Raw genomic sequence first — 52,691 nt, 5'->3', positions numbered from 1 at the left:
CTTCATCCGCCCCACCGTCTACGCTCCCGGCCGCTCGCCGAGCAGCACCGCCAGGCCCAGCTCCCCGTCCGAGGCGGCCATCACCGTGTCGATGGTGCCCTTCGCCAGTTCATCGGCGACGGCGAGCACCTTCTTGTTCAGCTCCCTCAGCTCGGCGAGCTGCTCGTTGAGGGTCTGGAGCTTCGCCCGCCGCGACGAACTCAGGTCCGTCAGCTGCCCCCACTTCTCCGCCTGCTCCTCGAACAGGGTCAGGTCGCCGGCCTGCTCGGTGTAGACCCGCCTGATCCGCGCCACGTCGCTGTCGGCCAGGACGTGCGGCTTGGTGCGGGCCTCCTCCAGAGTCTCCAGGTGCTCCCGCACGTCGACCGCCCACCGACGGGTGTGGTCGATGAAGAACTCCAGCTTGCTGATGGGGTGCCAGATCCGCTCGGGCATCGCGCGGTCCCTCTCGTACGACTACATGCCCGGCGACCCTAGCCCCAGCCGACAGCCCACCGCCGAGCTTCTGCGTAAAGGTCCCACGATCGGGCATCTGACCTGCTACGCAACCAAGATCAATCTCACCGATACTGGCTGTTCCGCTGGTCCCCACGGCCGTGGACGACGACGAGGACCGCGACGCCGGCTGGTCCGTCGACGGCGACGACCAGGACCTGTGACGCGTGATCCTTGGCCACCACCACGCCAAGAGCGGCGCGCGCCTGGCCAGCCCGGCCCATGGTTCGCGGACACCTTCGGTGCGGGATGGTGTGGCGGCAGTCGGTCGGCGCGCCAGAGGGCTCCCCGACTGTCGGTGGCCTGTGGAATCCTGCCTACCGACCAGCGCAACCAACAGGGCCGCGGCCATCTGGGGCACAGGCGCCGTCGCCTCGCAAGTGTGGAAGTCGGTCTGGCAGCGGTACACCGACGAGCTCGGCGGGCCCGGTGCGTGTCTGTCCGGCCGTACGGGGAGCGGTGGGCGTCGGTCATCACGATCACCGATGACGGCCCTGTTCTCGTATAGCTGATCGGCTGTCACGAATCCACCAGCAGATCCTGAATGATGCTTGGCATGGAGCGTTCCGTAATCGGAGGCATCGCGGTCTGACCGCAACCAATAAGCTGCTGACCTGCGCTGATGGCCCATCGGATGCGACCGGGGAGCGCTCACCCGCACTGGCCCACACTCAGGAACGGGGAAGGCCGCCCCGCTGGTGGGCGGGGCGGCCTTCGAAACGGCACCGGGCTACTCAGGCGAACGTGGGGTGGGGGTTCGACTTCGTTCGAATGGTGGGGTCGGTGGCGACCTGAAAGGACGGGATCGAGTCCAGGCGGCCGTCGGTCTTGTAGACGACGGTTACGCCACCCGGCACAGAGAACGACGCATCTCCGTCCACGAGGAACTCCCGCGCACCGACCTCGAAGACGTACATGTCGTCGTTCTCGACAATGTTGCGGTCATCCAGGCAGAAAGTGCCGAGCTTCCACTGCGGCTGAAGCGTGCTACGAACCAGGTCGCGGGCATTCTCGTACGTGATAGCCATACTGAGATCCAATCATTGCCAGTATTCTTCGTCAGGCAGCATCAGTTAAGCGGATGCCTGGAGCAGTTGGCGAGTGTCGGCGAATTTGCGGTGGGCGTTCAGGAGTTGGCCGGCCGGATGGCCAGAAGGATGGCGGGGCTCTCCTGGGGCGGGCTGGGTTTGTCATCGATGCGCAAGTAACCGCACATCTTGCTCAGCGCGAAGTAGTGTGATGCATCCGTCACGTGAGGTGTCGGCTGTCCATCGACGAACCGAACTCGGCCACCCACGTTCTCCACGTTGAACACGTGGGCGCCGCCACTCTTCCAGGCAACATAAACGATGCCACGTGAGCCGGGTTCACTGAATGCCGCTTCCACGGCAGACTTTCCATGGTCCAGTCCAGGCTCCACGTAGTGGTATTTCCCTCCCCATGTCGCTTCCATTACAAAGTTGGGGAAGCCGGTTTTCGGGCCGGCCTGAACGTCCATACCCCGCCGTCGGAGCTCGTAGGCCTGGACAACATTGGAGCAATTTTCCGTGTAGTCGTGATTACCAGGCTCGTACTTAGGATTGACCCTTTCAAGGGCTACCTCAATCAGCCGATTCGTTTCCTCGACCCGGATCCTTCTCTTCGTGGCTTCCGCTACCTGTTGAGCGGCACGCTGCATATCCAGCTTTGCTTTCAGCGCCCATTCCGCTGCTGCGTCGCTATCGCCTGACAATGCCGCTACGCGACCCATATCGGCAGCAGCACGAGCTTTCAGGTAGGTCGCGTAGGCGTCGGAATGAACGTCGATTTCGTTCTGGGATATGGCCTTCTCGAGGGTGCGAGCAGCTGCAGACTTGGTGACTGCGTACCGCGCCCGTCGTACGGCAGGTCCGCTTCCTCGGCAGCGCCGCCCCCCCTCGGCGAGTGATTTGCACATCAGCCGTTCCTTCCGTCGTCCGATACTGCTGCGACGGCTCGGATCTTGTCTTCGGAAGCGGACAGGTGGCTGGCGGACGGGGCCAAAGTAGAGCGGGTGTGGCAGAACTGGAGCAGCAGAAATGGGACTACGGAGCGGCGTCGGGTCTGAGCGAGCACGAAGGGCTGCCAGGGCAGAAGGACCGTGGCAAACTGGGCGGCCTTGGGACCCCTGAAGCTTCCCCGAGCCGCCTGGCTTGGGGATCTTCCGCTCACGTACCGGCAGCGGGCGAAATTCACCCGTCTTGAGTACGCGGCGAAGGTCCTGGCCGAGGCTGGGATCGAGGACCCGATCTTCTTCGAGGAGGACCCGGGCACCTCCAGCCGCCTCCACCCTTTGGAACGGCCGAAGTTCAGCGAGCTGCTCACCTACGCGCGGCCTGGCGACACCGTGCACATCTCCGAGATGTTCCGCCTCGTGCGCGGCACCGGGCACATCCTCGACGTGCTCGACGTCCTCCACCGCGACCGCCTCGCCCTGCGCATCCACGACGGCGCGTTCTCCGCCATGGACCTCACCGCCCGCCACCCCCGCACCGGCGAGCTGCTGTCCACCGTGAGGTGGCGGGTCAGTCCGTACGCTGTGCCAGCGCTCCGGCGACGTCGGCCGCGAGGCCGTAGCCGGGGCTGTCGTCGAGGAGTTCCTTGCGCTTGTTGTAGCGCTGGGTGGTGCGGGAGTCCCGGTGGTCGGCCCAGCGCTGCACCTTGTCCGGGCGCGCGTCGGGTTTTGCGAGGGCGTGCGTGATGGCGTCGACCTTGGTGCCGTGCGGGCCGCGCCTGGGGAGTCCGGCGCGCTCGGCGATGGACTGGAGGGTGCGCCAGACGGCCGGTTCGTCGAGCTTTCCGCCGCTGGCGGTGCAGAACAGCCACGCCGACTCGGCGTCGCGGCTGGCGAGGCGGTCGGCGGCGCCCGCTGCCATGCTCGGCACGGGGTCGTGGTGGGGGGCGCTGACGACGTACCAGTCCAGCGGCCAGGACCTGGCCTCGCGCTCCAGCCACTGGGCCGCACTCACTCCGATGTTCGCGGCACCGCGTGTGGTCCCTTTTCCCTTGGGCGGGAGCTGGTCGACGGTGACCGAGGGCAGCAGCGTGGACCACCGCTGGACGCTGACGCTGTAATAAGTCAAGCGTCCGCACGCGGGATTGCTTGACAACTGATGCCTCATCGGGTGGCACCACCACAGCCGGCCGACTCCGACCCGGTCGTGGTGGTCGCCGAGCGCCTGGCCGACGTCGCCGACGTCACGGTCCGGCAGGCGCTCGACGCCGGGCAGACGATCCGACGGGCGCAGGGCTACTCGGTGCGGGTCACCGGGCCGGTCAGCGTGCACCTGGCGATGATCGAGCACTCCGCGACCGCGCTGATGCAGTCGCCCGCCGGCCTCAAGGCCCACAGGGTGCACTCGAACCGGGTCGCCGTGGTCAACATGGCGAACCCTGCGTCTCAGTCTCCGTTCTGAGCGCCGCCGCCGCTGGCTCCCGCAGCCAGCGGCGGCTCCCCGAAGTTCCGGCGTCCTTTCGGTGCTGCCCGATACGGTGATTGGGCAGCATCCGGCTAGACGCGTACCGCCGGTGCCTCCTTCTTCACGATGCCGCGGCGGTCAAGGTCCTGGAGGATCAGGAAAAGCGCCACGGCCGCACCGGCGTCCCGTGCCGCGTGCGCGACCTCGACCAGGAAGATGTGCGACTGGTCGGGCAGCGTGGCCGCGCAGGGCTCGCACCCGTCTTCGAGGTGCTGGGCCAGCTCGGCGGCGCTGTACGTGTGGTGCGCGGTACCGGCCGGGGGCTGCGGGTCAGGCTCGTCTTCCTGGTGCTGCTTAAGCTGGTCGCGGAGTTCGTCGCGTTCGGCCTCGGCCCGGTCGGCGCGCTCGTTGGCGACGTCGTAGGCGGCGCGCGTCGCGGTCGCGGAAAGGTCGGCTGCGGTCACGCGGTCGTGCGCCTCGTCGAAGCGGCCCATCCAATAGCGGACGTCGTCCTTGGCCTTGGCCAGCGCCACCAGGGCCGCGACGAGGTCGTCGGAGAGATCGTCGTACCGGCTGCGGCGGACCAGGCCAAGGGGCGGCCGGTTCGGGACGGCGATGTTGTGCTCGGCGGCGAGGTCGCGAAGTTCCTGCTCGGTCGGCTCGGCGTCACTGCCACGGACGACGGGAGTGGTGTCGGTCGTCATGATGCGTTCTCCTTCGGCGCCTCGGGGGAGGTCTCGTACACCGCGGCGAAGCCCTCCTCCAGCAATACCTGCGCGGTCGCCTCCCGTGCGAGGGACCACTGCCAGACGAGGACGTCGTCTGGCACCTGCCGGGCTCCGGGACGCGACCGGTTGCGGGCACGGCAGGTGTCCAGGCTGGTGCCGAAGCGCAGAGCGATGATGGGGCGCTGGTGCCGACGAGCCCGCTCCACCAACCCCGCCCTGATGTGGCGCTCCACGTTCGTGCTATCCAGGAAAACCCGCCTCCCGGCGGCCAGGAACGTGTCGAGCAGCCGGTTCTGCTGTTCGACGGCCGCCGGGGTGACGGACTGGTCGCCCTCCCCGGTGCCGATCTCGCCGCGCAGGACGTCGAGGCTGATGACGGCGTCGACCGGTGCGGTGAGGGCAGCGGTGGACTTGCCAGAGGCGCCGGGACCGATGGCGACCACTAAGGCGCCGGGCGCCAGACCTCTCAAAAATTCGGTCAGGTTGTTCACGGGTTCTCCTCTCAGAAAGGGGGGTTCGTCGATGGCGAAGGTCGTGCTGCTCGGGGGAGCGGGCTCGTAGGCGGGGTCGGGCGTTTAGGTGTAGCAGAGCGAGTATTCGCCGCGGTCGGCGTCGTACCGCCTGCCGGTTCCGAAGCAACGCAGGCAGTCGCCGGGCCGGCGAGGGCGACCAGGTCGGCGATGACGGCGCGCAGGAGCAGCGCGGTACGCCTGCGGTCGGCGATGTAGTCCGGGTGGAAGGCCTCGGCGTCGCCGCGGATGGCGGCGTACCGGGCGGGGAATCCGTACCAAGAGCAGGATCGTGCGGTACGTCACGGCTGCTTCTTCGTGTTCTCGGGGCGGACGTAGGAGGTCAGGACGAGCCCCTCGCCCTCCTTCTCGTGTTCGAATTCCCAGCGGCCTCCGTCGCCGTCGACGAGGTGGTCGCTGTCGGCGCCCAGGAGAGGCCGGAGCGCTCGGAGCTTGGCGGACATCTCGCGCAGGCATTCCGCGCCGTTCTCCCGCGTCAGCTTGCCCGCGTACCGGTCCAGCGCGGTGAAGGTGATGCGGATGCCCTGGCCGTCGTGGTTGTCGAGGCTGTCGAGCAGGTCCTGGAGCCACTTCTTGCGCTTCTTGGTCTTCGGGCCCTTGAGTTCCCCACGGGAGGCGACGCCCGACTTGACCTGCGCCCATGTCCGCTCGACGTGAGTTGTGCCGTAGTTGACGACGGTCCCGGCCTCCGCGTCGAGCAGGAGCAGGTAGCCCTCGGTGCGGAACATCAGCCGGTACGTGCCACTGTCGGCAGACCGGTCGATCTGCCCGGAGAGTAGGAGGTCTTCCAAGAGGCTCCGGATCTGGGCTTCCGCGTCGGCGAGGGACACGGAGTGCTGCTCGGCGTAGCGCTGAAGGGCGGTGCGCTTGATCGAGACCCCGTCGTATGCCTCGTCGGAATCGATGGGCGGGGCGGTCGGTTTCCAGACCTGCCCGAAGGGAGCCTTCGCAAAGTAGGTCGGCAGGCCCCGCTGGTAGCGGAGATCACCTGCCGACTCCGGGGTGGTGAACCCGCCGCACTTGCCGCACCAGCCGTCGGCGCGGCAAGTGGTGTTCTCGCAGCGGCGGCCCTCGGCGTCGTACCGGCGGCAGATGCCGGTGGGCGGGGTGGGCTTCGGGATCATTGTGTGTTGCCTTTCTGGAGGTATGGGGGCCGGAAGTCTGGCGGTCGGTGGCCTTCACGTCCGTCCCTGCGTGGTCTCGGGCAGCGGTTCCCGGGTGCCGGTCGGCCGGTCCAGGGCCACCCAAGTGCCGTTCGCGCGGTGGTCGGCGTAGGCGTTGGTCTGCTGGCTGCGCTCGCCCCGGGAAGGGCGGGCGCGGTGGGTCAGGTGCCCGCGCCGCCGGGGTACAGCCCCGCAACCCGGGCGGCCCGCCGGGCGGTGTCCACCCGGGCGAAGGCCTTCCGGAAGACGGTCAGGTCCTGACCTGCCATCAGGTAGCCCGTGGGCCGTTTCGAGGCGGGGCGCTCGGTGTCCATGACCTTCTCGACGGGAGACGGGGTGCCCTCCGGCCACCAGCCCTCCCGGACGCCGCGTGTCAACGCGAAGGCCAGGGCGACCGTGGGCCCGTTCAGCTTGCCGACCCGCTCGCGCAGCGTGGCGACCTCGGCGTAGCCGTCCTCGGCCACGACGGTCCGGGTGAACAGTAGGGCGCTGCCGGGCAGGGAGCGCAGGAAGCGCTCGGCGCGGTCGACGGTCCAGCCCGGCTGGACGGGCGGAACGACGGTCAGTTCCGCGCCGTGTTGGGCGGCGAGGACGATCGCCTTCTCGGCGAACTCCTCGGTGGCGCCCTCGATGATGATTCTCATGGGTGGTCCTTCCAGGGGTGGGGCGGCCCGCCGGCGGATGTCCGCCCGGCGGGCCGGGCTCTGGCTAGAGGTCGTCGTAGAGGACCTGCTCGTACTGGTCACACATCGGCTCCCGCGCCTCCGGCGAGTCCGGGTCCATGTTGCAGACGTCCGTGGCCATCGGGTTCTCGCGGAGCGCCACGCCGCCCGTGCCGAGCGGCGTGGCGCAGCAGAAGCAGGCGGCGTCCGTCGTGTGGTTCTTCTCCATCAGGTTCCCTCTCATGTCGTGCGTCGAATGCTTACCCACCTCTGTGCGCTCTGGTTCGAGTATGGGGCCGGCGGGCCCCGCATGCGCAGAGAATTCAGAGATTGGCTGGAACTCTGTACACGATCGGGTGGCGGGGGTGGCACGGTCCGTATCGCCTCGGATAATGTGCGGTATCCAACGCGACAGGGCCCTGACCTGCGGATCTACCGCAGTCCAGGGCCCTGTCGCGTGAGGTGGCGGGTCAGTCCGTACGCTGTGCCAGCGCTCCGGCGACGTCGGCCGCGAGGCTGTAGCCGGGGCTGTCGTCGAGGAGTTCCTTGCGCTTGTTGTAGCGCTGGGTGGTGCGGGAGTCCCGGTGGTCGGCCCAGCGCTGCACCTTGTCCGGGCGCGCGTCGGGTTTTGCGAGGGCGTGCGTGATGGCGTCGACCTTGGTGCCGTGCGGGCCGCGCCTGGGGAGTCCGGCGCGCTCGGCGATGGACTGGAGGGTGCGCCAGACGGCCGGTTCGTCGAGCTTTCCGCCGCTGGCGGTGCAGAACAGCCACGCCGACTCGGCGTCGCGGCTGGCGAGGTAGTCCTGGAGCGCGTCCCACGCGGCCGGCGGGATGGGCTTCTTCGCCCGGCCGCCGCCCTTGACCTTCACCCGCAGCACGTGGTGGCCGCGGTCGTATCCGAGGTGCTCGATACGGGCGTTGAGCAGGGCGTCGATGCGCAGGCAGCAGGTGTAGAGGACCAGGAGCAGGGCGTAGGTGCGTTTGCGGTACGCCGCGACGCGGTGCGCGTCGCGGGCCGTGACCAGCAGTTTCGCCCACTCCTGTTCGGTGTAGCCGGGGGTCGAGGAGAAGTCGGGGTCGATGTAGGGGCGCTGGACGGCGTCGAAGGGGTTCTTCACCCCGTCGTCGCTGACCTTGTCGAGGAAGCGGAAGAAGCTGGAGGCGGCGGACAGGGAGTTCGCCCGGGAGGCGTCCGAGTACGGCTTGCCGGTGCGGGTCATCTCCCCCGGCCGGCCGCCCTTGACCCGCTGCCACTGCGGGGTTGTCTCCAGCCAGAGCCGGAAGCCGTCGGCGAGCGTGAACTTCACGGCCACGGGATGGGTGCCGTGCTCCCGCGCGTACTCCTCGAAGACCCGGAAGCCGCGGGCGTAGGAGCGGCGGGTGTTGTCGGAGCGCTGGTGCGCGATCCAGGAGGCGGCGAGCGTCGGCAGCGGGTCGTCCTCGCCGTACAGCGCCATCAGGTGGTCGTACAGCCTCCGTGCGTGCTCCGGCCACAGGTCGCGCGGGTTCCGTGTGCCGGTCGACAGGGCGCTGGCCACCGGACGCAGAACCGGGGCGGAGCCGGTCACCGGCCCATCCTCCGGGCGTCGGCGTCCAGCGCGCCACGGAGCTGCTCGATGGTGGCAGCGGCCGCATGGTCCATGCTCGCGATGTCGGTCACGGCGATCTCGTCGGCGACGCTGCGTGCGGTGAGGTCCAGGAGCGCGTCGTCGATGCGTGCGACCGCCTCGCGCGTGGCCAGTGCGGCGTACAGGGCGTCCGCCTCGCGGGCCTTCGCCGCGTACGACTCCAGCGCGCTCACGCGCGCTTCCACCCCGCTCAGCGTCCCGGCGAGCCGCGCCTCTCCACGGTCCACGGCGTCGGCTGCGTCCCGGCTCTGCGGCGCGATGGCGTACTGCTCGCGCGCGGTGCGGCTGTACTGCGCCAACGCCTGGCCGATCTCCCACTCGTGGAAGGGCAGCGCGGCACGGTGGCGCTCCCGGTCCAGCACGCCGAGCCGGTGCACCCGGGTCTGCCGGATGGTGTCGATGGCCTGCTGGGCACGGGCGAGCAACGGCCGCACCTCCAGAACCAGTTCACGGGGCGGCACGTACCTGCCGTGCTGGCGGGCCAGGACGTCGGCACGCCGGATCTCCTCTCGCGGGGGGAGGCGGCGCTCCCGCAGCCATGCGCGTGCACGGCTCGGGGCCGCGGGCGGAGGCGTGTCTGTGGTGAACTTCAACCGGTCCGGGCGGGCGGCCAGAATCACACGCCGCTCCTCCTCCGGCACCTGCGGGTGCACCACCACGCGTGGCAGCGGCTGCGAGCTCGTCATGCTTCCTGCTCCATCCGCCGGGCGGCCTCGACCTCGGTGCGCAGGTAGAGGTCCCAGGTGCGGCCCTGGGCGTCCCGGCCCGTCCCGGCGGCCTCGGTCCGGGTGCGCTTGAGGAAGTTTCGCGCGGTGATCTCCGGTTTGCGTGCCTGCGAGCCGAGGACGTCCCGGCCCACCGCGTACTCGGTCAGCAGCGGCGAGGTCACCTCTGCGTACAGGCTCGCCTGGCCGGCGGGCCACTTCTTCTGCGGCGGCTCGGACCAGCGCACCTGGCGGGTTTCGCCCCATCCCCGTTCCCGGTGCGGGGTGATGGTCCAGCCCGCTTCCCGCAGGTGCTTCTCGGCCGCCTCGGTCGACGGCTCGTCCAGCGGTACGTGCAGCAGGAGAGTCCAGCTGTCCAGCTCCGGCGCCTGCGCGTAGCGGCTCACGCGCAGCGACCACCGGCCGTTGTCCTCGATCAGGTAGGCGTGTCGGCCGACCAGGCCGGGCAGCACGGTCATCTCGTCGGCGGAGGGCGGCGCGGTCGACGCCTTCACCGTGCGCTTCTTCGCGGGCTCCGGCAGGGGCGGGTGTCCGGGGTCACCGTCCCCCTTGTGGGGGCAGGCCCGCAGGCGGTCTTCCGGCATGTGCCAGACCCGGCCGCAGAACTTGCACTGCACCCACCACGGCTCGCCCGGCTCGGGGATGTCCTCGATGGCCCGCAGGTTCTTCTCGCTCAGGGTGTACGTGCTCACGGTGCGGCGGAGTTTCTCCCACTCGGCCTCCCGCTTCGCGTGCTTCGCGTGGCTGCACGGGGTCAGCCGGGGGTCGGGGCGCCGCCTCCTCGGCTCACCGCACTCCAGGCACTCCAGGAGCCAGGGCAGGCTGACCTTGCCGGGGTACTCCTCCAGGGCCCGGTATCCGGCGGCCCGGATGCGCTCCAGGGCCACCCCCTCGCTGCTCGCGCTCATGTGTGCGTCTCCTCGTCTCGTACGGGTGCACCCGGCCCCCGTTCGGGTCCGGCCCGCGGGCGGGTGTGCCGCCGGGGCCACTCTCAAGGACATCCGGCGCATGTCGTGGCAATAGCTGCCGAATCGGTATGTTCTGACGGCAGGTCAAGCTACACACAGGATAACCGTGATTATCCTGTGTGTTCGCGACCGGCCACCCGGACGGGTGAATCCGGCCGAATCGTCAAGGAGATCCTGCACAGTGGACCGTCAGGCATTGACTGCAACGCCGCTGGTCAAGGGAAGCAGTCGGAACATAGCGTCAAGATTGCTTGACGATTCGTTGTGTCGGAACTTCCTGACGATGTCAGTTGTCAGGTGTAGCTTGACGCTCATGACTGAGACCGACGACACCGCGCCCGAGCCGGACCGGCAGCTTCCGCTGGTCCCGCTGGACGACATCAGGCTCGCTCGGGCCCTGACCCTCCAGCAGATCGGCACCGCCGTCCTTGACGACCTGCCGACCACCGAGGAATACGACCCGGTCGGCAACGCCCTCAACCTGCTGCGGCTGGCGGAGAAGCTGACCGAGCAGGCCGTCATCATCCGGCGGGAACAGGGCGCCTCCTGGACCGAGATCGGCGACGAGGCCGGGATGAGCCGCCAGGCCGCCCACGACCGCTGGTCAGCCGCCGTCGCATCCTGGGTCGAGCTCGGCCGGCACCGGCAGGGAGCCCCTGACCACACGGTGTACGAACTCGACGGCTGGTACGCCAGCATCGTCCCCGACCGCCCGGACGCGGTCAGCTCCGGCCTGCCCTCCCTGCACGACCCTGCGGCCCGCCGCGCGGCCCAGGAGCAGCGCGAGGAGGCCAAGCGCCTGCACGCGGAACTCGACACCTTCCCCGAACTGGACCGGGACGCGTTCAACCGCTCGATCGAAGCGACCGGCACCCCCGAGCACGCGGCACGCCGCAGGGAGTGGGCCGCCGTCCACCTCGAACACGCAGCGGTCCTGGACCGGCTGGCCGCTGCGGAGCCGCTCGTCGCCACCGAGCACCGGCGCCGGGCCCGCCAACGGCGGTCCATCGCCGAGGACATCGTCACCGAGTCCACCGGCAAGCCCGCCTCGCAGACCGAACCCGCCGCCTGACCAAGGAAGAGGACCATTATGACCAGCACCGACACCGTCCCGGCCGAAACCCTCCACCAGTGGCAGCGGCGCGGCCAGAAGCTGATCGACACCCTGCTCACGGACGCCCCGAGGCTCAACCTGCCCCCGCTGACCTGGACGCTCGCGGTCAGCGGCGCCGTCACCGGGTCCGCCGACCACCTGAACTACACCCCCGCCGAGCAGCGCGAGGCCATCCGCCAGTGGGCCGCCCACGTCGGCGTCCCCGTGGACACCGAGCACACCCCCGACGGCCGCGAGGAGCTGTACGCCGGGTGGCAGATCGCGGTCGACGGAGAGGTAGGCCCGGTGCAGGGCTGCTTCCGCGCCACCGTCCTCGTGATCCGGGAGGGCGCGTGATGCCCACCTTCCTCATCGTCACCGCCGTGGTGGCCGCCGCGTGCATGGCCCGGTTCTATCTGGCCCTGCTGCGCGTGCACGCCGGACGGGCGAAGAACGTGGTCGAGGGCATGCTGCCCCAGCGCATCGTCAGCCGCCGCCTGATCCGCCAGATCCACAGGGAGAACAACCGATGAGCGACCTCACCAACGCGCCGGCAGCGGAGGCAACTCCCGTGTGCGACGGGCAGCTTGAGCTGTTCCGCCCGCCCGGGCCGCGCGTCGTCATCGACTACGCCCGCCCCGACGGCGGCCCGCTCACCGCCGCCGACTTCGACCACCTGGCCTGGATCGCCCGGGCCGCCACCACACGAAAGGGTGACTGACTCATGCCGCTGTCCGTACCGCTCCTTCTCGTTCCGGGAGAGCCCGGCCGCCACTACACCGTCCACCTGCACCGCACCCGCTGGTCCTGGACCGGCGGCGGCACGGTCCGCCAGCGGGTCACCGCTTACCACTCCCCCGCGGAGCTGGAGGCCAGCGCCCGGAAGGGCCTGCGGATGGTCTCCGAGTGCATCGCCGCCGAGCTGGCCGACGCCGACGTCGAGATCATCGAGAACGCCGACGGCTCCGCCGAGGCCGTGGCCCGCGTCCTGTGCACCGAGGACGAGTGCGCCGCCGTCGCCGAGCAGTACCGCCGCGACGCCGACGAGGACGCCGAGGCCGAGGCCGCCCGCGCGTGGGCTGCCACCAAGCTCCAGGACCAGAGCGTAGAACTTCTGCGCCTTCGCGGGGAGTTGGAGAAGACCGCGCCCGGCAAGACGGTCACATCGGCCAAGGACATGCTTGCCGCAGTGCTCGCCGTCCAGCAGGAGCGCACCGGCGGGTCCACCGACCGCATCGTGCTGATGCTCGACGAGGCCGCCCACCTGCTCCGGGACAACGGCCTCTTCGCCGACCAGTCCCCGGAAGAGATGCGCCGGGAGATCGACCGGCTGCTCCGACAGAGCCGGACGCCGTACCCGATCGAGTTCGGCGACGGCGAGGCGTCGTTCGTCGGGGAGATGCGCGGGGGTAAGTCCCCCCAGATGGACCTGGACCAGGCCCTCAGCCTGCCGAACTGGGCAGTCCCGGTTACCGCCGAGGACCGGGCCCACCTGGACTTGCCGAACGCGTTCCACATGGCGCCGGAGCACCTGGTGCGGGAAACCGAGACGCTGGCCCGCTCCGTCGCGGCTGGCGAGACCCGCAGCCTCGGTGTACGGCGGCTCGCGGAGCTGTGTGGGGAGCTGGCCCGCCGGCACGGCGCCGAACCGCAGCCCCGGCCGTGCCCGGGCGGGTGCTGCGAGGACGACGACCCCGCCCACGACCTGGTGCACCGGATCGGCCACTGGCCGCGCGCGGTGCGGGCCGGTGAGGTCCGGACCGCGGGCATCATCCTCGCGCCGGAGCGGCAGACGCATACCCTCCCGACCGTGCTCCCCGACGACGACGAGGCCTTCGTGCTCGTCTACCGCGCGGACACCCCGGGCCTTTCCCTGGTCGACGCCATCCGGGCGGGCGACGACGCTGCCGCGCAGGACGCCGTCACCGGCGCGCTGCGCTGGCTCACCGCGGAAGGGAAGTGACCCCCATGCAGCTCACCACCGTTGTCGCCCGCTGAGAAGGGCGTCCGCAGCCATTGGAGCTGGCTGCGGACGCCCGATCGACTGTACGGCCCCGCCGGGCTCCCGGGGTACCCATGAGGAGCCGATCACCGTCAGCAGGAGAAGGGGAGGGACCGTGGCCACCGTGTGGGTCCTCACGGCCAACAAGGGCACCAGCGTGCTGGGGTCACCACTGGTGAAGGCCGAGGCCATCATCGGGTTCACGCAGACGTTCAGCACCGTGGACGTCTTCGGCATCCACCCGAGCGAGCCGGTCACCATCGCGGCCAGCTTCGGCAACACCACCGCTCTGATCCCGGCCGGATTCCACCTCGACCTGCTCAAGCTCATTGCCGAGCAGACCAGTGAGGGCCTGCCCGACGAGCACGTCGTCATCGTCGCCGAGCACGACCTTGAGGCAGCGAGCTGGAGCTGGCGGGCCTACCCGATCGAGGAGTTCGAGTACCCCAAGCAGCAGTGACACCGCACAGAACGTGAGCAGGGCCCGGATTCGTCCGGGCCCTGCTCACGTTTGGGGTGTTCCCGCTCGGCGGCGCAGACGGGGCCGCGCCGCCGGAACAACCGCACGATCGAGGCAACCGGTACCCCCGAACACCCGGCACGCAGGAGGGAATGGGCCGCCGTCCACCTCGGCAAGGCGGCCGTCCTCGACCGCCTCGCCAAGGCGGAACCGCTCGCCGCCACTACGCACCGCCGCCGCGCCGGCCGCCAGCGCGCCCTCGCCCAGGACATCGCCGCCGACACGACTCATGACTGGCTCGCTTCGGCGTGCGTGGCGGGCCTGTCGAGGACGACGGTGAACGCCGGTTCGGCCAGCGCCTTCGGCATGGTGGTCATGGTGGCTCTCTTTCGCGGGTTTCGGTGATGGTGTAGGGCGGGTGGCCGTCCTCGTGCTGGTAGGACGGGATATGGATCGGGTGCAGAATGTCGTGCTCGTCGGTGAGCGGCGGCTGTCCGCGGTGTTTGCGGTGCATCTGCTGACGGGTGGTGCCGGCGGCGGTGCCGATGTCCTCCCACGAAATCTGGAGGGCCCGCGCGTGCCGCACGGCCTGGCCCTCGTGGATGTCGGCGATTTCCCGCAGTGCACGGGCGAGTGACAGGCAGGCAAGGGGCTGGCGGCCGGTGAGAGTTCGCAGCCATTGCTCGGATTGGCCAAGCATGTCTTCCGCTCCGCCCGGGAGGGCGGTGGACGTGGCGGCGAGCGCGTGGGCGAGCCAGTACGCACGGGCCCGGTCCTGGCCGTGCAGGCGGGATGCGGCCGGTCGTTCGTGGTCAGGGGGAAGCTCCACGGACAGGTCCACCAGGACGTCCGAAGACCAGCCGCACATGCAGACCGCGCGCAGGTAGCCGGGGTCTTGCTCGGGGCAGCTCTCGTCGGGTCCGCCCCATTTGCCGCTCTGCCACGTCCGCTCAAACAGGGCGCGCCCCACACGGTAGGTCGGGGCCGTCTCGTCTTCGCCGAGGTAGCCGAGAGCGGCACCGAGGTGGGCCCGGCGCTCGTCGGTGTTCAGGTGCCACATGGTCAGCAGCCGCGTCCTGCATGGGCGTCGGCTCGGTGTTGAGCGGTGAGGGCCGCGCCGAGCGTGACGGCTCCGGCGGCCGAGAGGGCGGCGAATCCGAGCGCGGCGGTCTCATACAGCGCGGTGGGCTCCATGAACTCGGTGGCGGCCACCCCCCACATGAGGAGCGCGCTCGACGTTCCCGCACCGGCGGCGAAGAGACCCATGGTGCGTGCCGCGGCGATGTGATGACGCTTCATCTTGATTTCTCCGTTCATTGCGATACCGACACACTGTCAGCATTTGATGACACGCACAAGTCGCGTCACCTAATGGAACGCATGCAGTCGCGGCCCTCTATGAGTGACAGTGCCGCGCACAGAAGTACCTCGCCGCCCTGTCCCCCGAGCCCACGCGAAAGGCCCTGATCCGGCGGCTCCGCTGAGCTGAGCTGCTGAATCAGGGCCTTGGTGGCGTCATGCCCTCACGACGTCATGACGCCACCTTGGTGTCTTGCGGGCGGAAGCCCTCGGCACCAGCGGCGGCCGGGTCGGCGGCGGGAGACACGTACTCGGTGACGGCACGGCGGCACCAGGCGGTGGTCTCGGGGGAGCGGGTGCTCTCGACCTCGCGGTCGAGCTGCTCGCCCGCGATGCACTCGGCATCGGCGGGGAGGAGATGCCGGTACATCAGGTCGTCCAGGGCGTGCCGGATGGCGGTGCGCTCCGGGCCCTCGGGCAGGGCACGGCGGGCGGTGTGCAGGGCCCGGGAGATGGTCGCCTGCCCGACCTCCAGGACCTGGCGGTACTGCTCGCCGCCCTGAGCAAGGCGGGCGACGGCCTGGTCCCGGGTGAGGCCGCCCCGGTCGGCGAGCGCGTCCACCAGGGCGTCCTCATGGGCACGGCGCATGGCGTCGATCAGCTTCGTGCGCTCCTGGTAGGAGGGCTCCGGGAACCGGTGCGTCAGCTCGCGGCCCTCCTGGGTCCAGTCGTGCAGGTCCCGGTCCGGGTGGCGCGGCCCCCACGCCTCGGCCCACTCGTACGGGCCGCCGGCCCCGATGCCGAGCACGGCCGCGATGTTCGCGGACTGCCAGTAAGTGTGGACCAGCGTGCGCCAGCCGGTGCCGGTCCACACGATCAGCGACGAGGTCGGCGGGTGCTTCGCTCCCTGGTACCAGGCGGGCTCGGTGATCTCGGACCGGTCCGGGGAGGCCGGGCGAGGGCCTGCGGCGAGGGTGCCGCGCGGCTCGCCCAGGGCGGGCGGGCGTGGACGGGCCGGAGCGCCCGGGGCCGGGAGGTACGTGTCCCTGGTGACGGAGACGACGCCGTTGTCCGTGCCATGCTCGATGACGTCGGCGCGGGCGTGATTGCCACGGTGCGCGGTGAACGCCCGGGCGATCAGTTGGGCGTCGTCCCGGTTCGTGCACCAGCCGACGGTGCTCCAGTCCGAGGTGCCGCCGATGTAGTCCTCGCCCAGCACCTTGCCCTCGTACCCGAGGTCAAGCCAGACCGCGACCTGCCAGCGCAGCCCCGGCGCCGGGGAGAACTCCTGCGGCGGGTCCACGATCCGGCCCGGCGCCCCCACCGGCCAGCCGGTGTGCTCCCAGATCCACCGGCCCTCGTGGAGCCGGGCCCACTCAGGCATCGCCACCACGGTCACCGTGCCGTCGGCCGTGCGGACCGGCACCGGCACCCGGGGCCCGCGGCTGGTCGACGTGTAGCCGGAGCGGTTCGGCCCGTACTGGGTCTCGCGCAGCACGTAGCCGTCGACGGCGGCCTCCACCGACGCCCACCGCTTCCACTGCGGAGTGATGCCTTTCTCCTCGGCCCGCATCCGGGCCTCCACGACCTCCGGGTCCGGCTCGGCCATGCGCACGGCCAGCGGCTGGCCCTCGGCCGCGAGCGCCCGCAGGCAGTCCACGACCATGCGCTCGCCCTCGTCCAGGGCGTCGATGTCGAAGAGGGCGGCGGTGCTGATGGCGATGGGGATGAGCTGTGGCGGCTGCTCCTGGTCGACGTCGCTCGGTTCGGCGAGGCGCCGGCGGGCGGCGGTGTAGGAGATGCCCTCACGCGCGGCGAGTTCACGGGCGGCGCGTTTGGCGTGCTTGTCGTCGGTCATGACCGATCGCTTCCTCGGCGGCGGACCCCACGCCTCGGCCGCCGTGGCGTCGGTACGGACCACGGGGGGACTGAGGGGGTTCTGGCGTCGCGTGAGGCTGGGCCCCTTGTCGTCGTTGCCGTCTCGGCGTGGGCGAGATGGCTCGGAGTCAGGCCGACGCGCTGCGGCCACTCCTGACACTACCGGCTGCCATCGGCAGACTGGTGGGAGAACCACCGTTTCCGCCCCCAGGGCTCAACGGGCGCCTTCTTCCGATGGGCAGGCGGGCGGCCGGGTGGGCGGCGATCGGTGTGGTGCAGGCCGTGGGGCGGGCACGGCCCGTCCTCGCCGCCGTCTCCTGATCCCCGGCTCCCTGCGTAGCCGACGCGGGTCTAGGTTGTGCTGTCCCGTGAGGTTGGTGTCACGGCGTACAGTCGAAGCGGCGTCCGAAGCCACCTCTTATGGCTTCGGACGCCGCTCTTCGTGGTGCGGTTGGAGGGTGCTCTACACGTCAGCCCCTCTCGCGGCCCAGGAGCTTTGCGAGATTCTGTGGCGACGTGCGGGTCAGGTGCGCGATGTCGCCGTTCGAGATCTCTCCGTACCGGTCGACGACCCGGTCTTCCTTGGCCTTATCCAGCCCCGCCGCGAAGGCGGCCCGTAGCGCGGTGCCCTGATGCTCGGCGGCGCGCATCCGTAGCCAGGTCGCGCCCAGGGCGTCCACCGGGTGCTCCGTGGCGGTGAGGTGATCGGCCATGCTTCCGACCCCGGAGAGGAGCGCAGATTCCGCGGCGTCCTCGGCGGTGTGGAGTTGCTGCACGATCGAGTCGCCGAGAGCGATGGTGGTGTGCCAGCGTCCGGCCCCGGCGGGGCCCATGTGTGCCTGGTAGCGGCGCCCCCAGGTATACGGGCTGCTGGCGTAGTCCATGCCGTCCCCGAACACTGCGTCGCGGTCGGCGCGGGCCTCGTCGACGGTCTCGTATCCCACCCAGACGGTGTGCTGGCCCCAGGCGGTGTGCGGCTTGCCATCCGGACCAGTCAGGAGACCGTCGTCGTCGCGGACCGACTCCAGCAGGACAACGGGCCTCCCGTCCACCATGCCTACGGTCATGGTCTCCAGCACGGTGCCCGTCTCGGAGTCGTACCAGGTGAGCGCGCCGTCAAAGCGCTCCACCGCACTCACGGGAACGTCCAGTTCTTCGAACACGGTCAGCTCGGGCCACTCATAACGGTCCGTCACGTACTTCCCCTTCGCTCGCGACATCTTGATTAAACCAAGGTAGTAACTAGAAGGGCTTGTTGCAACCCTGATTTAATCAAGGAGCCTGCGGGCCCCATCCCCCGGGCCGGGGGCGTCCCGGCTCGTCGGTCAGGTGCAGTCTCCCGACCCGTGGCCGGTCTCGAAGGCCTTCCGGTAGTAGATGCCCTCCTTGACCGTGACGTCGAGCAGGGGGTGCTTGAAGCTGCTCTCAGGAGCGAGGTCTGGACGGCCGTCCACCAGGAACGTGAGCGTAAGCACCTCCCCCTTCCCGATCCGGCCGGGTCCGATATGCAACACGTTGCCGCCCACGCGTCGTCGTCCGGGACGAGGACGTCGCCCGGCTCTCCCCGTTCGTGCGGCACCACGTGAACATGCTCGGCCGGTACTCCTTCCAGCTCCCCGACCTGCCCGGCGGGCTGCGGCCCCTGCCTGACAAAAACGCGACCGCCGACGAGTAGGGGCCGGCCCGGACCGATCGGGCGGAAAGTCGGACCGCGCCGTGCGCGGGCCTGCATCGTTGATCAGTGCAGACACGGCGTCCATGGACGGGCACCGACGAGGACGAGGAGGCGGAGATGACCGTAGCGGTCGCCCCGGAGGTACGGGCCGCGCAGCGGCGGATCGTCAGCACGATCAACGCGTCCGGGAAGCTGAACGCCGACGGGCTGGCCCTGTGGCGGGAGGTCAACTGCGGGGAGTGGAAGGCCACCGCCGCCGAGATCAGCCGGGATCTGGAGCTGCTCCAGGTCCCGCACAAGATCGTGACAGCGTTCCGGTTCCCGCTCGCCTCCTCGTACAGCAAGGCGATGCGCGAGGGCGAGGAGGTCCGCATCCTGCGCGAGGACCTGGCCCACCTGGTGCCGTGGATGCCGTCGCTGAAGCAGACCGTCGCCGACATCCCCACCGACGCCCCGCACTGGGACTTCACGGTGTTCCAGCCCCGGGCCGACGGCATGGTCATCGCCATGCTGCGGTTGTCGGCGGAGTGGCCCTCCTGGTCGAAGAAGCAGGCCCGCGCCGCCCGGCTGGTCTGCGCGGAGTGCGATTACGACCTGCGCGACAAGGCTGAGGGCCGGGCGCCGTTCGATATCCGGCTGCCCGAGCAGCCCAAGCGGCGGCGGCTGGTGTGCGGGAAGTGCTGCAACGATGGCGTGGACGAGATGGACCGCCTGGCCGCGCTCGCCGGAAAGTCGTCGTGACGACCGCCGAGCCGGGCACGGACCGGCTGCTGGTCGCGGAACTGGTGGGGCTGCTGAGCGACGCCGAGCACTACAACTCCCGCCGCTCCACGACCGACAGCCGCCTGGATTACCTGGAGCGCCGGGCGGCGCTGCTGCACCGGCTCGTCGACGCCGTCGGTGACGAGTCCTCCCGCTACCTCGCCCAGGATGCCGAGGACCGCGCCGAGGACGCACGGGCCAGGGCCGAGGCCATGGCCCGGGAGTGCGGCGACCCGCCGCCCGCACCGCGTCGGCCGCGGTGAGCGGTCAGGCGCCGAGGAAGAGCTGAGGCAGCCCGGCCACCATCTCCAGTAGCCGCCGGAGGCCAGCAGCTCGACCAGGGCGGCCCGTACCCGGCGTCCCTGACCCTCACGGCGGCGGACGATCCCGGACGTGTCCGCGTGCAGGTCTCCCGCGTACGCGGCGGCCAGAACGTCGGCCAGCCCTGTGCACCAGCCCATACGCGGCAGTTCGGTTCGGGCGTTGCTCTCATCGAGCCACTGGTCCGCGCTGCTGTTCCCTGATCGGTGATCACAGACACCCAGTAGCGGGCGCCGGAGCGCTTCGCGCTGGTCACTCAGACCGATCCGGTTCGATACCGGGGACATACACGTCACTCACACATGGCAGCCCACAGAGCACCGCCTGTATTTCCGGTGTCGTAAGGCCCATGGACTCCGTGCGCAGCGCCAGGAGAAGTGCCACCGACACGGGGTTGGCCTCTGATCCCAGGGCCGTGAGGGAGTCACCGTCCGGGCAGAGGTACTGCACCGCGTGAACCACGGTGAATACCTCGCCGAAGGCAACACGTTCACCGCTGCGCGGCAGCGGCAGCGCTCCGATGTCCCAGGTGAATTCGACGGTGGGCTCAGCGCCGTCGATGTCACAGCCGCCAAGGTCGAGGGAAATGCTGATGCGCACGTGGTCTCCTTGAGTACTGGTCGGCAGCCGACGTGCTGCCGACCGGAAGGGAACCAGGTGCGCGGTGCTACAGAGGGTTAGCGGCGAATTCTGTCCTGCCAGACGGTGATGACGCCGCCGGGCGTGCTGCTGGTGGGCACACGAACGGCCGTAGGGCGCACGGTGGTCGCCTTCACGTCCTTGATTGCGGCGCGGATCTCGTCGGTCAGCGCCTGGGCCTCGGCCACGTCGAGCGGCACGACCAGATCGATTGTGTTGGGGACAGGACCGTGAAGGCGATCAGCCGTTCGCAGGACCTGACCGTGCGGTGCTTGATCCGGAGGGTGACTGTTGTGGGAATGCCGCTCGGGGCCAGGCATGTCGAACTCGTAGGAGGCGGTTGTGATGTCGCCGGTGACGGTGTCGACGATCTTCAGCACGGTGGGGGTCGGGGGCCATGAAGGCTCGGGCGCGTCCGGGCCGTCGTGAGTCGGCGGCGTGACCGCCGGGAGGGATCAGGCATGCTGTCCGGCAACGCCGCGGTGCCGTGGTCGGTGCCCTGGTGGCCGGGAAGAACACGGCGGCGCTCGTCCCACACCGGGTGAACCGCTTTCAGAAAGAGAACCCCCTGGCCACGGGCCGAGTTCAGTGCTCAGCGGAGGTTCTGAGGACTATGCCAAGCGGCTTCTTACCTCCCTGGACAAGACGATGCTCCTGCTGGCCGACGCGGCCTTCGACGGCAACGAGTTCCTTGATGCCGTCTATCAGAGCGGGGCACGGTTCCCTCTGCGCTCCGGGGCCCGCCGCGTCCCCACCCCCGCCGAGCACCTGGGCGACGGCTCCTACATCGCCCGCGTCGGCTACGGCGTCCTGCGGGTACTGCTGCCGGTGCGCGTGATCGAGGCGACCCGCACCGTCACCTTGGCCGATGGCACTGTCCGCACCGAGCAGTGGCGGCTGATCACGAACCTGCTGGACCCCGTCCGTTATCCGGCCGGCGAGCTCTCGCTGGCGCACCCGGGACGTTAGGCCATTAGTTGTACCCGGCCCGGGTCGGCGGCCGTGCAGTCCGACAGACGCCCGCGTAGGCTTCCGCGGCTTCTGGGCTCGCTCGTAGACACCCGATCTCCCATGACTGCTGCCACTCAACGTCGAGCAAGCTGTGCGCGACGACGAAGACGCATCGCGTGGACCCTGCCCAGGACCAGCGCGGGGTGTCCGGTTCGGCAGTCAGAATGCGCTTGTTCAACGGGTGTCGACCGCTGAACAGGACACGCGAGGAGCCGGACATGCACAAGCCGACAGGCACACCGATCACGCCGAAGCGCCGAGCGGGGCAACCTGCAGAAGGAACCCTGCCATCCCGGACCCCGGTGTCCTCACCGGTGTACGAGACAGCACACCGGCAGGGCGGAGATCTCCGGTCGTACAGTGCCGGTCAGATCAGCCTGGACCTGTCGGTGTGCCACAACCGCTACGGACCGCCGCGGCACATCCTCAAATCGGTCCACGAGCTCCTTGTGAAGCATCCGGAAGACCTTGCGCCGCCGCCCTACGGGTGCGAGGTGCCCTACCTGGAAGCGTTCGCCGCGCACCTCGGAGGCGTTGACCCGGACCACCTCCTGCCGGGGCGCGGCGTGACGGAGTTTCTCACCGTGCTGGCCCGCGTCCTGTCCTCGCCGCTGCATGGCGGCAGCGTCGGCAGCGAGCTGCCGTGTCCCCGCGGCCGCGGCGTTGGTGTCATCGCTCCCGACTACACCGAGACCATGAGCTTGTTCCATTACGCCGACTTTCACAGTCCTACCAATCCACAGGACAGCGCCGAGCAGCGGCTGCACCGGCTCCGTCAGGCAATGACCCGGCACACCGGCGGCGCAGTCATCCTCTCCAATCCCTGCAACCCGACGGGGATCTTTCTGACCCGTGAGGATCTGCTGCAGGTCGCCGACGAGCATCCCAGCACGCTCCTCGTCGTAGATGAGGAGTATCTCGGCCTGCGCGGGGGCCCGGAACTCAGCCTGGCCGGCACCGACCTGGACAACGTGGTCGTGCTTCAGTCCGCCGGGAAGTCGTACGGAATGGTGGGGGTCCGGGCGGGGGTGCTGTGGACCCGCAACGATCAGTTGCGCCAGCGAGTCGCCAGCCAGCTCATCCGATGGCCGTTGTCGCTCCTCGATGCTCACGTAGCGACAGCTGCGCTGTACGACAAAGCATGGCTGGCTGTTACCCGCGCCGCGATCCACGATGATGCCGCCCGCCTGGAGACCCTCCTCGCTTCGGTCTTCGGCTCACGTGTCGTCGACGCCCAGCTCCACTACCGCTTCGTTCACCTGCCAGACCCGCTGCCCGTGGCCGAGCACCTGAGTAACTGCGGGATCGCCGTCCGCGCGTTCATCCCGGGAGGTGCACGCGTTTCCGGAATCCGTGTGACTGCACCCAACGGCCCACAAGAACTGGCCCTGCTCACCGACGCTCTTACCACGCTCCCGAGCATCTGGGCGAGTACCGCGTGAGGGTCACCATTGATACCGACACGATGTCCTACGCGCAGGCAATGGCCCGTGTGCGGGCTGCCTACGCCGACAACGCCGAGGCGGGCACCGCCAAGGTAGAGCCGTACATACCTCGACCGCCTGCATATGCCGGTAAGTTCGTTCTCGAAGTACCCGCCGCCCCCCGCCCGGCGTCGAGGAGCGGCGACGGGACCGAGAGCGGAAACGAATGAATCGGCCCTGTGCTCGTGAAGCTGCGGCCGGGGCAAGCCCCCGGCCGACTACCTTCAGCAGTGGGCCCACGCCGCCGCGCAGGTCGCGCAGAGCCGGGCGGACGGCTACGGCCCGCCAAGTCCCCCGCAGATCACCAAGCGCTGACAGCGGCGGTCCTGGGCTTTGCTCCGACCGTCCTGGGGCCGAACTGCCGTGTCTACCGGGCACTGCGGCTGCGGGTAGACATGGAACGGCAAGGGCCAATACGGGCGAGCGGACGTGGGTGATCTGTACGCGGCTGCTGCCGGACCGCGTGGTTCGACTCGCGCCCCAGCCCGGCGTCCGCGCAGAATCCCGCCTTCGCCTGCAACGCCCGCGTGTTCCCCCTGTAGGTTCGCCCTCTACTGGTGTTGGGTCGGCCTGGGGCGCGGTTTCGACGTTGCCGCTGACCCGTTTCCCCAGGCCGCTCGCCGCACCCGGCATGCGGCTCTCACCGCACCGGGCGCTCCTGATATTTCGCAGCCGCGAGATCAATTACGAGACACGGCTAGAGAGGGGGATCGATGGACGCCTACGACGTGGCGCTGCACATTCGTCGGACCCGGGGGTGGAAGTGCCGGCCTCAGGGCATGGGGATCGATCAGGCCCGACTGATGGTGGAGCATGAGCAGCGGTGGGTGGGAATTACGACGGTTTCCGGCGGCGTGGTGCTCCTGGCGGCCGGGGCCATACTTCCGGAGGGCGGGCCGACTTCTGCTCTGGTGGAGACGTCGGCGACGGTGGGCGATCCGGCCGGGCTGGTCGGTGAGGTCGAGTTCCTGTGGCAACGCCTGGTCGAGGTGCAGAAGTGAAGCCGTTCCTGCCGAGGCCCCGTGGCCGCCCCTGGGGCAGTGGGGAGTGAGTCCTGCACGCCTACGTGTACCCTCGGGCGGGCGTGAACGACGAGCTGCTGGCGCGCTGTGCGGGTAAGTGTCGCGGCGTTCAGGGTGAACCGCCGCAGCACTTCCCCGTGATCGTCGACGAGGTCCCCGCCGCGGCCAGACCGCCGCCGCGGCGGCGGGACATCGTCCCGGTCGGCGCGCCGAGTCCTTGCGGTGTGCCGGTGATCTCGCATCGTGCGGGAGACATGGCCTGCCATGGCAAGCGCGCACGGTTGCGGGCGGCTTCATGGTCAGATCGGTGGACTGCGTACCTCGCCGTGGCGTTGTCGTGTTTGAGGTTGCCGCGGTCACGCGGGGTCGGTGAAGACCATGACGTCGGCGTGTTCGTTCGCCATGCGCAGGTGGTCCTCCCGCTGATGCGCCGGGAAGACGAGGATCGAGACGGTGTCGGTGCCCTGGCGGCGAGTCACCCGCCGCGCGCCGCGCAGAGCGCTGCTCTGGCGCGTGTATGTGCCTCCTACGAACGCGGTGCGGGTCGTGTGGTTGACGACGATCTGTGCGTACGGCTCGTGCTGCATCGCTGCTCCTCACGGAGGTGCTGCCGGGTTGCCCGGGCGCCCAAGGGCGTCGGCTGGTGTTGGTGGGAGCCTGGCTGCGGCCCGGGGGAGCGGGATCTCGCTGCCTCTCGGAGTCCTTGGGACGGGCGGTACCGGCTCGTGGTGACAGCCCCAGGGCAGGGGCTGTCACCACGAGCCGGGAGGTCACGCCTGGGGCGTGAGAGAGAACCACTCACTGCCGATACCAGTGACGATCTCCAAGGCGGCCTGGTGCTGCGGAAGACCGGAGTCGCCATGGTGGTGCGGTCGGTGGACGCGCATCTCTCGCACGGTGACGGGTTTGCCGTGGATGAGGGTCAGGTCACCGGGCTGCAGGTCCGGGTCGGAGGCGGGCTTAACGAGCTTGGCCAGCTGGACCGTCGTCTGATGGGCAAGGACCCAGTCGATCAGGTCGTCGAAGACGGTGTCGATCTCGCTGCGCTCGGAGTGGTGGCGCTCGTAGTGGTGCTTATCGGCGTCGTAGGCGACAGTGCCGCGCGCCGAGTCCAGCTTCTCGACGAGCTGGCTGATGTCGATGGTGCTGCCGGGCTTGGGGCGGTTCATCGGTACGTACTCCCTGCGGTGCGGGCCGGGGAAGTGCTGGGGTCTTCCCTTGTCGGTGGCCGCAGTGAACCGCTCCAGGTCGGTGAGCAGCCAAGATCCGCGAGTTCGTACGGATGGCGGCTGCTGAGACCTGCGTCAGCCGCCGTACCGTCAGGACAGGGAGCGGATGAGCCGCTGCTCCATAGGGGCCCGCGGCCCGGGCTGTGTGGACTGCCTGGACCGCTCACTCCGATTTTGCCTTCGGAAGTGGCTCTCGCAGTGTTCACCTGTCTCGCCGCGGCCTGCCGGCGGTCCGCTGGTTCTCGGAGCAGGGCGGTATTCGTTCACGAGTCCGGTTATGGTTTCGCCGCGCCCGTGAGAACCTCGTCGGCGTACTTGGCGCCAGGAGCCGGTACGAACTGCTCACCACCGAGGGCGACTCGCGCGCCGATCGTGAACTTTCTGGCGTCCTCGGGAACTTGATCGTTCACGCTCTCCCAGACGAGGAGCCGCCAGTTCCTCCTCTTCGCCTCTGCCAGGAGCCAGACGAGAGCGGTGTCGAGGCCGAGCTGGGCGTAGCGGGGGCTGTCCGTGAGGTCCTCACGTTGGTGATCGTAGAAGGTCTCGATGGTGCCCAGTGGGGTGGCTTCGTCAGGGTGCTCGCGCTGGGACAGCAAGTTGATCGTCCACTGTCCGCCGTAGCAGTTCCCGATCACGAGAAGGACAGCGATGTGGTTCTCGTTGAACTCGGAGTCCGGGACCGTCAGTGGCTTGGTGGCTTCGTAGTGGAGGGGCATAGGGGTCATCCTCTCGGATTCAGGGGGCGCATAGTGATCATTCGTGAGACGGTCCGGCTTGGAGTAGGCCCGACCAGAGACAAGCCCGCCGCGCCGGTGCTGGCAGTCGGCGTACACACCAGGCATGGGACGCTGCGGTCATGAGCGGGTCCGGTCGGGCAGGCGAGCGTGACACCATGCGCAGCGAGTGGCACTCAGATGTCGGAGGGGCCAGTGTCGGCCGTTGCTGGTGCTTGGGCAGCGGCGGGTGACGCGCAGCACGTCAAGCGCTTCCACCGCAGGCCCGATCAGCCGACAGTTGTGGCTGAGCTCATGGCCTGCCAGCCCTGCGATCCGCCGGCTCCCTTGGCGCGCTGGTGATGCGGATGTACGTCTCGACCGCCAGATGACCGCTATAGGCCATGCGCCACATTCGTGAGACTGCTGCGGGCGGGTTACGCGATTCCGTTCTTGGAGACCGTGTAGCGGAAGCCGCAGGCCGAGATGATGACGAACTCGGTCCCGCGCGGCGAGGTGTACGGAACCCAGGTTGCGTTCTCGTCCCTCAACAGCCCGAGGGCATCCCTGAACACGACCTCCTAGGCCCAGGGCGGCATCTCCTCGAGCGGCTTGCCCTCCTCCGCGGTTCCGGACGGTTTGTGCCCGCCCTGGCGCTTTGCCGTGGAGAGGGCGGGTCCGGTTGTGGGAGTTGCGGCTCCGGTGGTCAGGGGGGCTCATTTGGCGGCTTCCTGCTTCTGCGGGTCGGTAATGGGGGAGAGGAGGGCGCGCATTTCGCGCACGTACTGGATGCGGTGCTCGTTCCACCGGTGCCGTGCCGCGACGTTCTTGAGCGTGTCGTCGTCCCAGCCGATGAGGACGGCCCACAGATAGGCGTCGTGCCGGTCGGCGGACCAGTCACGGGTGTCGCCGACGCCCGCGCGCATCATGTTGCAGACGGCGTTGACTGCCCGTGCGATCCCGCCGAAGGTATTCCGGTGCCAGTCCCAAGCCTTGTACATGGCTTGCGCTGCCTCGCGGGTCTCGGCTCGGTCGTGCTCGGTGTCCTCCAGTACCTCGTAAAGCTCCGTCAGGCTGGCCTCCGTGTGCTCGGCCAGCGGAAGCCGTCCGGGTGTTTCAGCGAGCGTCACAGGCACAGTGAGCTCCCCGGCTGCGAGCAGGAGATGTTCCTCCCACAGCGGCCGCAGGAGACCACCGTAGGTCTGGGAGCGAGACATCCAGCCGCAGGCGCAGGCGACCATCCAGCGGCCGTTGGGCACGTCGACGGTGCGGGGCAGGTGCTCGGTGACGGTGCCGACATGGTCGGGGCAGACGGAGCCGGTCGAGGGACCACGGGTGACCTGGCGCCAGCCGGCACCGGACCAGGAAGGACGGGTTGGCTCCCGCCCGTCCATGCGGGCCGCCATGTCGAACTCCCGGATACATCCCGGGTAGAGGCAGTGGCGAAGGGACGGCTGGTTGCGGAACGCTGTGGCCTCGGCGATGAGATCGGCCAGCTGCTCCTCAGTGAGCGTGGCCAAGGTCGGCTGGTCGGTCACGGGCTGTTCCTCTCAAGACGGGCGGGGTAACGGGGATCAGCTAACCGCGGGCTGGTGGTGCGGGCAGTCGTGCGGCGAGTTTGCGTGCTGCCACCACGGCCCTCAGAACGGCCCGGCTCAGCCGCTGGAACGTGTCAGCGGTCGGCGACATGCGGCATTCAGTGCAGCCGTCCCTAGCGGGACTGCGTCGAGGGACGTTGCGGGCTCGATGAGTCTGCCGCAGGGATCGGACAGCAGTTGGGTAGCAGGCGCATGCCTCCAAGGCCGCCCCGCTCGAAGCCGTTGCCAGCTGGCCGGTGCCCGGTTGGGTAGCAGGTCCCCGCCTTCACCTGCGTCAGCGGGGAAGCGAAAGGGAAGCCAGCGTCCCGGGCCGTGACGGTGACGCGTCCCGGTGGCTGGTCCGGTTACCCGGTAGCACCATCCCCGCTGGGAAGGCACAGGAGGCTGGGCATGGCCCCGCAATGCCCGGGGCCCGGCGGCGTTCTACCCAACTGCTGAGCCCCGGCGTCGCCTGGTTGCCCTGCTGCGCGCGCGGCGGCGCGTCGAGGGCGTCGCCCTGTTCGATGCCGAGGGCCTGGGCGACCGCCTTGAACACCTCGGGGTCGATGGACGGCCGAGGGGAGTCGTCCTGCCAGTCAAGGTCGACGATGGCCGGACGGTAGGAGCCGGAGAGTACTTCGCTGGCGAGTAGACCGGGCGGGAGCGGGAGCCGTTCGTCTGCTTCGGGGAGCAGCCCGGCGAGCTCGGCCGCCCCCGTACGGGTCTTGTCCGCGCCGCCGCGCCGGAAGTACTTCTCGCCCAGGTGCTGGCGTGCCACGGCTTCAAGCTCCGCGTACTGGGGACCGGCAACGTACGGGGCGGTCAGGGCGCGGGCCTGCTGCGGGGTCATGCCGGTGGCCGCGACGAGCGCCTTCACCGCGGCGTCGGACAGGCTGTCGGCGAGCTGGTCCAGGCGCTTGGTCGCTGAGGTGCCGGGCTCCAGGCCGAGGAGCTCCATAGCCCGGTGCCGTTGAACTCCGGCGGCAACGGCGACGCGCTTCACGTAGTCCTCAAGGCGCTCACCGGGCCGGGGCAGGGGAGCGCCGGCGATCCGGGAGGGGAGGCCGGGGCGCGGGCCGGAGCGGGCGGCGACGGCGGCGCGGGCCTGGGCCAGGGTGATGCCGGGGTGGGCCCGCTTGTACGCGCGTACGGCACGGTCCTGCTCACGGCGGCGGGGGTTGGTCATGGCGTCTCGTCCTTGTCCGGCCTGCTGCCCCACACGCGCCGGCCGTCCAGGAGGAGAGCATGACGAGTTGGCTCGCGCGAGTCTCAGACGTCTGTGGTCCCCGTCGACGGTGTGGGCGTCGAGGTCGGTGTGGACCGGGCGCGGCGCGGTTGCCCATTCCTGCGCCCACCATCCTAGCGGTGAGGACAGCTCTCAAGGCGAGCTCGCGGGAGACTCCCGCCAAGATCATGGCCAACCGGCTCCTGACAGTGTCCGCCGCGTCGTGCCGCCCCAGGTGCGCTGCGGGCCATCGCGACCCCGGGGCATACGCCAGATCGGTGCATAGCGGGTGAAGAAGACCGCCCTACCGGCTTAGCTCGCCTTGTCGGTGACGACCATGCGGCCGTCACCAGCGAAGTGGTCCTCCACGGTGAAGCGCAGCTCCAGATAGGCCCGGACGGCGTTCAGCTTCTCCTTCCGGAGCGAACCGTCAGAACCCCACGCTGCGTGGCTCTCCACGTAGTCGACGATCACACCGAGCGTCTGTGAGGTGCGGACCTGAACGCCTTCCGACCAGCGCCGCCCGGAGCGTCGCCCGGCAGATGTCCGGCTGAGGTTGAACTTCTCGCCGAGGTAGCGACGGACGGTGGAATAGGTGGCCTTGGCCATGATCGGTTCCTCGTTGCTCTCGGTGGGCGTTCAGCTCGGCGTGTATGGGCAGGTTGACGGGAAGTATCTGACCGCAATCGGTCGGCATGGCCCCTTGCGTGGCGAATACTGGAGGTTCGCTCACGTTCAGCGGGCCCTGGACGTTGTCGTGGCAGACGACAACGGGTCACGTCTGATTGGGGTCGTACACCTCGATCGTGGTTCCGCCCTTCTCAGCGACCCTGAGCCGGTAGTCGGTGATGAGGCGCTGTGAGTAGCCCGCCGGGAACTGTGCGGTGGCGACCAGGTAGCCCCCTCGGTGCCACTGAAGGAAGGTGATGGCCTGCTGGGTGGTCTCGTTCGTCATCGTGCTCTCCCTGGTGGCCTGGGGGTCGTCGGCGGTGATCAGGGAAGCCGCAAGGCGGCGTCGACGTCGTGTCTCGCGAATCCATGAGGTTCGGCGACGGCACGCGCAACGCTCCGGCCCGGTCTCGGCTGAGGGCGACGGACAGGCTGCTGGCGCGCCGAGCCCACGGGCCGATGCCGCTGCTTTTCCCGCCCTCGCGCCGGCTATCTGGGCTTCGATACAACTGCCGGGGCCGCCCCATCGAAGGGGCGGCCGTCTTCAGCCCAGCCACTGGGCTGCCCACACCCAGCTCGCCCCCATCGTGAACCGGGACGCCGTCAGAGCGACGACGGTGCACCTTCGGTGGCTGGATCCGACTGGCAGGGCCCTGGTCTGGGCACCCCCTCGGACCTCACCTCGATTTGCGGACAGGCGGGTGCCGAACCATGCGGGGGCTGCTCGAGGGTCCGCTCGCCCTCGCATGCCTCGACGTACGTATTGCTGTGCCGGTCCTTGGCCACCGTCTCCGGCGCAGCAGGCTGCGGTTCCGGAATCGTCTTGGCCCCGGGGTACTGCTCGCGGAGGTAGGCGAGCAGGAGCGACAGCCAGCCGCCGCGGTTCCGTTTGATCCCGAAGAGGTGACCGACGGTTTCCCCGAACACGGCGGCAGAGACGACGGGGGCCACGATGTCCGCGAACTGCTGACAGATACTCGTCCGTGAACCCTCGGCGAGCGCTGCGTAGTCCCTGGGGAGGGTGACAAGAGCTGCCACCTGTTCGAGGGTGAACCGGCCGCCCTTGTGTCCGACATCGACCGACCGGATCCGCGAGGTGACGCCCGGAATCACGCGGCCCATGACGAACGCGTTGCCCCCGCTGGTCTTGCGCGCGCCCCGGGTGATCACCTCCAGATCAGCGGGAAGCCCCGTCGCCTGGTCGGCGGTGATCGTGATCTCAGGTGCTACCGGTCCGGAGTTGTACCGTCCGAACGTCGCCATCATGAACGCCCGACGGCGCGTCGAGGGCGACCCGTACGCGGCGGCGTCGATCTCTTCCCACGTCACCGACACCGCCACACCGAGTGAACTCTCCCCGGCGCAGTACAACTCTTCCTTGATCACGTCACGGATCTCTTGGGGCAGCTGGTTGGACTGCTCGAAGAGGATCGTGTGCAGCGGCGCCCCACCGTGCTTGAGGGCGAGGGCCCAGATCATCGGTTCGAGCATGAGCCCGGCCGTCTCGGCGCCGGGCAGGTTCTCGACGAGTGAGCGGATCTCGTCCCAGGTGGCGCCCGAGCGCGGGCCGAAGTGGTCGTAGGCCTCCGGCCCGCACTCGCATTCCTCATCGGTGAGGCACGTGCAGCCCGGGCCGTCCACGATGTAGTTCCCGACGGCTGCCCCGGCTTGCTCGATGGCGTCGGCCAGAGCGGCCACGTTCTCAGGCAGCCGTCCAGCGCGCTTCCCGGCATTGGTGAAGTCGATGCACGGCGAGGACCCGATCAGGATCTGCGTGTGCCGGAATACGAAGTGCTCGGGGTCGATGCTGCGCACGTCCGCGCAGATGGCGTGGCAGCCGGCCCGCGTCGCTGTGTACGTGGCGTCGCGGCTTGCGTCTATGCACAGCATGTCGACCTTGGCCCCGAGGATGCGGCGGATCCCGACGCACCAGCCCCCGCAGCCACCGAACAGGTTCACAGCTCTGGGCGCGTCGCCCTCGGCGGGGGCGAACAGCCATCGCACCGGGCCTGGCCCGGCGAGTCTCACCAGGTCGGCGGTGTCCTCCTCGGACGGGTGCACGGCGACGAAGTCGGCGTACGTCCAGCCGTCCAAGTCGTCGTACGTGAGCGGCGTACGGCCCGCAGCGCTGAAGGTGTCCGGCACCCGCACCGGGCCCGGCTCCTGAGCCTGCGGTGCGCCGCCGCTGCCGCCTGCCGCCGGGCTCTTTGGCCCGGCAGTGGTCGGGACGGCAGCGTCGTCGGGCTGCGGGGGCTGGGCCTGGGTGGGGTACACCCGGCCGTCAGCGCTGCGGTGAAGGGTTCCGGCCTCGATCAGCGGCAGCACCCGGGAGGGGTTGACCTTGCGGCCGGCGTGGCGGAAGCCGTCACCGTTCTGCCACAGCAGTCCCGCTACGGCCCACTCGATCACCTCGGCCTCCGTGCCCGGCTTGGCGGTCTGCACGAACTCGCGCGAAGCCCACAGCTCCGCCGGTTCCTCCGGCCCTTGTTCGGCCTGATCAAGCAGTGCGAGCGTCGTCGTGCCTGCCTTGATGGCGGCGGCCAGGTCGAGCTGGTACACCCCGTACCGCTCATTTACCGTCGTGCACAGCGCGTGCCAGGTCTCGACCGTGGCATCGGTGAGGTTCGCGGCGGCCGCCGACAGGACATCGGCAGCCGCCGGCGTGATCCGCTTCTCCACGCCGTTGACGTTGTAGGTACGCGTCACCCGCCGGTCGCCCCGGCCCGTGCCCCCATCAAGACGCGCCGAGGTGGCCCCCGGACGGAGACGGGTGACCACGTGGCCGATGTACGCGGCCGACAGCGTCGCGGCCGCCTCCGCGTCCAAACCGTCAGCGTTCAGCGCTTCCAGCACGGCCAGCTCATCAACCGTGGGGGTGGCGGCCCGTTCGGCCGCGGCCTTCTCCTCCGCGGCCCGCAGCGCGGCGGCCCGCTCGTTGGCGGCCTGCTCCGCCTCCGCTGAGGCTTGGGCCTTCTCCTGCTCCCCGGGCCAGGTTTCCCCGGCGGACAGCCACCGGTAGCGGGAGCTCTTCACCGCGGCGTGCTGGGTGTCCTTCTCCGGCTCCGTGACCGCGTTGATGCGCATCGCGTTCGACCACAGACGAAACGCGCGGGCGCCCTCGTCGGTGAGACCGAACGCGCGGGCCCCGGGGGCGATGGCGAGCACCTTCACGAACCCGGCTGCCCACAGGCGCGGAACCAGGGTCTTCCTGATCCTCTTGGAGACGTCGGCGCGGTCGGGACTGATGTCGTAGGCGCTGAATCCGTCGGCAGTCTCGCGCACCTTGCCGTCACGTATCCACCCCAGCGTGCGCCACTGGTTGCGGGAGAAGTTCAGCGCTTGGGCAGCGTCGATGTCCTCCGGCGTCATCACGTCGGCGTCCTCCCGGGCATGCGCGTCCAGGTGGGCGCGGGCGGCGTCGGCGGCATCCTGCTCGGTGTCGTAGACGTAGGCAGCGGCGATGTCGGCGACCGCGTCACCGAACTTGTTCAGCCCCATGGAGACGGGGCCATGCCGGTCGCACTCGGCCACCCACTGGGAGCCGATCAGGTCGAGAGCGACCGCACGCGCGGGGGCGGGGGTGCTGTACGCCTTTCCGGCCTTGGGCAGGTCGTCGCCCGCGGTCGCCCGGCCCTGGACGGTCTCCTTGGGCGTAGCAACGGCGGCACCGGGCGGCGTCCATTCGGGAATCGTCTCGCCGCGCTCCGTGGCGTCGGCGTGGGCGCGAACGATGTCCCGGACGCTGGCCGCGTACGGCGCGTCGTTGATCACCGAACAGAGGTCGATGCGCGTGCCGTCCGGCGCGATGACCAGCCAGGGCCAGTCCTCGCCGCCCTCCTTCGACACCACGTAGACCGCTCCGCGGACCACCGCTTCCCAGATACTTGGGCTGACCCGCGTCACCGTGACGCGCCGCCTACCCGTGCCCATGACGATCTCCTGCGGGCCGTGCTGCGACATGACGAGACCGTCATCGCGGCGGTCATCCTTCGCCGCCTGCCGCTCCTCGGCCTCCTGCTCGCTCCGCGCCCATGCGGCCGCCTGCTCCTGCTTGGCCTGCGCATCCCGCTCCGCCTGCTCCGCCGCAAGACGCTCCCGCGTGGCCTCCATCTCCTTGGCCCACTGCTCGACCTGCCGCATCTGCGCGGCGCGGCGGCGCTCCTCCTCCTGTCCGTACGGCAGGGGAGTAAGACGCCGGGCCTGGTCCCTGGCCGACTGCTTGCTGGTCCGGCCGGTGTGGTGAACACGCACCCGCGCCCAGTAGGCGGCCCGGTGGTCTGCGTGCAGCAGGTCGGGTGCGGCGGTGCACCAACGGTGCGCGGTAACGCCGTCGGGGGTGACCGTGACAGGCCCGCGGCGGCCGGCGCGAGGGACCGCGATGTAGCCGCCGGACGCCAGCAGCTCGACCAGGGCGGCCCGTACCCGGCGTCCCTGACCCTCACGGCGGCGGACGATCCCGGACGTATCCGCGTGCAGGTCTCCCGCGTACGCGGCGGCCAGGACGTCGGCCAGCCCTGTGCACCAGCCCATACGCGGCAGTTCGGTTCGGGCGTTGCTCTCATCGAGCCACTGGTCCGCGCCGCTGTTCTCCATCTCCGAGTCAGCGGGTGCGGCGAGCGTGGTGCCAACCGTTCGGCTGGCATCGTTGGCCCGCTCCGGGGCGCTGGTGTCGTCCGGACCGTACGCGGCGTCAGTCGTCGAGAAGTCCGTCGTGGAAGCCACCGCTATGTGGGGGAACGTGCTCCCGAGGCCTTGCTCGGCGGTCTGGCCGGAGCCAGCCTCGCCGGAGCGCTCCTCATCCTTGGTAGTGGACGCGGCGTTGAGCCGGGCGGAGAAGGCGGTCCGGCTCGCCCGGACCGCAGCGACCAGGGCGGCCCGGTCGGCGCGCGCCTCAGCGGCCAGCACGGCGGCCTCGTCCTGCGCCTTCTTACCGCCGCCCCGCTCGCGCACAGCCGCGCGGGCTTCCCGCTTCGCGCGCTCGTCACCGTCAGCCGCGCCCTGAGCTATGAGCGCATCGGCCAACGCCTTGGACGGCCACGGCGCCCGCTCGCCGTCTTCCAGAGCCCGAGTGAGCATCTGCCCGCACAGCTCCGCCGCACGATCACCCCACTGCTGCCAGTACAGAGCACATGTCTTGGGATCGCCCTTGGCCAAGTCGCGGGCAAGGTCGACCACATCCCGCCCGGCGGACCGGTCGCCGCCGTGGGCGTCGTCCAGGATCCGGCGGGAGAGGCAGCGGGCGCAGGCGACGAACCGGCCGAGCTCGTAGTCCTGGTCGTCGACGACCGCCACCCAGTAGCGGGCACCGGAGCGCTTCGAGCTGCACTTGCCGACGTAAGGCGCGGACATCGCACAGTACGCGTCGACGTCGGCCTCCTTGTCGTCGTCGGCACATACGGAGACGACGCGGAGACGGGAGTTCGCCACACTCTCCAGGGCGGAGTTCCACACCTTCCACTCGGCCACGTACCGCCGGTGGTCAGGCCCCTTGCGCGCCCAGTCCTCACCCGTACAGCCTTCGCGGCCGTCTGCGGCGGTCAGGTGCTCGAACCCCCAACGGCACTCGGCAACCAGGCCCACGGCGCCGAAGCGGCGGATCAGGAACACACCGGGCTCAAGCTCCACACGGTCCGGCATGCACCCGAACGCCGGAGCCTGCGCCGTGTGCTGCCCGTACTTCGCCCACAGGGCGGCGAACCGAGCACGGCTCGCGGAGTCCTCACGGATCCGGGCGAGCACTTTGGCAAGGGGGCGGTCCTCGATGTTGGCGGCCCACCAGTACGATCCGTCAGCGTCGTGTCCGGCCTCCCACTGGCCCTCCTCCGGACGGCAGTAGGTGATGGGCCGGATCCGGAACGCGTGCCCGGCCGCTGTCGTCAGCACCCAACCAGCGGCAGGCTTCGGCCCGTCCAGGAACGACACGGCCGCGATCGACTCGCCTTCCTGCAGCGCGGCCGCGAGTTGACCGGCGGCAATGTTCCCGGCTGCAGCCTCGGGCAGTCCGGCATCGCCGTTGACGACGGACTTGTGCTGGCTGTCGACGGAGCTGGGGACGGTGTTCACGGGATTCCTTCTGGGCCGGGAGAGGCCACGCGGATGCGCGGCCGGGGCCACTGAAGCGGCGTGCGCCAGCGACGTCGCCTTCTCGCGAATTCCGGTATCGGCGCGCGCACCAGCGGGTTCTCAACTGCGTGCTGGCAGGTGATGAGGGCGTCCTCGACGACGGACAGCGGCCGGCCCGGGTCGAGGGGAGCGACCCAGACTGGTTGGTGGTTGGTGACCGCGCATGACCGCGGTCCGACTGAACAGCGGGGCTGCTACATCGCGAGCGGGAGGGCCTGCCCCGCGCCCTGAGGCGTCCTCGCGCCCGGCGGGGGGCAAGGGGCCCCCGCCGGGCGCGCGACGGCCAGCAACGAGGAGTCCGAGACCGTCACGCTCACCCGGGGCAGCGCGGCGCACCCGACGTGGCCCCTACCGGAGCACGTCCTCGCGCCGGTCCTCCTCCGCCTTCGCGGCATCCGCGAAGGCGCACCCGTACAAAGCCAGCGTCTCTTCACGCCCGGACTCGGCACGGGCGGCGGCTTCCTCCATGCGCGCGCACTCGGCCACGAAGTCAGACAGGGCGCCGACTGCGCGGTAGGTCTCGGCCGACTCCTCGTAGTGGCCGGCGTCCCGCTTCGCACGGCTTACGTCGTCGTACGCCTCTTCACAGGACCGGACGGCCGACCACACGTCTTCAGCGAGCGCATCGCCTTCCTGGACCCGGTCTCCGCACGGCCGGACTCCGCGCGCTGCGCGCGGGCGTCGTCGCGGCCGGCCAGCCCGGCATGGTCGGCCTCCGCCCGAGCGTCCGCCCGCTCGCTCGCGTAGTGCGCGTCCCAGTGCAGAGCGCATTCGAAGTCCCGAACGCCCTTGTACGCGGCCTGAGCGGTCTCGAGCGCCGCCCACTCGGCAGGGGCGTGCTCAGCAAGCCGGGTCGGCTCCCCGTAGCTGATGTGCGGGTACTTGGCCCAGTCGGCCAGGTGCTTGCGGTCGTTGCTGGTACCGAACCCCTTCGGGTTCTTGCGGACGTCGGCCGCCGCCTTTCGCAGGTTCTCAGCGCCGCGTCCCTCGATTCGGTCGGCCACGGCCAGCGTGAACGCCACGGCGGCGGCGTTGACACGGTCACCGGCGATCAGCGAGGCGGAGGTGTACCGCGAGGGGAAGTGGACCGACCGGTCCGAGTGCTTCGACTTCCCCCAGGCGTCGTACTGCGCCACGAACGACCGCGACGGGTCACCCTGCCCGGCGTGGAACACGCCGTTGTAGTCGGTGTAGCCGTCGAACCAAGCACACCAGGCGCGCGAGGAATCCTCGAACATCACGATCAGCCCGGCGTAGTCCCGCGCCGACGGCTCGCGGCCTGCATCGGCCAGCCGCTTGCGCCACTGGACCTCCTGGGCGACCAGCCGCTCCTGTGCCTCCTCAATGATCGGAGCAGCGAGCGCCTCCCGCTCCGCGCGCGTCGCGGCGTCCGCGATCGTCTCCCCGGCTTCCTTGACGTGCTGCCCAGCGAGCACTATCGCCCACCGCCAGGACGCGCAGCCTCGCGCGTCCTCGCCGTTGGTCTCGGCCAGCCACGCCCGCGCCGCCTTCACGGCGGCGATGGCCGACCGCTCCGCCGTCTTGGCTTCCGCGTAGGCGGCGAAGCCCAGCTCCACCGCCCGCGCGCCCGTGGACGTGGAGCCGTCGAGGGCGTTGAACGCGTCCCGAGCGTCGCTCAGGGCGGCGCTCACCTTGGCTACGGCGCCGTCCATCTGCCGGACCCACTCTGCGGCGTCGCGCCCCCACACTGTCTGGCCCATGGCCTCCTGCTCACGCGAAACGACGTGTGCAGCCTTGATGGCCTCGCGAACGGCCTTGAACCCGCCGGTCGAGGCGGACGCCACGAACTTGCCCGTCGCCTCGTTCCACGCGCATACGTGCTTGGTCTCCTCCGTCCCGGCGCGCACCATCACGAGCCCGGAGATCACCAAGGCACGCACCCGCAGGCGGCCGGTCCAGCGGCGCTCCACGCGCACGTCCCAGCCCACCTGCTCTGCCTCGTGCACCAGGGTGCCCGCGTTCTTAGGCATGCCTTCCAGCGCGGCCGCCGCCGCTTCAGCTTCAGCACCGATGGCTGCCGCACATCCGCCGCAGCGTCCGGAGCCAACTTCCCGGCGCTGGCATGCCGGGCACGACTCGGCTGTCGTGCCCGGCATGCCCGGAGGGAGGACGTCGTGACTGGTGCCGGCGGCGGCCGGAAAAGAGTGCGGGCGGGTGGGGGCGGTGTGCTGGCGGGCGGCTGTGGTGCGCGGGTCGTCGTCGGTGCACGGGTCGGTGCTCATCGGTGCCTTCGTGGAGGAGGGGCTGCCGGCGGCTGCACGGCCGGGGCCACTGAAGCGGGGAGCGGGCGGGGCGTCGTGTTCTCGCGAATTTGGGCGAGCGTCGGCGCCGACGGCGAGGTCGGGTTTGGGGCCGCGCGCGGCGATGCACGTCCGGTACACCGACCCGGACGGCCCCCGCACCGCGGGCACGGCGTACCGGCCCTGACAGGCCGGTGCTGGCGTGCCGGACCTCAAGCGGGCGGCCGACGGACAGCAGGAAACCGCCTGGACGGCCGTTCTGGAGGAGAGACCGGCTACAGGGATTCTGCGAGGATGCCGCCCCCGTCAGACAGCCAGTGTGCGGGGCCGCGGAAGGCCGGGCCGATGTAGGCCCAGCCGTCGGTCAAGGGGGGTCGGCCACGCTTCCGTCGGCGCGTACGCACCATCCGTGTGCGAGCGGGGCGTTGACGCCGCCGGTGTCGGGCAGGGCGCCGTTCGCTTTGGCCACGTGCGAGCCGGCCGAAGAGGGGCCGGAGCGATTCTTGGCAGCCATGAGGGAGGATGGTTGCCTCTCTCGGCTCACTTGTCAGTGACGATCATGCGGCCGCGGGCGACGACGTCGGCCAGTCCCCTTCGCGGTTCGACCGAGCTGCTGGACTCCTTACGCGGCCGTTCCGGGGCGCTGGGCGAAAGGGGCCTCCCGGCGCTACCCAACGACGGACAGCGCGCCGGACGTGGAGGACTACAGGGAGAAGTACCGAGCGGCCAAGGAGGGGCGAGATCGGCGATAGAGCAACCTGAGAAGGGAGAGGGCATTCCCGGAATGCCACTATGCCCCACGTGGGGCATATTTCCCTCGTGGCCCGAGCGCAGGGCCGGACGGCGGTCGACCACTGTGGCGGGTGCAGACCACCCGCAAGGCCCACCTCGAACTCGCCGACGCCGTCCGCACCCTAAGCCGACCGGCGCCCTGGCCATGCACAAGCGCTGCGGATGATCCGACATTGGGGAACCGGCTGGTAGCCCACGCCTACGGCGTCCCGGCTGTCTTTGGGCGAGTCTGCGGCCGTCGTACGACGGCCGCAGACTGGGGGAAGGCCCCGGGCCAGTCGTTATTTTCGATCTGCTGGCGGGCAATTTCGGCGGCCGCGTCGGCGGACTCGGCGACGACGGTGTAGGCGTACCGGCTGAAGTGGTTCTCGTCGGTCTGGAGCTCGACGACTGCAGCGGCGTGCTCACCAGCCTGGACGCCCGCAACGTACAGCTCATCGCTGTGGTCGCAGCACAGCCCGATGACGGTGAAGGCGCTGTGACCAGCAGGTACGTCGAGCTGGGTTCCGTCGCCGTGGACGTCCAGGCCAATGTTCTCGAATGCCAGCGTGAGGGCCTGAAGCATGTCGCCGCCGCTGACGTTGCCTTCGGGGTTCGGGCCGCGCAGCTCGCAGTACCTGAGGAACAGGTCGGCGAGGACGGCGCCGCTGGTGGTGGTCGGGTCGAAGGTGAGCATGCCGAGGAGTTCCTTACGAGGGATGCGGGCGTCGGGGCTGACGACGTCCGGCCGTCGTGGAAGTAGGGGCGACGGCCGGACGGGGGTGTCAGACCTGGGGGATGAGGGACAGGTACTGGCGGCTCTGGCTGGTGACGATCTCCAATGCGGCCTGGTGCTGAGGGAGTCCGGAGTCCGTGTGGGTGTGGGGCGGGTGAAAGTGGATCTGACGGACGGTGGTGGGGCGGCCGTCGTGGAAGATGAGATCGCCGGGCTGGAGGCTGGGGTCGGTGGGGAGCTTGATCAGGGGGTCGAGCTGCGCCGGAGTCTGGTGGGCGCGGAGGTAGTCGATGAGGTCGTCGAAGATGGTGTCGAGCTCGGCACGCTCGGAGTGGTGGCGGTCGTAATGGTGCACGTCGGCGTCGTAGGCGAGGGAACCGCGTGCCTGGTCGAGCTTCTCGACGAGCGTGCTGATGTCAAGGGGGGTGCCGGGCTTGGGCGTGGTGCGGCTCATTGTGCGGGGCTCCTTCGCGGTTGCGGGTGAGGCCGGGGAGGTGTTGGTGCTTCCTGCCGGGCGGTGACCGCAGTGAACGGGAAGGGGCCAGTGGGGAGCGAGAGTTCGCGAATCTGCCCCGATGGCCCGTCGCACCAGGGCACTCTGGCCCTGGTGCGACGGGCGGGTGAAATGGACAGGCGGGCACGCCAGTCCCTGATCACGCGGTAGCCGTTTCGCCCAACCCCCGGCCACGAGCACGGCAGTGGCCGCCGGGACGGACGAAGCGCACCGGCGGACCCAGACGCCAGGCGGCCAGAGCTCTTGGGGAGGACACCATTGCCCCTTCCGGGCATGGCCCTCGTGGTGTCCGGCCGTCTTCATAGGGTGCGCGCAGGATGGGCAGCAGCCCGTCCTGGATACCCGGCGGGTCAGCCGCGGGTGCAGCCGGTCCCATGCCTGCGCGATGGCCTTGCGAGCCGCGTGTCGGCTCGGTCACTGCGTGTCCAGTGCCTCAGCTCGCCGGATCACCGAAGCCGAGCGGCGCCCGGGCGGGGTGTGGTCAGGCCTGGGGGATGAGGGTGAGGTAGTGGCTGCCCTGGCTGTTGACGATCTCCGTGGCGGGCCTGGGGGAGTCCGGAGAGACGGGGTGTTTGTAGGGGGCGTGGAAGTTGATGTGGCGGACGGTGGCGGGGTGGCCGTTCTGGAGGATGAGGTCGCCGGGCTTGAGGCCGGGGTCGGCGGGTGCAGCCGGTTCGGTGGGAGTGGCGGTGTGGGGCTGTTCCACGGGCGCTCCGGGGGTGAAGGGTGGGGGCCGGTCGCGGCCTCGGGGCGAAGCGCTTCTAGCCAGCACACTCTGGGCAGCCGACCGGGCAATGACCTGCGTGAGGCGGCGGGTGGCCATCCAGCCGGTGAGCGGGGCGGGCCGGCGCCGAGCCGTGTGCCTCAGCAAGGAGTCGCGGCCAAGCGGATCGACGCCGTTGTGCGGCGGCAGGCGCGCCGGGCAGGAGGCGTATCCGGGGCTGGCTAGCGGGAAGCGCGCACGCACCGTCCAACTGCGGAAGCCGGTCACCAGCCGTTCCCGGTGTGGCATTCGAGGATGGCCGCCAGGTCGCGGTGCCATCGGTGGTACATGGCCATACGGTGCTCATGTACGAGTCGGGCCATCTCTGACGCGTCCTGGCCGAGGACGAACGGCGCCTTGGTGTTGAGCAGCTGCCGCAGGGCGGGTTCGGGGGACCGCGGCACATTCAGGCGCTGGTCCGCTTCGGACAGCGCCGACGTACCCGTCCAGGAGTGGGCGCGGGCCCACAACTGGTGCAGGGCCTGCGCCCGTACGAAGGTCTCCAGCTGCATGCCGGGAACGGGGTCTTCGGCTTCAGCGGTGTTGACCAGGAGGGTGATGGCCTGGTGGTGGGCCTTGCGGGCCACTCGCGTCTCCTCCAGAACGGAGGCGACGATCAGATCGTTCGTTGTCGGCTCGGACATCGGATGTCTCTCTTCTGTGAGGTCGTGCTCGGGAGCCGCTGGTCTTGGGCTCCCGGCCTGGATGCACAGCGGGATGGTGATCCGTGACGAAGGCCGATCGGGCAGCCTGGATGGGCCGGGCGAGAGCGCCTCGCTCCTGCGGCTCGTCGAGTCAGAGCCCGCTCACGGCTGTGACTGCTCGACGGCCTGCACCGACCACGTCAGCAGGTACGCCTGGAACACGATGCCCTCGTACCTGCTGCGGTCCTCTTCTGTCGCCCACCGGGCGCGCTGGATGGCCTCGGCCGCATCGGGAAACGCCGACAGCCGGTTGTGGCCCCCGTTGCGGTGCGCGTCGAAGTCGATGCTGCTCCATCTGCTGTTCCAGGAGGGGGTGCTGGAGACGAAGGCGTAGTCGGGACCGCCGGGTGCGGGGGTCTCAGCGTCCGCCGGCGCACTGGTGCGCGTGATCCGGTACAGCGTGGGCCCGGGCCAGGGGCCGGGCCCGGCCGCTCTTGCGTGGGGCGGGCGTGGTGTCCGCTGGGCACCGTGTCCGCCCGGGGGCCGCTGTTCTCGGTGCGCGGGCGGGCGGCGCTCGTCGTGGGTGGGTTCAGGCGTCGGGGACGAGGGTGAAGTAGAGGCTGCCCTGGCTGGTGGTGATCTCGGTGGCGGGCCGGTGGCGGGGGAGTCCGGAGCGGGGGTGCTTGTGGGGGGCGTGGAAGTTGATGCTGCGGACGGTGGCGGGGTGGCCGTTGTGGAGGATGACGTCGCCCTCCTTGAGGTGGGGGTCGGTGGGCTTCTTGGCGAGCTGGGCCAGTTCCTCGTCGCTCAGGTGGGTACGGACGTAGTTGATGAGGTCCTCGAAGGGGAGGTAGCGGCCTTCGCCGTCGATGGCCACGCATTCGGCTTCGAGCGCGGCGATGAGCGCGAGGGGGTTGAGGGAAGTGCCGTTGCTGGGCATCGGGTCGGGCTCCTTGGCGTAGGGCAGGTGCTGGGCCCTGCCGGGACGGCCTTCAGTGAACGGGGCGCCGCCGGTGGTGGCGACGTCTGGCGAATCCCGGTGTCGGGCGCAGAGTAGATGTCAGTGATGCGCAGAGTTGTGTCAGTGCCGTGCGTCGCCTGAGGAGGCCCCTCCCTTGGCGATGGCCTTGTGTGGCGGTTTCGAGAACCCCGTAGCGGCGAAGCTCACCGCCACGGATGCCGCAGGCGGTACTGCACGCGGTCCCATCGGCTGGGCGTGGGCGTCATCAGATGCTGGTCGGTCCGACGTATCTTGCTCGCCAGGCGACGCTCAAAATGCCGCGCGATCACGCTGTCTGCCGGAGCTCGGATCAGCCGATGGCTGTCGAAGACCTTGACCCAGTTCTGGCCGTCCGCGTCCTGGAAGCGTGCAGCCAGGGCACCTGAGCCCGAGCCGTTATGCGTGTACTCCCTGGATTGGCCAGGCAGGAGCGGCCCTTCCGGGTCCTCTCCGGTCTGCTGATCAGTGCGCCACTGATCAGCATTGAACAGGCCGACTGAGAGAAAGGGGCGGTCTGACACGTTGGTCACTCGGACGACGTGAGGGTCGCCTCCGTGGGGCGTGTTCGTGCTGAAGACGAGCTTGCGGGCTTCCTCTGTCTCCTCCTTGCGTCGGTCACGCAGGAGGATGTAGAAGCCGAGCAACAGCGAGCCGCTGGTCAAAATGGCGCTCGCCCATGCGGGGACGGTCCCCCAATCGAACCCTGTCATGGTCGGGTTCTGCGTTCACCGGCACCATCTGAAACCGGACTTGAGGTAGACCTGAGGAGCATGCTGCCGAGCGGCTGGTCCTTGTGACCGTCACTTCTCGTGTCGGCCGGGACTGGACATCGTGGTGGCGGCTTCGTCGTACGCGGCCAAGGTCCGGTAGAGGGTGGAGCGGCCGACGCCGAGGTGCCGGGCGATCGAGGTGACCGGCTCGTTGGCCTCGCGGCGCCGGAGCGCGATGGCGAGCATGTCGCCGTCGACGGCCGGCGGGCGGCCGCCGTGGTTGCCGTTCGCCGCCGCGGTATCCAGGCCGATGAGGGTGCGTTCGTGGATGAACTCCCGCTCGACCTCCGCCATCGCGGCGAACACCACGAAGAGCACCTTGCCCGCGCCCTGCGGGTCGTACATCCCGGAGAGCGGGCCGCCGAGGATCTCCAGGCGGTGGTCGCGCTCGGCGAGGTCCTGCGCGGAGGTGATGAGCTCGATCATGTTGCGGCCGAGGCGGTCGAGCATGGTGACGGTCAGAGTGTCGGCCGGGCGCAGGTCGACGAGCGCGGCGTTGTACTCGGGCCGGATCTTCTCCCGGCTGCCGACCTTCTCGACGTAGATCCGTACGCAGCCGGCCTTCTTCAGGAGGCGGACCTGTCCGGCAAGGTCCTGGCCCTTGCTGGAGACGCGGGCGTAGCCGATGCGGTCGCCGGCCCGCGCTAGCGCGCCGCCGACGGCGAGGTCGGGTTCGAGGCCGGGCTCCCAGGCGCGGCCGGGGCGGCGGGCGGCGGGGATCCGGATCGCGGGTCCGGACTTCAGTCCGGGGATCTTGGCGTAGCGGCCGGTGTGGTAATCGACGGCGACGACGCCGGAGTTCGCCCGGCACACCGATCCGGGCGGCGCCCCGCACCGCGGACAGGGTTCGCGCTCGACGAGCTCGGCGCGGGCGATCTCGTCCAGGTCGCCGTTCACGTGTTCCCCTCCCGCCCGGCCGCTCGACGCAGCCCGTCCCGAATACCCGTCCTGCTTCTCCGCCGCGCCCGCCGGTTTCAGGACGCCTTTCGAGACGGCTTCCACGCTCCGCCCACGGCGGCGGATGACCGTCCCGGAAACGACCGTTTCCGGGACGGGCAAGAGAGGTCAGGTCCTCATGGGATTCGAGTTGTTCAGCGGCACCCGCCACTGCGCAATCAGCTCCCACGGGCCTGAGTTCGGCGCCTTCGGCTTGTGCATGATCTGTTCCACCATCCCGTCGTCCAGTCCGGACGCGGCCTTGGCATCGGCCATCGGCAGGACTCCGGTCCGAGCAGCGGAGGTGACGGAACTCTTTAGGTCCTCCAAGAGCCGCCCCAGGTGGTCGGGCAGGAGATCGAGAAGGTAGACGTGCTCTTGGCCGACGCGCTTGGCCAATGCCTCGTCCTCTTCAGTGCGTGGGGTGAAATCCCACGCGAGCACTCGCATGGTCTCGGCGTGGACTTGTTGCCCCAGACCCTGGATACGCCGGATCTCCGAGCCGAGGAACATCAGGTGCTGCTCAGCCTTCCTCGTGCTCCGGACGGCCTGAGTGATTTCCTTCTTCCGCTGTGGCCCGCTCTTCCACTCCAGACCTTGCTTGCGGATCACTTCCACCGCGCGGTCTACCAACGGCTTTGGCTCCACGTCGAAGAAGTAGAACCACTCCAGGTGCTTCCGCAAGGAGCCGAACCAGGCATGCAGCGCCCGCTCTAGTTCCTCGCCTCCCGGGTAGGTCTCCATCAGCTCTAGCGGATCTGACGATCCGTTGTAGATCTTCGGCAGGCGGGTGCCCAGGTCGCTCGTTGTGCCGATCTTGCACTTGCTGCGCCCTCGGCCTGGCGTCCTGAACTCATCGACATCATGAGCGCGCAGGAGGTACACCACCTCCTCGCCCGACTCATGAGGACCACCCAGCAGGTACCTCAACTCCTCGCTGCCCATGCCGTTGCCTTCCTTTCTCTATCCATGGCGGTCGCCGTGATCAGCGTGGACGTGACGGGAAAGCCTGCCTGCCGTTCCTCTCCCGTTCACTCGTATGGATGAAGGGGGCGGGTGTCCCGAACGCGTTTCGGGACGCTGCCGGAGACTTCCGATCATGGAGGGGGCGGACGAGTCGAAGCGTGCTGCGGCGGTGGCCCGGCTGATCCAGCTGCGCGACGCCGAGCAGCTGTCGGCCGCGCACGTGCGCCTGGCTGCCGAGGGCCTGGGCGTCAGCGAGCGCACGGTGTGGCGGTGGCTGGCCGCGCCCGCCCGCGTCCCGGAACGCCGCGGGCCCGAGCCGTACGTGCTGAGCGAGACGGACCGGGAGGCGTACGCCCTGTACCGGGGGAACGTCTCCGCCGTGCACCGCGCCCGCCAGGCCGTGGTCGACGGCGACGGCACAACTGCCGGCGCTCCGGTCCCCGACTTCCTGCGCGAGGGCTGGGCGGGCGCCGCTCCCGTCGCGCTGCGCAACGATGCAGGTCGCGTTCAACCGCGAGCTCACCCCGGCCGAGCGGGCCACGTGGAAGGTCGGCGAGTCCGGGCGCCGGGCGAAGTCGGTGTACCTGCGGCGCCCGGACGAGGTTCGGGGCCGGGTGTGGGAGATGGACCACAAGCAGTTGCCGATCCTCGTGCACCCGCCCAAGGGCAAGCCGCTCTCTCCGTGGATGACGACGATCGTCGACGACGGCACCCGGGCCCTGCTGGGCTGGTCCCTCGCGGTGAGCCCGCACGCGGGCACGGTCCTGACCGCGATGCGCATGGCCCTGGTCCACGACCCTGACGTCCCTCGCCGTTCGGCGCGGTGCCCGCCCGCGTACGGATCGACCGTGGCCTGGAGTTCGCCGCCGCCACCATCAAGGACGTGATGGCCGCGCTGTGCGTCACCGTCCACCGCCTCCCGGCGTTCACCCCGCACCGCAAGGGCAAGGTCGAGCGGGTCAACCTGACCATCGAGCAGACCTTCATCTCCCTGATGCCCGGCTTCACCGGCGGCCCCCGCGACGCGTCGGGCCGCCTGTACGGGCCCATTGGCGACAGCCCAGCCGCCAAGCGCGCCGCGGAGAAGACGGGCGGGCCGATGCTCCTCGATGACTTCGTGGCACGGCTCGCCGCCTGGGCGCGTTGGTACAACACCGAGCGCCCGCACCGGATGCTGGAGGGCCGTACCCCGCTGGCCGCCTGGCAGGAGGACGAGGCACCGCTGCACCGGATCGACGCGGACAAGCTGCGCCACCTGCTGCTGGCCGGCGACGAGCGCACGATCCAGAAGGACGGCATCCACCTCAACGGGCACGCCTACGTCGCGTCCGAGATCCACGGACGGGTCGGTCAGGTCGTCCAGATCCGCTACATGCCGCACGACGACCGGTCCATCGAGGTCTACCTGGGCGGCAAGCACCTGTGCACCGCGCTGCCGACCGGAACGCTCACTGCCGAGCAGACCGACGCCTTCCGCCTCCAGCAGCGCGACGAAGCCGCCCGGCTCGGCCGCGAACGCCGCCGGGCGTCACGCCGGGCCCGCCGCGAGCTCGCACCGATGACCGGCGATGGCGCCCCAGCCGCCGAATCCCGGCTCGTGGCGGACAAGGTCGGCCGCGGCTCCTCCCGCCAGGCACTCGACGCCGCCCTGCGCGCCCGCGCCTCCACCTCCCTGCTCGGCATCACCCCGATCACCACGAACGCCACGAACGAGGAGAGCTGAATGCCCCGGCACTTCGCCGACCTGGCCGGCGCCGCGACGCTGCCGACCGGCACCTTCCAGCTCGCCCACCGCGTTGTGGACGACCTGGTCGCCAACAACGCCACCGGCGTCATCCACGGCCCGGCCGGCACCGGCAAGACGTACGCGGTCGAGGCCGCCCTGGAAGACCAGGCTTGCCGCGGCGGCCCCGCCGTCTGCGCGCTGTCCTTCACCGCCCGCCCCACCATGCGCCTGGTCGCCGACCACCTCCTGGCCGCGCTCACCGGCACCGTCGCCCCCAAGTCCCGCAACCGGTTCCACATCACCAACCGGCTCCTGGACCTGCTCTCCCACCCCAAGCGCCTGGTCGTCGTGGACGAGGCCCAGCGCCTCAACAGCGACTGCATCGAACTGCTGCGGCACCTGCACGACGAGCCGAAGACAAAGTTCGCCCTGCTCTACGTCGGCGGCGACGGCTGCTGGGAAGTCCTCTCCCGCGAACCGATGCTCCGCTCCCGCGTCTTCCGCCGCCTGCCCTTCCGCCCGCTGGCCGCCGACGAGATCCCCGCCCTCATGCGGGACTACCACCCCATCTACGCGGACGCGGACGACGCCCTGCTGCGGCAGATCGACGAGCTGTACGGACAGGGCACCATGCGCGACTGGGCCGCCTTCACCCACACCGCCGCCGGACTGTGCCAGGCCGCCGCCCGGCCCCGCATCGACGTCGACTGGACCTCGTCCCCCTCAGCGACCACGTGCGCAGCCGCCTGTGACCGCGCCGAGCCCCTACAGCCGGGCCCCTCGCCGCGAGGGCCCCCAGCGACGCCGCGAATCGGTGCAGCGCTCCCACGTCATCAAGCGCCGGCTCCTGGCCGCGGGCATGACCGGCTGGCAGCTCGCCGACCTCCTCGGCGTCCACGAGCACCAGATCGACCTCGACGAGCTGCCCGACCTGCCCGTCCGCGTCCTGCTCGAACTCGCCCGCCGCCTTGACATGCACCCCGCCGACCTGATGACCGGCGCCGACGACCTCTTCGAGCTGCCCCGCCACCGCCAGGTCCTCGACCGGCGCCCGGCCGGCGCCGACCACGACGCGCTCACCGTCGTCACCGCGCTCGCGCACGCCGACAGTCCCCTCACCGCCGAGGCCCTCGCCGACGCCCTGTCCTGGACCCGGCACCGGACCGACGCCGCCCTCCACCACGCCCGCACCCACCCGGACACCGGTGGCGCGCTCACCCTGCGGCACGTCCCGCCCGAGGCGTACACGGCCGCTCCGCGCCTCGACGTCCTCGCCGCGCACCAGGTCGACGCCCTCTCAGGACGGAAGAAGCCCCACGCCTCCGTACGCGGCCCGATCCAGCCCGCCGAGGCGGAGGTCCTCCTGCGCGTCTGGGTCGACGGTGGCATCGACACCGGCGACGCCGCCCAGCGTCAGGCCCTCGCCGACCTCGCGGCCGCCGACATGGTCACCCGCGGCGACATCATCGACCGCCTCCACGACAACGTGGCGTACAGCCTGCGGATGCTCCCCGAGCCGCCAGCCCCTACTGACACCGACTCTGCGATCCCACTGTCATAACCCTGCGCATCCCGCTGACATCCACCCTGCGCACGACACATGGCGCCCCGGCGGTCCCCGCCCAGCGCAAGGCCCGTCGCGAGTACGAGAACCGGGTCAGCACCCTCGCGTCGACTGGACCATGATCAATCTCAGCGCCAACCACGGTTCGATTGATCCCCGGGGCGACGTCTGGCGAATCCCGGGGCCGGCGGCCGCGCGGTTGCCCTCATGGTGCTGTCCGGTCTGGTCCGTACGGTGCGGGCACTGCTCACGAGAGAGGACAGCGCCCGTGTCTAGGACCAGCCCACGAATCCATAACGGCAAGAAGCCTGGAGTCCTCCTCTACGGGTGGCTGTCCGGCTCCCGGCCCTCTTGGGGGCCCGGACGTGACGATTCGGAACGACACGTGACGACCCGTGACGAGTCGTCACGGCCCGGTGGACACGGTGCGGGTGGGGCAGGCGGGCTAAAAAGGAGGGCGGAGCGCTTCTTGCCGTTATGGGTTTCTTCGCTGGTCGTGGGGATGGGGGAGGCGGTTCGGTGAGGCACGACCGCACCGTACGCAGCCGACCGGACACCGGCGGACCGCGCCACCGGGGGCCGCCCGCCACCCCCGCTTCCGCGACCCGGCGCGCCAGACCCCTGCCTGAACACACTTCTCCTGGAGGAACCCGATGCGACAGCTCCATCACGCCGCCGCGGTCTCCGCAGCGGCAGCCGCCGTCCTGCTCATGACCGCCTGCAGCCCCCAGTCCGCCCACGACACCGCAAAGAGCAGCACCGCGCCCGCGGCCACACTGGACGCGCAGGCATCCAGCGCCGCCCCGGCCCCCACCGCGACACCACAGAAGTCCGAGATGCCGCCGGCCACCGCGATCGCCAAGACCCGCGGCGACGACGGCATCGTCGGCGAGATCTACCGGGTCGAGCGGCGAGACGGGATGGTCACGGTCTGGGCCGGCGCCCGCAACGACGGCGACAAGGACTTCTACGCGAGCGCCTGGACCGACGAAGGCACCGGCTACACCCTCGCCGGCTCCTCCATCGTCGACCGCAAGGGCGGCAAGCGGTACCTCGCGCTGAAGGACTCCCAGGGCAACTGCCTGTGCACCGAGATCAAGCGCATCATCGAGCCCGGCGAGACCCGCCCTCTCCCTCCCGGCAGGGCAGTGACCATGCCGACCACGACCACGCTCGCCGTCCTGGCGACCGCGCTCCTGTCCACCGCGAGCGCCTCTCCCACCGCCCCCGGCCCCGGAGACGTGAGTCTGCGGGACCTGACCAGCAGGGTGTACCCGATCGTCTCCCGCGTCGAAGACCTCGCGGGCACCCGTCGCACCACCCAGAGCGAAGCGGAGACCAAGTACACCCTCCAGGCCTCGCTCCTCTTCGCCAAGGACAGCTCGGAGGTATCCCCCGCAGCCCGCTCGGCCCTGGACGAGGTGGCACGCAAGATCGCTGCGAGCCGCCCGTCCCAGCCGGTCAAGATCACCGGCTTCACCGACGACCTCGGCAGCGCCGAGCACGGCCTGGAACTCTCCCGCGACCGAGCGAACGCCGTGAAGGCCCTCCTCCAGAAACGCCCCGAACTCACCGGCCTCACGATCAACACCGAGGGACTGGGCGAGGCCCAGCCGATCGCGGACAACGCCTCCGAGAGCGGCAGGAAGCGCAACCGGCGCGTGGAGATCGTGGTGCCCACACCAGCCACCTGACCGACCGCCGTAGCCCGCCTGAGCCGGCCGGGCTCAGGCGGTCACCCAGACCACCATCACCGCGACGAGCTGCGCATCCTCGGCCTGCCCGAGCAGCCGGCCCCGCCCTCCTGACGCCGCCAGCGGCCAGGCCGTGGGCCCGGCGTACGGTCGGAACATGGACACCGGTGCCCCGAGCCCGGCCGAAGAACGCCTTAACGCCACGTACACCGCGCCGCTGCGACGCGTCTCCGCGTGCGCGCAAGCCGTCGAGAACAGGCACTGGGGTTACCTGGAGGCCAAGGCCGGTGAACTCGCGGGAGCCGCGGCTGACCTGGGAAGGCGTCGCCGCGCTGGCCGGAGGACGCCTGCCGAGCGGTCGCACCGCAAACGGTCCTCGCCAACGACGTCGACCGCGCGGGCACCGACCGGGCCGTACGGGCAATTCACCGATCCGGCTGAACCCTCCGGTCACTCGCCTCTACGCTCCAAGGTCATGACCACCACCGTCATTGCACCGCCCACCATCGAACAGGTCTGTGCGCTCGCCGCGTTCGCTACCGCCCGCGTTCGGGAGACCACCGACGCCCTCAAGCGGCGCATCCCGGAACTCGCAGAAGGGGCCGAGAAGTCCGCCGACGCCGCACTGATACTGCGTGTGCCTGAGGCCCTGACCCTCGCCATCGGCTACTACGAGAAGACGCTCCTGCAGCAGCTCGAATGGCCCGACGGGAACCCCGGCATCCTGCGGCAGGCGTGGGACGACATGCTCGGCCTGTGCGCCGGCTGGCGCGATCACCCCGAGCTCCCCGACGACCTTCGCGAACCGCTGGCCACCGCGAAACCGCTGGAGCCGTAACCACTGATCCGGTGACACCTACGTGAGGGCGGGGAGCGTGACGGCCCCTGGACCTCCAGCGTTTCCGCCTCCGCTCGAAGGGAGCACCCTGTGATACCCCAGCTCCTAGCCCGTGTCCGTGAAGCGCTCCGCCCACATCTCAACCAGCCCGCCCCTCCCCGCATAGCCGGCCGACGCCCGGCCTCGTCGGCCGGGGAGAACTGGTGGTACTTCCCGCCGATCACCGACGGCGGTTACCAGCGGATCGAGGTCCGCACCGACGACAACTACGACTTCGCCCGCCTCACCTGGGTCACCTGCGCTCGCTGCCGCATCGCGCTCGTCGCCAAGATCCGGGTCACCGACGAGTGGGAGGGGCAGGGCTACGCAGCTCGCATGCTGCTACGCGCGATGCGCGGCTTCGAGACGTACACATGGGTCACCACCACACAGTCAGCGGCCGGACAGCGGTTCTTCCGATCCATGCGCAAGTCCACCGGCGCTGCCTTCACACCACAGGCCCCACGGTGCGAACACATGCGGGCCGTACGCGGCGCTGGCCTCGGCAAGCCCCGCATCGAGAATGCGCCACCGCTATAACCGACCCCTGTCCGGTTCCCAGACGAGACTTCCCCCGTCTAGTCACACAGACCGCCCCGGCGCACTCCCCGTGCCGGGGCGCCCTTCTGTCATCAGCCGGGAGAGGCATGCCCACCCAGACCCAGGAACAACATGGCCGTCTGACCGTCGTGAGCGTCACAGGCAACGCAGAAGACAGCCCAGCCGAACTGTTTCGGACCGCGAGCGAGTGGCTCACAGCACACCCCAGGGCCTGCCTGCTCTACGTGAGCTTCGTGCCGTTCTACCTCTGCCCCGACGACTGCGAACCGCGCAAGGATCAAACGGGCCTCCGCTTGGACCTGACCCTCGACCTGAGCTGAGCCGCTGAAGGGCCGGGCGCGTCGTCCGGCCCTTCAGACAGGGGTACTGCTGACCCTTTTCGTGACAGAACGGCTGACGTTCTCGTGGCAGCCGACATCCGGTCGCCCGGGCGCCGCCCCCTTACGACGCGGCCTGTCCGCGACCGCGCCTACCGTCGGCGACCGACGCGCCGAGAGGAACCCGATGACCGAGACCGACCTGCCCACGCCCGCACGCACCACCCCGGTGCGCGACGACCACGCCTGGCCCTTCTCCCTCAGCACCGGCGGCCGCTCCTACGTACGCCTGCGCGTCTGGCCCACCCGCGACCACCCCGGCCCCCTCGTCATCGCCACCGACCTGATGCTCGGTGCCGGACTCATCAACAACGCCGAGAGCCTGTGCCGCGCAGCCCACGCCGAATTCGGCCCGCACACGACCGTCGTACGCCACTTCCCCGCCTGGTCCATGCTCGCCATCAACGGAGAGGACGTCTTCGACCAGCTCACCCTCGACGACCGCGACCGCGCCCGGGCCCGCCGGTGCACCGAACAGGTCCTGGACCTTCTCGGCCCCGACGTCCTCGGCTACCCCGGCGACACCCCGCCCGCCCACGCCGGCGCAGGCGCGGCCGCCGTCCCGCCGCAGAGCGCCCACATCGCCCGCGCCCTCGCCGCCCTGCTGCGCCTGGACGAGACCCGGGTGATCGAACGCCGCCCCGACGGCTACCCCACCCGCACCGGCCCCGTCGCCGAGAAGGACCTCGCACCGCTCAGCCACCTCAAGCTCGGCACCGAGGCCCTCCGGCGCCTCGCCGGCTTCCTCGCCGAGGCGGACACCAACCCCCACCAGAGCGCCGCCGGCGCCAAGCGGGAACGCCGGCTCGGCAAGATCATCCACACTCTGCAGGAGCAGACGTGGCAGCTCGGCCTCCTCGCCGACGAACTGGCAGCCGAAGAACGGACCTGAACCACCACCCGGGCGCCCCCGGCCGGGCCCGGCCGCCCCGGTGAAGCCTCTCCCGCAAGCACGGACGGACAGCTCCACCGGGGCGGCCGGCACAGATCCGGCGTCCGCTCACACAGGGACG

At 70.0% G+C, this 52,691-nt stretch carries 65 protein-coding genes and 1 pseudogene (1 of these 66 cut by a window edge); 23 read left to right on the top strand and 43 right to left on the bottom strand.

What is annotated here, in order from left to right; genetic code table 11:
- The 5 genes from ACFYXM_RS11310 to ACFYXM_RS11290 form a co-directional block, all read right to left on the bottom strand.
- Positions 1–6, bottom strand: partial view of a hypothetical protein gene (locus ACFYXM_RS11310; RefSeq protein ID WP_389288745.1) — the beginning only. Its footprint begins 378 nt before the window's first position; 6 of the gene's 384 nt are visible here — the first part of the coding sequence; its start codon is at positions 4–6; the stop codon falls past the left edge of the window.
- A gap of 12 nt (positions 7–18) precedes the next feature.
- Complete coding sequence (locus tag ACFYXM_RS11305; RefSeq protein ID WP_389288744.1) at positions 19–435, bottom strand: hypothetical protein; 417 nt, start codon at positions 433–435, stop codon at positions 19–21.
- Positions 436–560: 125 nt separating this feature from the next.
- A complete protein-coding gene (locus tag ACFYXM_RS11300) occupies positions 561–719 on the bottom strand; it encodes a hypothetical protein (protein WP_389288743.1) in 159 nt (52 codons plus the stop codon).
- 510 nt (positions 720–1,229) lie between these two features.
- Positions 1,230–1,523 (bottom strand): hypothetical protein, encoded by a 294-nt coding sequence (locus ACFYXM_RS11295; RefSeq protein WP_389288742.1) that lies wholly within the window; start codon positions 1,521–1,523, stop codon positions 1,230–1,232.
- 98 nt (positions 1,524–1,621) lie between these two features.
- Entirely contained in the window at positions 1,622–2,431 is an 810-nt protein-coding gene (locus tag ACFYXM_RS11290; protein ID WP_389288741.1) for a toxin glutamine deamidase domain-containing protein, read from the bottom strand.
- Positions 2,432–2,614: 183 nt separating this feature from the next.
- Here ACFYXM_RS11290 and ACFYXM_RS11285 point away from each other — a divergent pair.
- Positions 2,615–3,031, top strand: a pseudogene (locus ACFYXM_RS11285) (recombinase family protein); the annotation flags it as partial.
- Positions 3,032–3,038: 7 nt separating this feature from the next.
- On the opposite strand, the gene ACFYXM_RS11280 reads toward ACFYXM_RS11285, so the two are convergent.
- Positions 3,039–3,623, bottom strand: a complete 585-nt coding sequence (locus ACFYXM_RS11280; protein WP_389288740.1) for a tyrosine-type recombinase/integrase — start codon at positions 3,621–3,623, stop codon at positions 3,039–3,041.
- Positions 3,624–3,638: 15 nt separating this feature from the next.
- Between ACFYXM_RS11280 and ACFYXM_RS11275 the strand changes: the two genes are divergently transcribed.
- Positions 3,639–3,929 (top strand): hypothetical protein, encoded by a 291-nt coding sequence (locus tag ACFYXM_RS11275; RefSeq protein WP_389288738.1) that lies wholly within the window; start codon positions 3,639–3,641, stop codon positions 3,927–3,929.
- Between the two features lie 95 nt (positions 3,930–4,024).
- Here ACFYXM_RS11275 and ACFYXM_RS11270 read toward each other — a convergent pair whose 3' ends face one another.
- The 8 genes from ACFYXM_RS11270 to ACFYXM_RS11235 all read right to left on the bottom strand — a co-directional run bounded on the left by ACFYXM_RS11270 (position 4,025) and on the right by ACFYXM_RS11235 (position 10,276).
- Positions 4,025–4,636 carry a hypothetical protein gene (locus tag ACFYXM_RS11270; protein WP_389288736.1) on the bottom strand — a complete coding sequence of 204 codons (612 nt, stop codon included), beginning with the start codon at positions 4,634–4,636 and terminating at the stop codon, positions 4,025–4,027.
- Entirely contained in the window at positions 4,633–5,151 is a 519-nt protein-coding gene (locus tag ACFYXM_RS11265; protein ID WP_389288735.1) for an AAA family ATPase, read from the bottom strand. Before ACFYXM_RS11265 ends, ACFYXM_RS11270 begins: the two co-directional genes overlap by 4 nt.
- Before the next feature lie 320 nt (positions 5,152–5,471).
- Positions 5,472–6,314, bottom strand: coding sequence for a hypothetical protein (locus ACFYXM_RS11260; protein ID WP_389288733.1), 843 nt, complete (start codon positions 6,312–6,314; stop codon positions 5,472–5,474).
- A 200-nt stretch (positions 6,315–6,514) separates the two neighbouring features.
- Positions 6,515–6,997, bottom strand: coding sequence for a hypothetical protein (locus tag ACFYXM_RS11255; protein WP_389288732.1), 483 nt, complete (start codon positions 6,995–6,997; stop codon positions 6,515–6,517).
- A 64-nt stretch (positions 6,998–7,061) separates the two neighbouring features.
- Positions 7,062–7,259 (bottom strand): hypothetical protein, encoded by a 198-nt coding sequence (locus ACFYXM_RS11250; RefSeq protein WP_389288730.1) that lies wholly within the window; start codon positions 7,257–7,259, stop codon positions 7,062–7,064.
- Positions 7,260–7,485: 226 nt separating this feature from the next.
- Positions 7,486–8,583, bottom strand: a complete 1,098-nt coding sequence (locus tag ACFYXM_RS11245; protein WP_389288728.1) for a tyrosine-type recombinase/integrase — start codon at positions 8,581–8,583, stop codon at positions 7,486–7,488.
- Positions 8,580–9,329 carry a hypothetical protein gene (locus ACFYXM_RS11240; protein ID WP_389288727.1) on the bottom strand — a complete coding sequence of 250 codons (750 nt, stop codon included), beginning with the start codon at positions 9,327–9,329 and terminating at the stop codon, positions 8,580–8,582. Before ACFYXM_RS11240 ends, ACFYXM_RS11245 begins: the two co-directional genes overlap by 4 nt.
- Positions 9,326–10,276, bottom strand: coding sequence for a hypothetical protein (locus ACFYXM_RS11235; RefSeq protein WP_389288726.1), 951 nt, complete (start codon positions 10,274–10,276; stop codon positions 9,326–9,328). The genes ACFYXM_RS11240 and ACFYXM_RS11235 overlap by 4 nt, the downstream gene beginning before the upstream one ends.
- A gap of 373 nt (positions 10,277–10,649) precedes the next feature.
- On the opposite strand from ACFYXM_RS11235, the gene ACFYXM_RS11230 reads away from it, so the two are divergent.
- From ACFYXM_RS11230 to ACFYXM_RS11205, 6 genes are all read left to right on the top strand, one after another.
- Positions 10,650–11,408 (top strand): hypothetical protein, encoded by a 759-nt coding sequence (locus ACFYXM_RS11230; protein ID WP_389288724.1) that lies wholly within the window; start codon positions 10,650–10,652, stop codon positions 11,406–11,408.
- Between the two features lie 18 nt (positions 11,409–11,426).
- Complete coding sequence (locus tag ACFYXM_RS11225; RefSeq protein ID WP_389288723.1) at positions 11,427–11,786, top strand: hypothetical protein; 360 nt, start codon at positions 11,427–11,429, stop codon at positions 11,784–11,786.
- Positions 11,786–11,962: a hypothetical protein gene (locus ACFYXM_RS11220; RefSeq protein WP_389288722.1), complete on the top strand. Its 177-nt coding sequence runs from the start codon at positions 11,786–11,788 to the stop codon at positions 11,960–11,962. Before ACFYXM_RS11225 ends, ACFYXM_RS11220 begins: the two co-directional genes overlap by 1 nt.
- Positions 11,959–12,150, top strand: coding sequence for a hypothetical protein (locus ACFYXM_RS11215; RefSeq protein ID WP_389288721.1), 192 nt, complete (start codon positions 11,959–11,961; stop codon positions 12,148–12,150). Before ACFYXM_RS11220 ends, ACFYXM_RS11215 begins: the two co-directional genes overlap by 4 nt.
- Positions 12,151–12,153: 3 nt before the next feature.
- Positions 12,154–13,392 (top strand): hypothetical protein, encoded by a 1,239-nt coding sequence (locus ACFYXM_RS11210; RefSeq protein ID WP_389288720.1) that lies wholly within the window; start codon positions 12,154–12,156, stop codon positions 13,390–13,392.
- A gap of 154 nt (positions 13,393–13,546) precedes the next feature.
- Positions 13,547–13,891, top strand: coding sequence for a hypothetical protein (locus ACFYXM_RS11205; RefSeq protein WP_389288719.1), 345 nt, complete (start codon positions 13,547–13,549; stop codon positions 13,889–13,891).
- Between the two features lie 373 nt (positions 13,892–14,264).
- On the opposite strand, the gene ACFYXM_RS11200 is transcribed toward ACFYXM_RS11205, so the two are convergent.
- The 5 genes from ACFYXM_RS11200 to ACFYXM_RS11180 all read right to left on the bottom strand — a co-directional run bounded on the left by ACFYXM_RS11200 (position 14,265) and on the right by ACFYXM_RS11180 (position 18,543).
- Positions 14,265–14,951 carry a hypothetical protein gene (locus ACFYXM_RS11200; RefSeq protein ID WP_389288718.1) on the bottom strand — a complete coding sequence of 229 codons (687 nt, stop codon included), beginning with the start codon at positions 14,949–14,951 and terminating at the stop codon, positions 14,265–14,267.
- 2 nt (positions 14,952–14,953) lie between these two features.
- The gene (locus ACFYXM_RS11195) at positions 14,954–15,190 is read right to left on the bottom strand and encodes a hypothetical protein (RefSeq protein ID WP_389288716.1); all 237 of its coding nucleotides are present in this window, start codon (positions 15,188–15,190) and stop codon (positions 14,954–14,956) included.
- Positions 15,191–15,422: 232 nt separating this feature from the next.
- Positions 15,423–17,048, bottom strand: a complete 1,626-nt coding sequence (locus tag ACFYXM_RS11190) for a hypothetical protein (protein WP_389288715.1) — start codon at positions 17,046–17,048, stop codon at positions 15,423–15,425.
- Positions 17,049–17,538: 490 nt separating this feature from the next.
- Positions 17,539–18,264, bottom strand: a complete 726-nt coding sequence (locus ACFYXM_RS11185; protein WP_389288714.1) for a hypothetical protein — start codon at positions 18,262–18,264, stop codon at positions 17,539–17,541.
- Between the two features lie 129 nt (positions 18,265–18,393).
- Positions 18,394–18,543 (bottom strand): hypothetical protein, encoded by a 150-nt coding sequence (locus ACFYXM_RS11180; RefSeq protein WP_389288713.1) that lies wholly within the window; start codon positions 18,541–18,543, stop codon positions 18,394–18,396.
- 266 nt (positions 18,544–18,809) lie between these two features.
- On the opposite strand from ACFYXM_RS11180, the gene ACFYXM_RS11175 reads away from it, so the two are divergent.
- Together ACFYXM_RS11175 and ACFYXM_RS11170 are read left to right on the top strand one after the other, a co-directional pair.
- Positions 18,810–19,484: a hypothetical protein gene (locus ACFYXM_RS11175; protein ID WP_389288711.1), complete on the top strand. Its 675-nt coding sequence runs from the start codon at positions 18,810–18,812 to the stop codon at positions 19,482–19,484.
- Positions 19,481–19,768 (top strand): hypothetical protein, encoded by a 288-nt coding sequence (locus ACFYXM_RS11170; protein WP_389288709.1) that lies wholly within the window; start codon positions 19,481–19,483, stop codon positions 19,766–19,768. Before ACFYXM_RS11175 ends, ACFYXM_RS11170 begins: the two co-directional genes overlap by 4 nt.
- A 310-nt stretch (positions 19,769–20,078) precedes the next feature.
- Here the strand turns inward: ACFYXM_RS11170 and ACFYXM_RS11165 are convergent, their stop codons facing one another.
- Together ACFYXM_RS11165 and ACFYXM_RS11160 are read right to left on the bottom strand one after the other, a co-directional pair.
- On the bottom strand, positions 20,079–20,426 hold the full coding sequence (locus ACFYXM_RS11165; RefSeq protein ID WP_389288707.1) for a hypothetical protein: 348 nt from the start codon (positions 20,424–20,426) through the stop codon (positions 20,079–20,081).
- 77 nt (positions 20,427–20,503) lie between these two features.
- Positions 20,504–20,845, bottom strand: coding sequence for a hypothetical protein (locus tag ACFYXM_RS11160; RefSeq protein WP_389288706.1), 342 nt, complete (start codon positions 20,843–20,845; stop codon positions 20,504–20,506).
- A gap of 208 nt (positions 20,846–21,053) precedes the next feature.
- Here ACFYXM_RS11160 and ACFYXM_RS11155 point away from each other — a divergent pair, with 208 nt between their 5' ends.
- From ACFYXM_RS11155 to ACFYXM_RS11145, 3 genes are all read left to right on the top strand, one after another.
- Positions 21,054–21,434: a hypothetical protein gene (locus tag ACFYXM_RS11155; protein WP_389288705.1), complete on the top strand. Its 381-nt coding sequence runs from the start codon at positions 21,054–21,056 to the stop codon at positions 21,432–21,434.
- A gap of 260 nt (positions 21,435–21,694) precedes the next feature.
- Positions 21,695–22,918: an aminotransferase class I/II-fold pyridoxal phosphate-dependent enzyme gene (locus tag ACFYXM_RS11150; protein WP_389288704.1), complete on the top strand. Its 1,224-nt coding sequence runs from the start codon at positions 21,695–21,697 to the stop codon at positions 22,916–22,918.
- Between the two features lie 755 nt (positions 22,919–23,673).
- On the top strand, positions 23,674–23,961 hold the full coding sequence (locus ACFYXM_RS11145) for a hypothetical protein (RefSeq protein WP_389288703.1): 288 nt from the start codon (positions 23,674–23,676) through the stop codon (positions 23,959–23,961).
- Positions 23,962–24,091: 130 nt separating this feature from the next.
- On the opposite strand, the gene ACFYXM_RS11140 is transcribed toward ACFYXM_RS11145, so the two are convergent.
- From ACFYXM_RS11140 to ACFYXM_RS11060, 17 genes are all read right to left on the bottom strand, one after another.
- Positions 24,092–24,238, bottom strand: coding sequence for a hypothetical protein (locus ACFYXM_RS11140; protein WP_389288702.1), 147 nt, complete (start codon positions 24,236–24,238; stop codon positions 24,092–24,094).
- A 100-nt stretch (positions 24,239–24,338) separates the two neighbouring features.
- Complete coding sequence (locus ACFYXM_RS11135) at positions 24,339–24,569, bottom strand: hypothetical protein (RefSeq protein WP_389288701.1); 231 nt, start codon at positions 24,567–24,569, stop codon at positions 24,339–24,341.
- A gap of 183 nt (positions 24,570–24,752) precedes the next feature.
- On the bottom strand, positions 24,753–25,151 hold the full coding sequence (locus tag ACFYXM_RS11130) for a hypothetical protein (RefSeq protein ID WP_389288700.1): 399 nt from the start codon (positions 25,149–25,151) through the stop codon (positions 24,753–24,755).
- 335 nt (positions 25,152–25,486) lie between these two features.
- Positions 25,487–25,927: a hypothetical protein gene (locus ACFYXM_RS11125; RefSeq protein WP_389288699.1), complete on the bottom strand. Its 441-nt coding sequence runs from the start codon at positions 25,925–25,927 to the stop codon at positions 25,487–25,489.
- 434 nt (positions 25,928–26,361) lie between these two features.
- Positions 26,362–26,499 (bottom strand): hypothetical protein, encoded by a 138-nt coding sequence (locus tag ACFYXM_RS11120; RefSeq protein ID WP_389288698.1) that lies wholly within the window; start codon positions 26,497–26,499, stop codon positions 26,362–26,364.
- A 141-nt stretch (positions 26,500–26,640) separates the two neighbouring features.
- Complete coding sequence (locus ACFYXM_RS11115; protein ID WP_389288697.1) at positions 26,641–27,462, bottom strand: hypothetical protein; 822 nt, start codon at positions 27,460–27,462, stop codon at positions 26,641–26,643.
- A 334-nt stretch (positions 27,463–27,796) separates the two neighbouring features.
- Positions 27,797–28,687 carry a hypothetical protein gene (locus ACFYXM_RS11110; RefSeq protein WP_389288696.1) on the bottom strand — a complete coding sequence of 297 codons (891 nt, stop codon included), beginning with the start codon at positions 28,685–28,687 and terminating at the stop codon, positions 27,797–27,799.
- Between the two features lie 351 nt (positions 28,688–29,038).
- A complete protein-coding gene (locus ACFYXM_RS11105) occupies positions 29,039–29,335 on the bottom strand; it encodes a hypothetical protein (protein WP_389288695.1) in 297 nt (98 codons plus the stop codon).
- A 166-nt stretch (positions 29,336–29,501) separates the two neighbouring features.
- Entirely contained in the window at positions 29,502–29,681 is a 180-nt protein-coding gene (locus ACFYXM_RS11100) for a hypothetical protein (protein ID WP_389288694.1), read from the bottom strand.
- Positions 29,682–29,998: 317 nt separating this feature from the next.
- Positions 29,999–35,458 carry a DNA cytosine methyltransferase gene (locus tag ACFYXM_RS11095; protein ID WP_389288693.1) on the bottom strand — a complete coding sequence of 1,820 codons (5,460 nt, stop codon included), beginning with the start codon at positions 35,456–35,458 and terminating at the stop codon, positions 29,999–30,001.
- A 408-nt stretch (positions 35,459–35,866) separates the two neighbouring features.
- Complete coding sequence (locus ACFYXM_RS11090; RefSeq protein WP_389288692.1) at positions 35,867–36,127, bottom strand: hypothetical protein; 261 nt, start codon at positions 36,125–36,127, stop codon at positions 35,867–35,869.
- Positions 36,082–37,509, bottom strand: coding sequence for a hypothetical protein (locus ACFYXM_RS11085; protein ID WP_389288691.1), 1,428 nt, complete (start codon positions 37,507–37,509; stop codon positions 36,082–36,084). The genes ACFYXM_RS11090 and ACFYXM_RS11085 overlap by 46 nt, the downstream gene beginning before the upstream one ends.
- Before the next feature lie 634 nt (positions 37,510–38,143).
- Positions 38,144–38,293 carry a hypothetical protein gene (locus ACFYXM_RS11080; RefSeq protein WP_389288690.1) on the bottom strand — a complete coding sequence of 50 codons (150 nt, stop codon included), beginning with the start codon at positions 38,291–38,293 and terminating at the stop codon, positions 38,144–38,146.
- Between the two features lie 477 nt (positions 38,294–38,770).
- Positions 38,771–39,247, bottom strand: coding sequence for a hypothetical protein (locus ACFYXM_RS11075; protein ID WP_389288689.1), 477 nt, complete (start codon positions 39,245–39,247; stop codon positions 38,771–38,773).
- An 88-nt stretch (positions 39,248–39,335) separates the two neighbouring features.
- The gene (locus tag ACFYXM_RS11070; RefSeq protein ID WP_389288688.1) at positions 39,336–39,740 is read right to left on the bottom strand and encodes a hypothetical protein; all 405 of its coding nucleotides are present in this window, start codon (positions 39,738–39,740) and stop codon (positions 39,336–39,338) included.
- 541 nt (positions 39,741–40,281) lie between these two features.
- Positions 40,282–40,506 carry a hypothetical protein gene (locus ACFYXM_RS11065; RefSeq protein ID WP_389288687.1) on the bottom strand — a complete coding sequence of 75 codons (225 nt, stop codon included), beginning with the start codon at positions 40,504–40,506 and terminating at the stop codon, positions 40,282–40,284.
- A gap of 281 nt (positions 40,507–40,787) precedes the next feature.
- A complete protein-coding gene (locus ACFYXM_RS11060; RefSeq protein ID WP_389288686.1) occupies positions 40,788–41,207 on the bottom strand; it encodes a hypothetical protein in 420 nt (139 codons plus the stop codon).
- A gap of 73 nt (positions 41,208–41,280) precedes the next feature.
- Here ACFYXM_RS11060 and ACFYXM_RS11055 point away from each other — a divergent pair, with 73 nt between their 5' ends.
- Positions 41,281–41,601 carry a hypothetical protein gene (locus ACFYXM_RS11055; protein WP_389288685.1) on the top strand — a complete coding sequence of 107 codons (321 nt, stop codon included), beginning with the start codon at positions 41,281–41,283 and terminating at the stop codon, positions 41,599–41,601.
- Positions 41,602–41,796: 195 nt separating this feature from the next.
- On the opposite strand, the gene ACFYXM_RS11050 is transcribed toward ACFYXM_RS11055, so the two are convergent.
- The 4 genes from ACFYXM_RS11050 to ACFYXM_RS11035 all read right to left on the bottom strand — a co-directional run bounded on the left by ACFYXM_RS11050 (position 41,797) and on the right by ACFYXM_RS11035 (position 44,858).
- Positions 41,797–42,147 (bottom strand): hypothetical protein, encoded by a 351-nt coding sequence (locus ACFYXM_RS11050; RefSeq protein WP_389288684.1) that lies wholly within the window; start codon positions 42,145–42,147, stop codon positions 41,797–41,799.
- Between the two features lie 224 nt (positions 42,148–42,371).
- Entirely contained in the window at positions 42,372–42,917 is a 546-nt protein-coding gene (locus ACFYXM_RS11045) for a hypothetical protein (protein ID WP_389288683.1), read from the bottom strand.
- Between the two features lie 90 nt (positions 42,918–43,007).
- Positions 43,008–43,874: a recombinase family protein gene (locus ACFYXM_RS11040; protein ID WP_389288682.1), complete on the bottom strand. Its 867-nt coding sequence runs from the start codon at positions 43,872–43,874 to the stop codon at positions 43,008–43,010.
- A gap of 168 nt (positions 43,875–44,042) precedes the next feature.
- Complete coding sequence (locus tag ACFYXM_RS11035) at positions 44,043–44,858, bottom strand: GIY-YIG nuclease family protein (protein WP_389288681.1); 816 nt, start codon at positions 44,856–44,858, stop codon at positions 44,043–44,045.
- A 515-nt stretch (positions 44,859–45,373) separates the two neighbouring features.
- On the opposite strand from ACFYXM_RS11035, the gene ACFYXM_RS11030 reads away from it, so the two are divergent.
- The 5 genes from ACFYXM_RS11030 to ACFYXM_RS11010 all read left to right on the top strand — a co-directional run bounded on the left by ACFYXM_RS11030 (position 45,374) and on the right by ACFYXM_RS11010 (position 49,863).
- The gene (locus ACFYXM_RS11030) at positions 45,374–45,766 is read left to right on the top strand and encodes a hypothetical protein (protein ID WP_389288680.1); all 393 of its coding nucleotides are present in this window, start codon (positions 45,374–45,376) and stop codon (positions 45,764–45,766) included.
- The gene (locus ACFYXM_RS11025; protein ID WP_389288679.1) at positions 45,703–46,602 is read left to right on the top strand and encodes a Mu transposase C-terminal domain-containing protein; all 900 of its coding nucleotides are present in this window, start codon (positions 45,703–45,705) and stop codon (positions 46,600–46,602) included. The genes ACFYXM_RS11030 and ACFYXM_RS11025 overlap by 64 nt, the downstream gene beginning before the upstream one ends.
- Positions 46,603–47,577: an AAA family ATPase gene (locus ACFYXM_RS11020; protein WP_389288678.1), complete on the top strand. Its 975-nt coding sequence runs from the start codon at positions 46,603–46,605 to the stop codon at positions 47,575–47,577. It abuts the gene before it with no gap.
- Positions 47,465–48,166: a hypothetical protein gene (locus ACFYXM_RS11015; protein ID WP_389288677.1), complete on the top strand. Its 702-nt coding sequence runs from the start codon at positions 47,465–47,467 to the stop codon at positions 48,164–48,166. The genes ACFYXM_RS11020 and ACFYXM_RS11015 overlap by 113 nt, the downstream gene beginning before the upstream one ends.
- A 656-nt stretch (positions 48,167–48,822) precedes the next feature.
- Positions 48,823–49,863 carry an OmpA family protein gene (locus tag ACFYXM_RS11010; protein ID WP_389288676.1) on the top strand — a complete coding sequence of 347 codons (1,041 nt, stop codon included), beginning with the start codon at positions 48,823–48,825 and terminating at the stop codon, positions 49,861–49,863.
- A 33-nt stretch (positions 49,864–49,896) separates the two neighbouring features.
- Here the strand turns inward: ACFYXM_RS11010 and ACFYXM_RS11005 are convergent, their stop codons facing one another.
- Positions 49,897–50,028 carry a hypothetical protein gene (locus ACFYXM_RS11005; protein WP_389288675.1) on the bottom strand — a complete coding sequence of 44 codons (132 nt, stop codon included), beginning with the start codon at positions 50,026–50,028 and terminating at the stop codon, positions 49,897–49,899.
- 310 nt (positions 50,029–50,338) lie between these two features.
- Between ACFYXM_RS11005 and ACFYXM_RS11000 the strand changes: the two genes are divergently transcribed.
- The 4 genes from ACFYXM_RS11000 (at position 50,339) to ACFYXM_RS10985 (ending at position 52,570) form a co-directional block, all read left to right on the top strand.
- A complete protein-coding gene (locus ACFYXM_RS11000) occupies positions 50,339–50,701 on the top strand; it encodes a hypothetical protein (RefSeq protein WP_389288674.1) in 363 nt (120 codons plus the stop codon).
- A gap of 90 nt (positions 50,702–50,791) precedes the next feature.
- Entirely contained in the window at positions 50,792–51,280 is a 489-nt protein-coding gene (locus tag ACFYXM_RS10995; RefSeq protein ID WP_389288673.1) for a hypothetical protein, read from the top strand.
- Between the two features lie 107 nt (positions 51,281–51,387).
- The gene (locus ACFYXM_RS10990) at positions 51,388–51,621 is read left to right on the top strand and encodes a hypothetical protein (RefSeq protein WP_389288672.1); all 234 of its coding nucleotides are present in this window, start codon (positions 51,388–51,390) and stop codon (positions 51,619–51,621) included.
- A 184-nt stretch (positions 51,622–51,805) separates the two neighbouring features.
- Positions 51,806–52,570, top strand: a complete 765-nt coding sequence (locus tag ACFYXM_RS10985; protein WP_389288671.1) for a hypothetical protein — start codon at positions 51,806–51,808, stop codon at positions 52,568–52,570.
- The last annotated feature ends 121 nt before the right edge of the window (positions 52,571–52,691 follow it).

This window comes from Streptomyces sp. NPDC002476, from assembly GCF_042889785.1.
GTDB lineage: Bacteria > Actinomycetota > Actinomycetes > Streptomycetales > Streptomycetaceae > Streptomyces.
Note: the sequence above shows the minus strand (reverse complement) of the source record. Positions and strands in the feature narration are given on the sequence as shown.

What these genes read in the sequence shown, in the direction of transcription:
- ACFYXM_RS11135 (WP_389288701.1), bottom strand. Translation starts at nt 24,569, where the DNA reads ATGCAGCACGAGCCGTACGCACAGATCGTCGTCAACCACACGACCCGC.
- ACFYXM_RS11010 (WP_389288676.1), top strand. Translation starts at nt 48,823, where the DNA reads ATGCGACAGCTCCATCACGCCGCCGCGGTCTCCGCAGCGGCAGCCGCC.
- ACFYXM_RS11220 (WP_389288722.1), top strand. Translation starts at nt 11,786, where the DNA reads ATGCCCACCTTCCTCATCGTCACCGCCGTGGTGGCCGCCGCGTGCATG.
- ACFYXM_RS11240 (WP_389288727.1), bottom strand. Translation starts at nt 9,329, where the DNA reads ATGACGAGCTCGCAGCCGCTGCCACGCGTGGTGGTGCACCCGCAGGTG.
- ACFYXM_RS11140 (WP_389288702.1), bottom strand. Translation starts at nt 24,238, where the DNA reads ATGTCTCCCGCACGATGCGAGATCACCGGCACACCGCAAGGACTCGGC.
- ACFYXM_RS11235 (WP_389288726.1), bottom strand. Translation starts at nt 10,276, where the DNA reads ATGAGCGCGAGCAGCGAGGGGGTGGCCCTGGAGCGCATCCGGGCCGCC.
- ACFYXM_RS10990 (WP_389288672.1), top strand. Translation starts at nt 51,388, where the DNA reads ATGCCCACCCAGACCCAGGAACAACATGGCCGTCTGACCGTCGTGAGC.
- ACFYXM_RS11295 (WP_389288742.1), bottom strand. Translation starts at nt 1,523, where the DNA reads ATGGCTATCACGTACGAGAATGCCCGCGACCTGGTTCGTAGCACGCTT.
- ACFYXM_RS11085 (WP_389288691.1), bottom strand. Translation starts at nt 37,509, where the DNA reads ATGCCTAAGAACGCGGGCACCCTGGTGCACGAGGCAGAGCAGGTGGGC.
- ACFYXM_RS11015 (WP_389288677.1), top strand. Translation starts at nt 47,465, where the DNA reads ATGACCGGCTGGCAGCTCGCCGACCTCCTCGGCGTCCACGAGCACCAG.
- ACFYXM_RS11100 (WP_389288694.1), bottom strand. Translation starts at nt 29,681, where the DNA reads ATGACGAACGAGACCACCCAGCAGGCCATCACCTTCCTTCAGTGGCAC.
- ACFYXM_RS11045 (WP_389288683.1), bottom strand. Translation starts at nt 42,917, where the DNA reads ATGACAGGGTTCGATTGGGGGACCGTCCCCGCATGGGCGAGCGCCATT.
- ACFYXM_RS11190 (WP_389288715.1), bottom strand. Translation starts at nt 17,048, where the DNA reads ATGACCGACGACAAGCACGCCAAACGCGCCGCCCGTGAACTCGCCGCG.
- ACFYXM_RS11300 (WP_389288743.1), bottom strand. Translation starts at nt 719, where the DNA reads ATGGGCCGGGCTGGCCAGGCGCGCGCCGCTCTTGGCGTGGTGGTGGCC.
- ACFYXM_RS11060 (WP_389288686.1), bottom strand. Translation starts at nt 41,207, where the DNA reads ATGTCCGAGCCGACAACGAACGATCTGATCGTCGCCTCCGTTCTGGAG.
- ACFYXM_RS11075 (WP_389288689.1), bottom strand. Translation starts at nt 39,247, where the DNA reads ATGCTCACCTTCGACCCGACCACCACCAGCGGCGCCGTCCTCGCCGAC.
- ACFYXM_RS11260 (WP_389288733.1), bottom strand. Translation starts at nt 6,314, where the DNA reads ATGATCCCGAAGCCCACCCCGCCCACCGGCATCTGCCGCCGGTACGAC.
- ACFYXM_RS11215 (WP_389288721.1), top strand. Translation starts at nt 11,959, where the DNA reads ATGAGCGACCTCACCAACGCGCCGGCAGCGGAGGCAACTCCCGTGTGC.
- ACFYXM_RS11030 (WP_389288680.1), top strand. Translation starts at nt 45,374, where the DNA reads ATGCAGGTCGCGTTCAACCGCGAGCTCACCCCGGCCGAGCGGGCCACG.
- ACFYXM_RS11200 (WP_389288718.1), bottom strand. Translation starts at nt 14,951, where the DNA reads ATGTGGCACCTGAACACCGACGAGCGCCGGGCCCACCTCGGTGCCGCT.
- ACFYXM_RS11035 (WP_389288681.1), bottom strand. Translation starts at nt 44,858, where the DNA reads ATGGGCAGCGAGGAGTTGAGGTACCTGCTGGGTGGTCCTCATGAGTCG.
- ACFYXM_RS11105 (WP_389288695.1), bottom strand. Translation starts at nt 29,335, where the DNA reads ATGGCCAAGGCCACCTATTCCACCGTCCGTCGCTACCTCGGCGAGAAG.
- ACFYXM_RS11050 (WP_389288684.1), bottom strand. Translation starts at nt 42,147, where the DNA reads ATGCCCAGCAACGGCACTTCCCTCAACCCCCTCGCGCTCATCGCCGCG.
- ACFYXM_RS11210 (WP_389288720.1), top strand. Translation starts at nt 12,154, where the DNA reads ATGCCGCTGTCCGTACCGCTCCTTCTCGTTCCGGGAGAGCCCGGCCGC.
- ACFYXM_RS11255 (WP_389288732.1), bottom strand. Translation starts at nt 6,997, where the DNA reads ATGAGAATCATCATCGAGGGCGCCACCGAGGAGTTCGCCGAGAAGGCG.
- ACFYXM_RS11250 (WP_389288730.1), bottom strand. Translation starts at nt 7,259, where the DNA reads ATGAGAGGGAACCTGATGGAGAAGAACCACACGACGGACGCCGCCTGC.
- ACFYXM_RS11000 (WP_389288674.1), top strand. Translation starts at nt 50,339, where the DNA reads ATGACCACCACCGTCATTGCACCGCCCACCATCGAACAGGTCTGTGCG.
- ACFYXM_RS11070 (WP_389288688.1), bottom strand. Translation starts at nt 39,740, where the DNA reads ATGAGCCGCACCACGCCCAAGCCCGGCACCCCCCTTGACATCAGCACG.
- ACFYXM_RS11195 (WP_389288716.1), bottom strand. Translation starts at nt 15,190, where the DNA reads ATGAAGCGTCATCACATCGCCGCGGCACGCACCATGGGTCTCTTCGCC.
- ACFYXM_RS11305 (WP_389288744.1), bottom strand. Translation starts at nt 435, where the DNA reads ATGCCCGAGCGGATCTGGCACCCCATCAGCAAGCTGGAGTTCTTCATC.
- ACFYXM_RS11080 (WP_389288690.1), bottom strand. Translation starts at nt 38,293, where the DNA reads ATGGCTGCCAAGAATCGCTCCGGCCCCTCTTCGGCCGGCTCGCACGTG.
- ACFYXM_RS11130 (WP_389288700.1), bottom strand. Translation starts at nt 25,151, where the DNA reads ATGAACCGCCCCAAGCCCGGCAGCACCATCGACATCAGCCAGCTCGTC.
- ACFYXM_RS11110 (WP_389288696.1), bottom strand. Translation starts at nt 28,687, where the DNA reads ATGACCAACCCCCGCCGCCGTGAGCAGGACCGTGCCGTACGCGCGTAC.
- ACFYXM_RS10985 (WP_389288671.1), top strand. Translation starts at nt 51,806, where the DNA reads ATGACCGAGACCGACCTGCCCACGCCCGCACGCACCACCCCGGTGCGC.
- ACFYXM_RS11290 (WP_389288741.1), bottom strand. Translation starts at nt 2,431, where the DNA reads ATGTGCAAATCACTCGCCGAGGGGGGGCGGCGCTGCCGAGGAAGCGGA.
- ACFYXM_RS11055 (WP_389288685.1), top strand. Translation starts at nt 41,281, where the DNA reads ATGGTGATCCGTGACGAAGGCCGATCGGGCAGCCTGGATGGGCCGGGC.
- ACFYXM_RS11225 (WP_389288723.1), top strand. Translation starts at nt 11,427, where the DNA reads ATGACCAGCACCGACACCGTCCCGGCCGAAACCCTCCACCAGTGGCAG.
- ACFYXM_RS11270 (WP_389288736.1), bottom strand. Translation starts at nt 4,636, where the DNA reads ATGACGACCGACACCACTCCCGTCGTCCGTGGCAGTGACGCCGAGCCG.
- ACFYXM_RS11230 (WP_389288724.1), top strand. Translation starts at nt 10,650, where the DNA reads ATGACTGAGACCGACGACACCGCGCCCGAGCCGGACCGGCAGCTTCCG.
- ACFYXM_RS11150 (WP_389288704.1), top strand. Translation starts at nt 21,695, where the DNA reads ATGCACAAGCCGACAGGCACACCGATCACGCCGAAGCGCCGAGCGGGG.
- ACFYXM_RS11145 (WP_389288703.1), top strand. Translation starts at nt 23,674, where the DNA reads ATGGACGCCTACGACGTGGCGCTGCACATTCGTCGGACCCGGGGGTGG.
- ACFYXM_RS11125 (WP_389288699.1), bottom strand. Translation starts at nt 25,927, where the DNA reads ATGCCCCTCCACTACGAAGCCACCAAGCCACTGACGGTCCCGGACTCC.
- ACFYXM_RS11020 (WP_389288678.1), top strand. Translation starts at nt 46,603, where the DNA reads ATGCCCCGGCACTTCGCCGACCTGGCCGGCGCCGCGACGCTGCCGACC.